Here is a 57,671-nt window from a genome sequence, read left to right on the forward strand (position 1 = left end):
GACGATTTGGACGGTCATCAAGGAAGCGAAGGGTGACGACTTTGGCACCTATGGAACGGACCTGTTAGCAAGATGTAGAAAAAATTTAAACCATGACTTAATTAGGGAGATGACGTATGAATTTCAAAAATAAAGGGGTTTACTTCGGCATGCTGTCGGGTTTCACCTGGGCGCTTGATACAGTTTTAATTGGCACGGTATTATCAAAAGCTGTATTTGTGTCGACAGAAATGGTTATTTTCCTTGCCCCATTAGTTAGTACATTTTTCCATGATATGTTATCGAGTTTGTGGATGATGCTATATATGACAATCAGAGGGGAATTTAAAGTTCCCTTTAAAAAAATTGCGACGAGAAGCGGCCGGTTTGTCATATTAGGCGCATTGCTGGGCGGACCGATTGGGATGACCGGATACGTCCTCGCCGTCAAATATTTAGGGGCATCACTTTCAGCCTCGATTTCTGCCGTTTACCCGGCAGTTGGCGCCTTTTTTGCTTTTGTGATTTTAAAGGACCGCTTGACCATCAAGAACTGGATTGGACTGTTTATTAGTATTTTATTCATTTTCCTTTTAGGCTTTTCCGGCGGCGAACCGTCTCCAAGCTACATTCTTGGCTTTACCTTCATTCTGCTGTGTATTTTCGGATGGGGGATGGAGTGCGTGATTCTTGCCTATGGGATGAAGGATGATGAAATTTCTCCAGAACAAGCATTACAAATTCGTCAGTTAGTTTCCGCAGTCACTTACGGAATTCTGATTTTACCTATTTTTAAAGCTTACCCACTTGTCGGCGAAGTCTTTAAAAGCAGTGAAATGTTCTTAATCGCGGTCATTGCTTTATCTGGAACGGCTTCCTACGTGTTCTATTACAAAGCGATTTACACGCTTGGCCCTACTCGTGCAATGGCATTAAATATTTCTTATGCTGCATGGGCGATTTTCTTAAGTTTTCTCATTTTACACACACCAATTACCGCAAAGGTTGTCTTTTTTAGTATTATGATATTAGTAGGCTCGATCATCACCGTTGCAACCCAAGACGAACTGAAATGGATGAATATTTTAAAAAATAAGCGAACTGCATAATTTATTCAACCGAGCTTGTGATGGAGCTGACAATTATTTTAAAGGCAGGAGAACAGGAAAAATGAGAGCAATTATACTCGCAGCAGGACTGGGCACAAGGTTACGGCCTCTAACATTAACAACACCTAAAGCGTTGACTGTCGTAAACGGAAAACCAATGCTTGAGACACAAATTGAATATTTACAAGAAATTGGCGTAGATGAAATTATTGTCTTGACTGGATATTTAGCTGAGAAATTTGAATATCTCAAAGATAAGTACGGTGTTACCCTTGTTCATAATGATAAGTACGATATCTATAACAATATTTACACAATGTATTTAGTGAGAGAATATCTCCACGATACGTATGTAATTGACGGCGACAACTATCTGCATCGCAATTTCCTATTGAAGGAACCACAAACCTCGATGTATTTCAGCGCTAAAAAGCCGGATTTCAAAGGGGAATGGATCATCCGCTACGACGATAATTACCGCGTTACGGATATCGTTGTAGGCGATGGCGATCACGAGCACATCCTGTGCGGTGTTTCTTACTGGTCTGAAGAGGACGGCAGATACATTATTGGAAAACTGGAAGAACTCGTTGCAAGCGGCAACTTTAAGGATTTCTGGTGGGACGAAATCGTCAAGCTTCATATCCGTGATCTCAATGTATATTTGCAGGAAATTCATCCGGATGACAGCTACGAAATCGACTCTATTGCAGACCTTGAAAAAGTAAATAAACGATTGGCAGAACGTAGTTAGGATAGGCCGGACACCTGGGTGTCCGGTTTTTCCTTTTAGGGTGATTGGAGCCCATTCCGCTGAAAAGATTGATAGAAAGGTATCCAATAGAGCCGATTGGAGCCCGTTCCGCTGAAAAAATTAGGAGAAAGGGATCCAATAGAGGTGATTGGAGCCTAGTATAGTAAATAGGTTCAAATAATAAGAAAGGCCACCATTTTCATTGTAAAATGGAAGTACCTATCACAGAACTTCCAATTACTCACCCTACCAAGGAGATGAAAATGATGGCTTATTCATTATTGAACCACATTCAAGGAAAAAACGGAAGTCGATGGGCACAATTTGTACGGGAAACAGGAACAGATAGTATGTTGATAGTAGCGATTGACGCGGCGAAGTTTACTCACAAGGCAATGATATGTACGTTTTATGGGGACGTTTTGGTGAAACCATTTGAATTTGATGCTTCCCTGACGGGACTTGAAATGGTTAAAGAACATATACAAACAGAAAAGAATCGGCTTGGGATGAAGGAGGTTGTAGTGGGAATAGAAACCACTGGGCATTATTATGAGGATTTAGTTCGACGTTGTCATTCTGAAGGCTATCATGTTCGCATCTTAAATGCAGCTACTACTGCACAGGAAAGGCAAGCTCTTTTGAATTGGTCCAAAACGGATAATCTAGATCTGATGGCAATTGTTCAATCTATTATTAATGGACGAGGGACATCCAGTGAGTTGTCCAAAGGATCCGTGCACAACTTGCAGAAATTAACGCGTGCCCGTCGGGCGCTTGTGGGGGAAAGGACATCGACTGAAAACCTGATTCGGGTATATATAGACCATATTTTTCGGGAGTTCCAGGGGAAAAGTATGTGGATAAATGGGAAGCGCGAACATGTCGAACCTTTCTCGAAGTTATTTGGAAAAGCACCACGATATTTTATGCGCCATTGCCTTCATCCAAGTGATATCCTTACCCTTGGAGAGAAGGGATTACGTGACCTTTCCATACGGGAAAACCTGAAGCTCAGGGATAAGTCGATCCAAATATTGCTTGAATTTGCACAGAATTCAATCTCGCAACCTAAAGAGCTTTTGGAAACGGAACAATTTCTTTTGATTCAAAAACTTGACCAATTAGAGCTTTTAGATAAACAGATTCAATTGCTAGAGAGGAAAATCGAAGATTTATTTGTTCAAACCGAAGGAGCAGTCATTCTTAGCGTTCCAGGAATAGGAGTTGTAACGGGGGCTGAATTATACGCGGAAATGGGCGATATATCTGATTTCGACCATGCAGGGCAATTAATTAAAATGGCGGGGACAAATCCAATTGTGAAGCAGTCAGGGGGTAAAAGACCTTCATACTTTGGCGTTTCTAAACAGGGAAGAAGAACTTTCAGGAACGTTACTTATCAAGTTGGAAGATCCCTAGCTGTTAATAACCCTGAGATGAAACAGAAATATTTGGCCTTTAAAGAGCGTGGAAAGCACCCAGGGCAAGCATATATTGCTTTAGGAAACAGAATGATCCGTTTAGCCTTTTCAATGATTAAGCATCAATCGCTCTATCAAACAAATCAACCAAACTATGTCTTAATTGATGAAATAACAAAGAAGATTCATAGCCCAAATGTAAGATGTTTTTATGAAAAGTTTGTCATATCAGCTGTTAGTAAATCAGCGTAAACCAGAAACAAGATTTTTAACATGTGGATAACTCTGCATAAATTATTTTGTCATATAATCAGCTATGTTCCCAATTTTTTCTTTACAATTGTGCATAACCGAAACCCTTTTTAACTGTTAATTAAGCTTTAAAAACAAAGCGGAAAGAACATTCTATTAGAAATATTATTCCTTTACAAATGGGGCTCCTCTAGGGCGTTAGATCACATTGTACTTCGTGCCTGAGGCTCCAGACCTCGAGTGACAGCGTTATGGATCTTGTCCTGCAAGTACGAATAATACGTGAAATCTAAGTTTAGATTTACTAGGCGGTATCCTCTGTAGGATGAAAATGCAAGATCCCTTCACGTTCTAGAGGGGCCCTATTATAATTCTGTGATGGTTGACTCTTCAAAAAAATGGATTTTGGGAGTTCTAGTTAAAGTCGGCCTTTTTTAATAAAAAATTATGTTTGACTTATTACCCATTATACGCTGTTACGCTGAAAAGATTGATAGAAAGGGATCCAATAGAGGTGATTGGAGCCCGTTCTGCCGAAAAGATTAATAGAAAGGAATCCAATAGAGGTGATTGGAGCCCATTCCGCTGAAAAGATTGAAAGAAAGGGATCCAATAGAGCTTGTTGGAGCCCGTTCCGCCGAAAAAATTAGGAGAAAGGTATCCAATAGAGGTGATTGGAGCCCGTTCCGCTGAAAAGATTGAAAGAAAGGGATCCAATAGAGGTGATTGGAGCCCGTTCCGCTGAAAAGATTGAAAGAAAGGGATCCAATAGAGCTTGTTGGAGCCCGTTCCGCCGAAAAAATTAGGAGAAAGGTATCCAATAGAGGTGATTGTAGCCCGTTCCGCCGAAAAGATTGAAAGAAAGGGATCCAATAGAGGTGATTGTAGCCCGTTCCGCCGAAAAGATTGAAAGAGAGGGATCCAATAGAGGTGATTGGAGCCCATTCCGCTGAAAAGATTGAAAGAAAGGGATCCAATAGAGGTGATTGGAGCCCGTTCCGCTGAAAAGATTGAAAGAAAGGGATCCAATAGAGCTTGTTGGAGCCCGTTCCGCCGAAAAAATTAGGAGAAAGGTATCCAATAGAGGTGATTGGAGCCCATTCCGCTGAATAGATTGAAAGAAAGGGATCCAATAGAGGTGATTGGAGCCCGTTCTGCCGAAAAGATTAATAGAAAGGAATCCAATAGAGCCGATTGGAGCCCGTTCCGCTGAAAAGATTGAAAGAATGGTATCCAATAGAGCAGATTGGAGCCTGTTCCGCTGAAATAATCGAGAAAAGGGTATCCAACAGTATTACTGTTACCTAATTCATAAAATATGATGTATTTACAATCTATAATCCTATCACTCATAGTAGGTCCATTGCCCATAACCTGTTGCTTTCAAGTTTTGAACAAGAATCCTCTTAATTACCTTTTTTGAAATAACCCCGCCACACCAATCCACAACTAAAGTAGTAGTGATCTTCATATCCGGAAAAAGCAGCTTCAGCTCCCGCGTACTCCTTAGTACCGCTGCATCAATCGTCTCCTCACAGCCGCAATCCCCACATACAAGTTTCCTCCCATTAATAAAAAGCGAAAACGATTGGCAGTTACAACAAATGAAGCCCTTCCGTAGACCCTTGTATTTATAAGACGGAACCCGGGAATATGGTGGCTCAACTTGGTGCAGGGAGACTAAAAGATCAGCAAGTTTTTTATGCTTTATATTAAGCTTTCCCGTTAACATATTTAATTTTTTCATCTCAGCATTTATTTGTGTAGGATAAATAATCGGTTTATTTTTGGGTGTTTGATATAAGGTAAACTCGGGGTTAATAAACACCAGCTTGGATTCAATCGGTAGTTTGAATCCGTGTTTTTGGAGCAATTGGCGGAGCAGAATCTCGCATCGGTTTAATTGGTCTAGTGGATTCGTTATAGTCTTTCCGGTCTTCATTAAATTGAAGTTATCATTTTCATAACAATAATCACCATCATTATTTTTCACATCATAAAGATAAAGGGTATCTTGAACAATCAATGTGTCAATTTGAAACTTCGAATCATTAAAGTATAGCAGCAGGTCATTTAAAATATAACAGTCACACTGAAGCTTTTCCGTTAAAGCATCAAACATGATTTCTCCTTCCAAGCCTTTTTTTAGTCGATAATATTTCCAGCGATCTTTCCTCAGACAACTCCATTCGGCCGTGTAAACTTCTGAAAATGACGATTTCTTCAGGTTCCGTCCGCGGCTTATAAGCCATAAAGCACATCCTTTCCATTTTACTAATTTAATTTTACAAATATTCCCCTAAATAACTTGTGCAAGATATGTATTTTTCATGACATCCCTGTCGAAAAGTCCTCTCACTAAAACTATTGCGTAAATCAAAAATATGTTAATCTATATAATAGATTGCTAGATACAAAAACTGACAAATTACGAGAGGAGTAATCAATTGAAAAATCAAGCACTGCGATATTTCGCTATGTTACTACTATTGCTTGGGATTATTACGGGTGTTTCAACAATAAATGCTGAGGCTGCTGAACAACCGAACATGAAGGTAACGTCCATTAAGCTTCCAGTTTATCGGAGTTTCCAAGAACTTTCTGACCAACAAATTCATTTAGCCCAGAACTATACACGCTATGCAGAATTATCATATAACGATGTGGTGACCATTATTAGTGAGCAAGAATATGCCGCTAAAATCCGTATGGCAGATGGAAGGGAAGGCTGGGTTCACCGGGCATACCTAAACAGTGATATAAAGAATCAAACCTGGCTGGTGAAAAAGGAAAGAAATCTTCGGGCCACTTCTGATGGAACGAAGCCCGTAATTGATAAAATTCCGGGTAACACGAAGGTATTCGTTTTAGATGTAACACCTGACACCAAATATTACAAAATTCAAACGGCCGATGGACAAAAGGAAGGCTGGATCTACAATTGGTATCTGGAAAATGAAACGTATATGACTATTCCAGGCGGAAGCAATGTGATACCATTTGATTTTGGAACAGGAGCAACAACCAACAGTATTTCCATCTTCACTCCGCTTAACACAAAAGCAAATGTAACGGCGAATGCCATTAACCAGTTTATTAACTATAAAACAAATTGGGGAAATACTTTTATGACGGGGATGGGTGAAGCGTATATTGAGGCCCAATCCAAAACAGGCTTAAATGCTGTTTACCTTTTAGCCCATTCCGGTCTCGAAACAAAATGGGGCGATTCGACAATTGTAAAAAGTAAGAGAAATTACTATGGGCTTAATGCCAATGACATCAAACCGCTTGATGATGCCTATGATTTTTCCTCAAAAAAAGCTGGAATTGTTAATGGCGCAGAGTTTATCAACTTGACCTATGTGAATAGACATAACTTGATGAAGAATTCTTTAGACCCATATCAACAGCCGACACTTGATAATATGCGGTTTAATTCCAACTATCATCAATACTCGACCGACGAGGCATGGGCAAGCAAGATTGCCCAAATTGCTAAGGAATTCACTACCTTTACTACGAATACAGGCTGGAAATCATGGGGCGGAAAATGGTTCTATTACAATCAAGACTGGACCCTTAAAACGGGCTGGCTGCAAACAGGAGGGAAATGGTACTACTTCGACAACGCGGGTGTGATGAAAACGGGCTGGCAGTACGTTGGCGGCAAGTGGTACTTTATGAATCCGAATGGAGACATGACAACCGGCTGGTTGTATGCTGGAGGAAAATGGTACTTCCTCAACCCTGGTGGTGATATGCAGACCGGCTGGTTGTACAATGGCGGTCAATGGTATTTCCTTGATAACTCCGGTTCAATGAAAACCGGCTGGATGTCTACTGGCGGAAAATGGTATTACTTGAACAACAGCGGCGCGGTGAAAACGGGCTGGGTACTAGTCAGCAATAAATGGTACTATTTATATAGCGATGGACATATGGCTGCCAACACCACAATCGGCGGATATCGTCTTGGCAAAGATGGCGCCATGCTTTAAATAAGAGAATCACCCGTCAAAGGGGTGATTCTTTTTATTTTAGGCTCTGTTAAAGTTTATTGTTGATTTTTTACCACTGTTGATTGGAGCGGAAGCCGCGAGACCCCTGCGGGAGCAGCGGGACAGGTGAGACCCCACAGGCGCTTTAGCGCCGAGGAGGCTCACCGCCCGCCCCGCGAACCGCTCGCGGATGTAGCGGAAATCAACAGCCACGTTTAACAGAGCCTTATTTTAAAATAGTAATCATGCAATGTTCGTCAGATCTTAACCTGAGGAAATTCGACAATAACTAGTAGAAAATAAGCAGAAGAATATTAAAAATATGAATTTCATAGTTTTATTGGCATAAAATCCAAGGTGACAAATTACCTGATTTTCCAACTAATTATCGGAAAATTTCAAGAAAAGTCGAAAAAGGTCAGTTCTTGAAACATTCCTGTAATAATATTAAAAAATAACTGTAATCAAAAATATGAAACTTTTATGAGATACTGGTATTAACAAAAAAAGAGAGAAGAAGAATCAAGGGGGATATCATGAAGAAGTTAGTTGTCAGTGGTTTACTATCATGTTCTTTACTCTTAGGCGGCGGGTTATTTAGCGGACATAAAGCAGAAGCATCAACATTGGGTGATAAAGTGACAAATATTGCACTTGAATATATTGGAGTACCATATGTCTGGGGAGGAACATCTCCAAGTGGGTTTGATTGCTCCGGGTATACAAGCTATACATACAAGCAAGCTGGTGTTACATTACCAAGAACAGCAGCAGATCAATATACTAAAGGACAGGCAGTTTCAAAAAGTAATTTACAAGAAGGCGATCTAGTTTTCTTTAGCACGTATAAAGCAGGAGCTTCCCATGTTGGAATCTACCTCGAAAATAATAAATTTGTTCATGCATCTAGCAATGGTGTAAAGGTCAGCTCATTAACAGAATCTTACTATGCGAATACGTATATTGGTTCAAAGCGTATTGGCAGTACTAGTAATGGTTGGGTTCTTTCTAATAATGTCTGGTACTTTTATAAGAACGATGTCATGCAAAAAGGCTGGATTATAGATGGTAATACATGGTATTACATGAATACGGACGGAAAAATGAAAACAGGCTGGCTTTATACTGGAAATCAATGGTATTATTTAGCTCCAAGTGGTGCCATGTTAACAGGCTGGATTTATCCTAATGGGAAATGGTATTATTTAAAACAAAGTGGGAATATGGCTACAGGCTGGATTTATGATAACGGTAAATGGTATTATTTAAATTCTGATGGTTCTATGGCTAAGAACATCACGATTGATGGTTATGTGTTAGGAGATAATGGAGCTTGGATTCAATAAATAGGAAAAAAGGCAGGGTTAACTCTGCCTTTTTTTTGTTATTCAAAAGTTTGCAAGGGTGGTTTTAAAAGTTTAGTTCATTTGGTAGAATAGAATTGGCTAAAAGGTATTTAGATAGTATATAAGTCCTATGTGGAAATGAGAAAATAGAGACAATTCGTGGAGTGAGGAGAGGTAGGTTTGAGACAGAAGTTTTACTGTATGTCTTTTTTTATCATCTTGTTTATATGCTTGCTTGGGCAACCATTTAAAATGGCATATGCATCAGGGAAGGGTGATACGGAAGAAAGCCCAGTATTACAATTTCCCGTAATGAGCGATATACATATTGGGGAAAAATATCAAAAAGATAGATTTATAAAGGCACTTAGTGATTTTCGTATATTAGCACCCAACTATCAGGCGATTGCAATGGTGGGAGATATTACAAATCATGGGTGGGAGCAGGAGTATGATGATTTTAACAATATCTTAAATTCTAATATTATTCCCAGTGCAGAAAAGATTATTACAATGGGAAATCATGAATATTTTGAGGGAGTTTTCTCAAATAGGGACTGGGATCCTGAATTTTACATGAATAGGTTTGTCAGCAAGACTCGCTTACCTGAAGAGGGAACGAAAATCTATTATGATAAATGGATACAAGGATATCATTTTATTACACTTGGCGGTGAAGGGTTTCCTAGTTCGGATGATCATGATCATGCGAATGTAACGGATGAACAATATGACTGGCTGGAAAAAACTCTCTCAGAAGATTCGGATCCAGCGAAACCCATTTTTGTATTTTTACATCAAGCGATTGACAATACAGTTTATGGCAGTGACGATTGGGGGGGAGGATTTAATAATAATAGGCTCCAAGAAATTCTGAGTCAATATCCTCAGGTTATTTTATTTTCCGGACATTCCCATTATTTGTTAAATCACCCGCGTACAGTTTATCAGAATGGATTTACAATGGCCAACGCAGGTTCTGTTGCATATACCTATTCTGATTCAGGGTCACACTTAAATTCGCAAGGTCTACTGGTTAACGTTTTTTTAGACAAAGTGGAAATAAAAGCAAGGGATTTTACTACCAATACCTGGGTGCGGACATTTACTGTTCAATTGCCTTTTAAGCAGACTTATTACGATAAGAATAATCCATTCTTCTTTAAAGGTGCATCAACCAAGGTAGAAAAGAATGTCACGGGTGATACTGTTACACTTTCTTGGGATGCTGCTTTTGATGATTCCCAAGTTGATAAGTACATCATAAAGAATAATGGGAAAGTTTTATATACAAAATATATGAACTTTTGGGATAATAAATCCCAAGAAAGCAATATATATGCAACTCTTACTAATTTATCGCCTGATACGGTGTACAATCTTTCCATTATAGCAGTGGATGCGTGGAATAAGGAGTCTATAAATAGTTTAACGGTTTCCTTTAAGACATCTAAGTTATCTGGATGGAAGATTGAGGAAGGAAAGTGGCGATTCTATAAAAACAATACGAAGGTTACAGGCTGGCAGGAGATTGAGGGAAAATGGTACTTATTCCATTCGGATACCTCTATGATTACTGGCTGGTATACCAATGGGGCGAAGAAGTACTATCTTAATGAAAATGGTGCCATGCAAATTGGCTGGAAAAAATTAAATGATGAGTATTATTATTTTGGCAGTGATGGAGATCTCAAAATTGGTTGGCTGCAATTAGGAGATAAGTGGTACTTTTTAGACAACAATGGTGCCATGAAGACTGGCTGGTTACAAGTTGGAGGTAAATGGTACTATCTTGACGATAATGGAGAAATGAAGAACGGCTGGCTGAAAGTAAGTAACAAATGGTACTATTTGGACGGGGATGGAGAAATGAAAACCGGCTGGATATCCTTAAATGGAAAATGGTACTATTTGCTAGAAAGTGGAGAAATGAAAATTGGTTGGTTATTATCGGGAAATAAATGGTATTATCTTCAATCGAGTGGAGAAATGCTTACTGGCTGGCTATATGACAAGGGCAAATGGTATTACTTAAATGCTAATGGTTCAATGGCCCAAAATACGATAATTCAGGGATATGTAATAGGTAGTGAGGGGGTGTGGAGGAACTGAACTAAATAAAAAAGGATGTCTTAGGTAGACATCCTCTTTTTGTAATCAGAAGTCATCATTAGGATTGTGTAGGCTTTCTAAAACGTCCTTTAATTTTATCGATAAACATAGTAAGGATCTCGTCTTTTGTAATAAATAGGATTGCTGCGTAGACAGTTATACAGACAGCTACTGTAACGATAAATATAGAAATATAATGGGTTACAAACAGTCTTATCACATATGCAATCGGTAAAAATAGTAATGAATAATAGAAATATTTTAATTTGGAGAAATTCAAAAAATTGTAATTTACTTTTAAATATTTACGAATGTACACGTATTCTAAAATCACTAATAGAAAATTGGAAATAGCTGTTGTCAATATTGCTGTTGTGGGACTAAACCATTTCATATAAATTAAGGCAGAATTAAGAATGAAGTTAAGAATACCGCATATTAGGACTAACTTTACAAGGACATTCTCTTTCTTTTTTACATATATGACTTGATTGGATAAAATTGATTCAATGCCAAGTGAGATCATATAAATAGCAAAGACTGCAAGTGTACTTTGCGCACTTACAAACTTTGGCCCTCCATATAGGAGAATTCCCACATCAGATATTACGAAAAGACCAATTGATGCCGGGAATAGAAAAGCGAAATAAATTTTAGAAATATTGTTAAGAAGAATTAGATAAGAATCCTCATCCTCACTGCCGGACAAATAAGAAAGACGAGGGATTGTTACCTGAATAATACTTAGCATCAGCGTATTAATGATTCCCATGATCTGCTGTGCCATCACATAATAGGAAACGGACGCTTCGTTAATAACCTCATAAAGCATAAAACGGTCGAGCTGATTATATAGGACATTTGCATTTGAAAATATAACGACTAGAAGCAACGGCTTAATATGATTTTTGATTTTGATATTTGAAAAGTCGAGTTTAATAGTTCTTTTAATATAAATGAAACTGACGATATTATTCAGAACAGTTGTGAGAATAAGTAAAAAAGCATATTGCTTATAGTCACTTGATGTTTTTACAAGAGTAAATAACAATGCGATATAAATAATTTTAATTATAACAGTTTTAATAGTTATAAAATCGTACTTCTCACGCGCTTCATTCACCCATTCAACATAAAAGATATTTCCGATTAAATTGACAGAATACATCATTAAGACTGGAAAAATAGCTTTTTCCCCATAGCCAATGTAGGAAAAGAACAAGTAAACTACAAAGGTTATGATGCTTGTTCCAATACTAAGTGTGAGCATACTGGTGAAAAATTGATTTACCTTTATTTTGTCATCTTTAATTCTGCTCATTTCTCTTAGCCCATATTGATATATACCAAATACAGCAAATATGAAAAAATAATTAAAGATGGTTTCAGATGTTTGAACCTTCCCGATAGAGTCGGCTCCTAGTGTACGATATACATAGGGACCTACTAAAATTGGGATAATGATGTTAAAAATGTTTAGGACTATTTTATAAATAATATTTTTAAACAGTGATGACTTTTGCATATCTGCACCAATTTGTCCTTTCCCACTGAATATGGCCATTAGTCACTCTTTTTATTTCTTTGAAAATGTAAGTTCGGCCATATGGCTGACCCGCTTACTTTCCTCTGGCAGCTTCATATAGTCATCACCGTATAAGGTGGTTAAATAATGATTGGGATGTTGTGGGATTTTAAAACGAATACCTTCAAAAATCCCTTCCTTTAAAGGGAAAATATCGTCGACTCTATAATAGGCAAAACCGTAGTAGGCGGTTTCAATGCCATAAGTTATATAGTCAGATGGTTTTTTTAATTTGCTATAGATGTCTTGTAGTTTAGTCTTATTAATTACTTTTCGAATCTTGTTTTTTAGGCCAAGAGTATTTGGCGGGTATTCGATACTGGCAACACGATGGACAAGCTTTTCAACAAGTGATTTTTGATTTTTCGCGGACGCATAGTCATAAGGGAATACGTCGATTGAAATTCCTTTACGATTAATACCATGCCAATCTACCCATTCATAATCATCAAGAAAAAGGATTTTTAACCAATTATGCTTGCCATGGGTGTGAATGGTTTCTGTTTCAACTTTAAACTTTTGCGGCAGCTTTTCTCCTACAATTTTTCTAAAGCGATTATAATCCTTTCTTAACATACCGATATCAGCATCATCATCCCAAGGGATAAATCCTTTATGCCGTTCTGAACCAAGTAATGTGCCATCGGTAATCCAATAGGGAATTTCTTCTTCTCTGCAAATTTGATCTACAGCCAAAAGCATTTCTGTCATCGTTATTTGAGCAGCTCTTAACGGGCTGACTTTTTCCATTTCTTCAATCAATCTCGTTTACCTCCAGATTTTAAACTCGCTTTTTACATTGAAATCCCAACTTTCAATTTACACAAATATGAGTAGTAAATCAACCAGAATGTAGTGGCTTTCTCGTCGAGATGATGTAATTAATTTACATTATTGGGAATTCCTATTCATTTACTGTGAAATATGTATGGTGTAAGCTTAGTATTGATTATAATATCCAATTTGAATATAATTCATAGGTTATCAACTAATATTGAGAATTACACAGGGAGAATGCTATGTGGAGAAAACTTAAAGATTCTATTATTTCTTATGTCATTACTGGATTACATGTGTATCTGCTTATTTTTGCAGTTGAATGGATTTATCGTGGAAGCTTTAATGCTTCTTATTTGTGGATAAAAGGGTTTACAATGCCATTCACATATAACTTTATCATTTTATTTTTACTTTTTAGTATGATTAGAATTTTCCGTCGGAAGTTATATATTCTATTTTCATTTATTTTGACCGTACCGTTTATTGTTTTAGCGATTGCGAGCAAGATTAAGCTAGAAATAAGAGGGGAGCCAGTTTTACCCTCCGATTTTCTTTTAGGCTCAGAAGCAACGAATATGGTTGACTTCTTTTCAAAAAGTTTATTTACATGGTTAATTGTTGGAGCTGTTACTGTGATTGCCATCATCATCTTCAGTATATATAAGGCGCCCAATCAAAAACAGAGAAACTGGCTGACAATCTCTTTGGCTGTAGTCTTTTTTCTTGGATTTTTCGCTGTTTATATGAATGAGACAAAGAACGATGATACCTATTTAAAAAGGAACCTGAATATCAGCTATTTGGCTTGGGACCAAAAAAGTACTACTGCACAGGATGGAGTAATTGGCAGTTTTATGCTAAATATGAAATTGTTAAAGATAGACAAACCGATGAATTATTCAAAGCAGACAATTGAACAAATTATAAGTGAGACTGACACCCAAACCTATTCGGATTCAGATAAACCGAATGTTATTATGATCATGAGTGAGGCATTTTGGGATCCTACTGTCATGACCAATGTAGAATTCAATAAAGACCCCTTACCATTTTTTCATAAACTGCAAGCGGAACAATCAGGAGGAAAGGTTACCGTTCCGGTATTTGGAGGCTCAACGGTAAACACGGAATTTGAAGTACTAACAGGTGTTTCAACTCAATTCTTGCCAGCGGGTTCCATTCCGTATTTAAATTATGTGACTAAGCCTATTCCTGCCTTGCCCAATATCTTTCGGAATAACGGTTATGAAACGACTGGTATTCATACCTTTCATCATTGGTTCTATCAGCGGTCTGCCGTATATGAGAAGTTGGGCTTCGATCGATTCGAAAGCTTAGAATATATACCGAATCCCGTTCCAGATGGAAACTTTATTCATGATCAAACCATTACCGATGAAATTTTAAGAAAATTAAACTTGGGTGGCAAGCCGAATTTTATTTTTGCGGTGACAACGCAAAACCATGGCCCATATCAAACAGAAGGCAAAAAGCCTTATGCCAACATGGAAGTCAATCTGAAAAATGGGAAATCATTCTCGGCCGATGCTAAAAATATTCTTGAGGTATATTCCGATAATCTCACGGAAATTGATAAACAGCTTGAAAGACTAATTACTGAATTAGAAAAGTCGAACCAAAAGACCATTGTCGTATTCTGGGGGGATCATTTACCACTTCTGGGTGATGATTACAAGGTTTATAGGGAGGCTGGCTATTATCAAGAATCAAATGATTTTGATGATTATAAAAGAATGTTTACAACTCCGCTTCTCATCTGGGATAATTATTCTGGAAAAAATGAACCTTTAAACGTGGGGGCATCTTTAATCGGACCTGTTCTGCTTGATCGAGCAGGAATAAAAGGTGATTACTTAACTAATTATTTACTAAATGAGTACAAAAATAATAGTGTAAAGGAAATTGTTAGAGAAGACTTTATGCCAGAGGAAAATATTAGTGAAAAGGTTGTCTCCAATATTAAACAGCTGCAATATGACTTATTATTTGGTAAAATGTATGGAATCAGTGATAAAAAAGCAATCCAGCCCAACCCTGATTATCGTTTAGGATATAAAGATCCAAAAATTACAGATGCTTCGGTTGAAACCATTGATGGCAAGAAGCTTTTAGTGGTAAAAGGAGAAAATTTCACCGGGAGAAGCTATGTGTATGTAAATAATAAATATATTGCAAGAGAATCAGGGGATGAAAATTCCATTAGTGTACCGATTTCAAATAAAATAGAAAATATGAAAATTATTGTAAAAGTGATGGATTCCAATGAGAAAGTCCTTTCGAAATCGAATACTTTTGAAATAAAAAAATAACTTTCCGCCAAATTAGGGTCTGTTTTCTGACCCTAATTTTTTTTGAAGGAATAACGAGCCTTATACCGGAAAAATTAATATTAGATTTCTGCTCATAAGCTTGGTATACTAAAAAAATGAAAAGTTTAGATAGGTATCATTAGCACAAAAATAAATTATAAGAGGTAAAGAATATGTTGGGTTTTTCACGTCAGCGGTTGTACACAGTATTGGCCGGTATCATTCTTGTGATTGCCGGTTTATTTATCCACAGCTCCATTTTTGGTGTTGCCATTTGCATATTGTTGGCAATGGTAGTATTGTACGATGAAAAAATTGGTATTTTATTTTTAATTATTCTTGTTCCAATTCGTGCCTTTTTAACAGTATATAATCCTGGATTTAAACTGATTGGCGATATAATTATTCTTTTTCTGTTGCTAAAAATATTCTATAATAATAGAAAGAATCTGCGCGGGTTGTTTCAATTCCATCCATTTGAATATGCCTTTTTCGCCTTTTTAATTGTTGGGGCAGTATCTGCTCTTATTACAGGTGTATCTATTCAGGCAATAATTATTCAGATACGTGCATTTGGTCTCTTCTATTTATTATATTATATTGTAAAACGGTTAACGGTAACAGAGCAGGATATAAGCGATATTTCTGTAGCCACAGTTGTATTTGGAGTTGTCCTTTCACTCCAGGGATTAGTTGAGAAGATCTCAGTGAGGACTTTACTTCTTCCAGAAGTATGGCAAAATATGGAGCTGGCTTATACGAATGCACAGCGTGTGTATGGGTTAATGGGAGGACCAAATGAGACCGGCATATTTCTATTAATTTCCTTCTTTATTGGATTCAATTTACTTAAATCTGCAAAAGGTAAAGGGAAGATTTTACTCTTTTCTAGTTTAATCCTAATTGCAACGGTTTTTATTCTTACTTATTCACGTGGTGCAGCATTAACGATTATTGCCTTTTTACCAGTATACATGATCGTTTCCAGAAAGTTTACATTCATTAAACCGTTAATAATTATTGGTCTTTCAGCATTTTTACTATTCTTTGTGGTGGAAAAGGTAACCGGAATGGTAGAAGATTATCAAACACAACAAGCGGCTGACCCAAATAACGGGGAAGTTCCGAAAGACGATAAGCCCTCTAAGATTCCAAATAGTGAAAAAGGTATGAATCGCTTCTCGGGTGCATTCTCAGAGGAAAATATAGCATTAAGTGGTGAGGATGGCCGTGTCTATTATTTTAAAAAGGCGCTTATGGTATTTAAGGACCGCCCAATAATGGGTTATGGGTTTGGTACCTATGGAGGTTCTGCGACACTAATTTATTCTTCACCAATCTATAAACAATACGGTATTTTAGGAAATTTTTATTCTGACAATCAATATACGCAATTAATTGCCGAAACTGGTACGTTGGGAATTATTCTAATTGGAGCCTTTGTTATTTTCTTATTAAAAATCACTTGGGATCTAAGGAACAAGTTTCAATTTTCTCCAATATTGATTTACTTTATTATTGGTGCAATTGTGAGCGGAGCGGTTTATAATATCCTGGAAAATGACGTATTTACCATGTTTTATTTTCTTATTCTTGGCTATGCGTATAGATTTCTTAACAAAAAAGAAAAAGCAATATAATAAATGGGGATGTCCAAAGAGTGGGGTTTCATCTTTGAAGACATCCCTATTGGTTTTTAGGTGAATATGTAAAATTTTATGTAAAGAGGTATTACAATGAATAAAATAAAAGTTCTGCATGTTTGTGATGCACTTGATAAGGGTGGTTTAGAAGAAGTAATCTATAACCTGGTAAAAAATACAAATGATCAAAAATTTGAAGTGAGCGTAGCGTATTTTCAAGGAGGAATGGTGGCTAATCGCCTAAAGGAAAAGGGATTTATTTGCCATGAAATAAATGTAGCAGGTAAGTATTCACGAATTAATAAGTTGAAAAATTATATTAAAGACGAAAAGATTGATATTGTTCAAGCACACTTTTCTTTTCATGGTATAATTGCTGCAAAATTAGCAGGCGTGAAAGTAATTGAAACCACTCATAATACGTATCATTTTTTTGAAAATCCTTGGGGAAGATTGAAATATAGCTTATATTTAAATCTTGTTGATACGGTTGTATCTGTCTCCGGGGCAGTCCAGAATTTTAATTTGACTAATTTTAAAGTGAAGAATCGCAAAAAATGTGTTGTTATTACCAACTCAATAGATTCTGAACGGATCATTCCTTCCGAGGAGCCGACAACGGTATTGAAACAAAAATACAATATTTCTGAGAATTCTGTTGTAATTAGTACCCTTTCACGGATTGATGTCCAAAAGGGATTGGAATACCTAATAGAAGCGGCATCCATCTTGAATCAAAAATATCATCACCTCGTTTTCCTCATCCCAGGTGAAGGCAATCCTGAGTATGGTAAGCAGCTACAGGAAAAAGCCACCGGATTAGATAACCTTCACTTTATCGGGCATGTTTCCAAAGTAAATGAACTGTTTAAGATAATGGATATTTTTACAATGCCTTCTCTATGGGAGGGAGCACCTTTAACTTTACTAGAGGCAATGGCATACGGGAAGCCTGTAGTGGTAACGGATGTGGGGAACACTGCTGAGGTAATACAAGACGGGATTAATGGTTATATTGTTCCCAAAAAGGATGTTCATGCAATTGTTGACAGGATTATAACATTGATTGAAAATCCCGAAAAACGAATCCAGATTGAAATGCGTGCACAAAATGACTTCACTGATAAATTCAGCAATCAGATCATGGTTGATAAATACAAACAATTATATGAATCACTGTTGAACTAAAAAGAGTGGCTCCCTTGTGGAGGCCACTCTTTATCTTTGTTCTTTTTCCTTTAAATCCAAGATATTAAACATTTCTGTGAATCTTTCGTCCCAAGTGGTCTTTTCTAAAAATTGCTCTACATCATCATAACTTAAGGTTGAGGTTATCAGTTGTTGATAATATTGTGAAATTACTTGCTTGACTTCTGCTTCATTTTCACAATGTGTTACTAGTGGATAATTTCCTATATGTGGAATACCAGTCGAAACAGTCGGTAAGCCAAAATACAAATACTCATAAATTTTAATAGGGTCTACTGCTTCGGATAATGTGCTTTGTTTAAATGGAATCAAACCAATATGCCATTTTTCCACATATCTATATAGTTCCCCGGGGTGTATTTTCCCATAAAACTCACAATTGGGAAGGGCTTTGATTTTCATAAGAATGTCATCGGGTATACCGTGGCCAATAAAATGGAAAAAGAATTGGTTATTCTCTGCTAAATGGAGAATCAGGTCCCAATCAAACCATGACGGTGTTAAATGTCCGAAATAACCAATATGTATTTTTTGATCAAGTGATTCCGTTCTTAGCGAAATATTTTTTTTACCGGATAAGGCAGCTGTATAACCGTTGCCAATGACCTCAATATCATGTCGGATAAAGGAAAACTTATCTTTTAATGGCTGTGAGACTACGGTCACAAGATCGGAGGTACGAACGAATTCTTCTTCAGTTTTTCGATCATACCATGAGGCATCGCCTGTTTTATAGAATTCTTCCCATTCATCCATATTGTCATAAATAATTCGATAATCAGCATTTTTTAGCTGTCCTATACTACGATAAAATAACTTAGCTGGGAAGGTAGCAATATACGTTTTACTGTCAATTTCATTTAATATTTTTAATTTATCAAGCTCATAGGTGAAATCGTATACAGGTATTTCAAAAATGTTCTTATATACCACTTGATAACCTTTTTTAAGCTTTTCTGCATCATCCCATTGCCATACAACATAGATAACCCCATACCCTTGGTTGGATAAATATTTTGCCAGATTTATGGTCCGTTGGTTATATAGTTCTTCGAATTCTAGGCCTGAAGTTAAGATGACAAGACCTTTAATTTCATGTTTTTGATATAATTCCAATATTTTCCTGTATGTATTCGCGAGCTGGGGGTTTTCTTGTCTTAGCATTTTGTTAATACCCATTTTTGTCGTGAGGCGCCGTTGAACTTTTTGAAAGGTATTTCTTACTCCATTTTGCTTTAGAGCGTTCGTTCCCTTTTTATAAAGGTATCCTACTTGCCTTAATTTGTCTGACATAATCGTTCTCCTCTTCTAACCTTAGTAGTTACATTATACCTTACGAATAATTTATTTAAAAATAAAACAAAAATGATAGTCATTTTATTATTTGTTGATATATTATAGTCAAATCATTTATACTCATTTTATCCAAAGGGAAGGATTCTCTTCAATATGAGTAAGGTTCTTGCCTTTTAAACAAATACAATTATTTTCAATATAGCTTTAAAGAGATGAGTGAGATACTTGAAAGAAATGAAAATAAACATTTTAAACATTTTGTTTAATTATGTAACAAAACAACAGATTTTGAACATCTTAACAAAAAGGATTGAAGACGGGAAAAAGACCTTTTTGGTTACTGCTAATCCTGAAATCGTGATGCATGCCAATTCGGAGCCTGAGTATATGCAGGTCATTCAACAGGCCGATTATGTTATTGCGGATGGAATCGGGATCATTATTGGCTCCAAAATTATTGGACAACCATTACCTGAGAGGGTTCCTGGATTTGAGCTCATGCAGGAATTATTAAAGAAAGGGAATGAGGCACACTGGAGTGCTTATTTCCTTGGGGCAAAAAAGGAAGTTGTCGAAAAAGCGGTGGAAATGGTTAGACGGCAGCATCCGAACTTAGTGATTGCTGGTTACCATGATGGTTTTTTTGATTGGGAGGCAAACACCATACAAGAGGAAATACAGCGCACGAAACCGGATATGGTGTTTGTAGCATTAGGATTGCCGCGACAGGAAAATTTTATAGTTAAAAACCTTACTAAGTTCGATAAAGGCCTATTTATTGGTGTTGGCGGCAGCTTTGATGTGATTGCCGGCACGGTGAAACGGGCTCCTGTCATATGGCAAAAGCTTAATCTGGAATGGTTTTACCGGTTGATCAAGCAACCCAGCCGCTGGCGGCGCATGCTCGTTCTTCCGCAATTTCTTATCCGGATGCTGAAGATCAAGCAAAAGGGTTAATCTGTTTAACCAGGTTACAAAGGGGATATTTATTATGAAAGTATTACATTTAAATGCTGGTAATGAAACAGGTGGAGGGATGGTCCATATCCTTTCACTTTTAAAAGAGCTAAAAAGAGAAGAATTTGTCCTTGGCCTTTTAGAGAAGGGAGTCTTTGAGGAGAAGGCAAGAGCAGCAGGTATCGTTACCAAGACATTTGAACAATCGTCAAGGTATGACTTATCGGTCCTCTTTCAGATTATTTCCTTTATAAAAAGAGAGAAGATCAATATTCTCCATACTCACGGGGCAAGAGCAAATTTATATGGATACTTCTTAAAAAAATTTACTTCTGTGACCTGGATGACAACGGTTCATAGTGATCCTAGAAATGATTTTCTTGGCAGGGGGATCAAAGGAAGGCTGTTTACAACGCTTAATCTGTCCGTATTAAAAAAACCGGATCATTATTTCGCCATTTCTAAGCGATTCACAGACATGATGGTTGAATTTGGTGTTAACCCCAAAGATATTACGACGATTTTTAACGGAATTGATTTTAATGCTCCACTGAATACAGGTCTTTGCAGGGAGGATATAACGCTTTCGACAAATGATTTTGTCCTATTGATGGTTGCCCGGCTCGATCCGGTAAAACGTCATGAGCTTGCGATAGAGGCCGTGGAGGAGGTCATTAAAGTACATCCTGAAATCAAATTGCTATTGGTCGGCGATGGGCCATTAAAACCTGAAATTCAAAATCTTATTCAGCAAAAGGGACTTGAGCAATCCATTCAGCTTTTGGGGCACAGAGACGATGTTGATGCATTCTATAACCTTGCGGATATTACGTTGCTGACTTCACAAACAGAAAGCTTTCCACTTGTTTTATTAGAATCTGCGAGAACCAATACACCTGTAATTACAACAGATGTAGGAGGGGTTAGGGATATGATCCCAGACCCATCATATGGATTTATTGTTCATGGCAATGAAAAGGCGGAGATCGTTTCTTTAATTGTTCAAGCAATTGAAATGAAGAAAGATGGCCAGCTTAAAAATATGGGTAAAACATTTAGAGGTTATGTATCGCAGCACTATTCACTGCAGTCATTCGTGGACAGCATTTATCGGACGTATAAACGTTTTAATAAATAAAAAATGGTTAGATCCTCAGATGAGGTTCTAACCATTTTTATAAGGCGGATCAACTATCATATTGTCGAAAGTATGTTGAAAATAGTATTTTTATGAAAAAATTGACAACTATGTAACTTTTGAGTTGTGTTTTTCGTCGAAATTCATGGTATAGTAAATGTGTGAGTTTGAAACTAAATGGGTAAAAAGTAAAGAAAGGGTCCTCTATTAAATTGGTAATATGTTGAAGTGAGAATATATGAAATAGGATTGTAACTCACATGATAAAGAAAATCTATTTTAAATTGATAATGGCTGTGTTATAATCCACATGGTATGACTTTGATATTACATGAAAATGATTGTTAAATAGATAACTAGCTTTAGAGTAACCAGGAAGGTTGCTTAAATATGCCTGTTCAAAGAATCGGGTTATCTTTATGAGGAGGAACACAATGTTCTATTTCACCTTGTTTTTATGCTTTTTAAGTACAATTCTTCTGACTCCTTTAGTAAAAAAACTAGCCTTTAAAATTGGGGCGACAGATAAACCGAATCAACGGAAAGTCCACCAGAAAATCATGCCGCGTCTCGGGGGGCTGGCCATCTATATAAGTTTTATCATCGGCATGCTGATTCTTAGCCCTGACAATGCTAATGCACTGCCAATTATTTTCGGAAGTATCATCATTATCATCACTGGAATACTAGATGATGTGCTAGAGCTTTCTGCTAAAGTGAAGTTTATCGCTCAGATTGCGGCAGCAGCCGTTGTAGTAGTCTGGGGCGGCGTTGATGTTGATTTTATCAATTTACCATTCGGCGGCCAAATTCAGTTCGGTTATTTAAGTATCCCTATTGCAATTATTTGGATTGTTGGTATTACCAATGCCATTAACCTGATTGACGGCCTAGACGGTCTTGCTGCAGGTGTATCTTCCATTGCATTAATTACCATTTCCGGAATGGCAATGATTATGGGAAACGGATTTGTAACAGTGGTTGCTGCGATTGTGTTAGCAAGTACGCTAGGTTTTCTACTTTACAATTTCCACCCCGCGAAAATTTTCATGGGTGATACTGGAGCTTTATTTTTGGGATACATGATTTCGGTATTATCATTGCTTGGCTTTAAAAATGTTGCAATTATTTCTTTTATCGTCCCGATTATTATTCTTGGGGTCCCGATCTCGGATACATTTTTTGCAATTCTTCGCCGTATTGTTAATAAGAAGCCTTTATCAGCACCTGATAAATCGCATTTACATCACTGCCTGCTTCGCTCTGGATTTACACATCGCCAAACCGTTTTGATTATCTATGCAATCGCAGCTTTCTTCGGCTTGTCGGCAATAATTTTTTCGCAAGCGAAGGTCTTGGGCGGTTCACTCTTCATCGTTATTTTGTTAATTTTGATTGAATTGTTTGCGGAAATGATTGGCCTTGTCGGCAAGAACTATCGTCCGCTGATTAAAATGATGCGTATTTTACTCGTAACAACTGTGCGAAATAGATAGATAGTGAGAGCCTGACCATTTTGGTCGGGTTTTTTTTTACCCTTTTTGGAAAACTATCGTTAATGAGTTACCAGATAGGCAAGGATGGAATGAGGATTGAGCGCCTAATAATCTCTAATCATTTTAGAAGAAGAGGATATTATCATTGATGTTGCCTTCGAGTTCGTCTGTCATTTATAACTATAACTCATTTTGAGAATACTGCTGGTATTCGGTAATAGGAGATTATAATATGAACCGTTTCTTGAAATTTGCTGTAGTTGGAATTGGGAATACAATTATTTCTATTGCGAGCTTTGCACTGTTAGAGAAGCTCTGGATCAACTATATTGCAGCTAACATCATTGCTTATGGACTAGGCATGATAAACAGCTTTATTTGGAACAAAAAATGGGTGTTTCGAACTGATTTAGATGTTGGACAGCTATCACTATTATGTAAATTTACCATTGTTAATTTGATCACGCTTGGATGTAATACAATGTTTCTATACTTATTGGTTGGAAAACTAAATTTCATTTCATCCCTTGCTCAGGTTTTTTCTACCGTATTTGGGATATTAATCAATTACGGATTAAACAAGAAATGGACATTTAGGGTTCCTGACCCTATAGTAAAATAAAGAGCCGCATTACTATATGTAATACGACTCTTACCGTTTCGTTTAGTTGTTGTTTGAAGTTGAATCTGCCCCAGCGTTTGTTGTTGTTTCGTCTGTATTTGAGTCGGTTTGGCTAAGATCAGTAGAACCTCTATTCGTTCCAAGATGCGTCTTTAAGATCGATTTTGTTTCTTCAAGACTCTTTTCATCAAGCTTATAATAGTAAATCTTATTTATATACGCATCCTCACCATTAAGGTTCAAGGTATCAATGTTTAAGCCGCTGCCTGTAAGGCCGTAATCAATTAAAGATTTCATATCAGTAAATGACATGTTTGTTTGCATATTGTCACCAACGGCTTTAATGATGTCAGTGTGTTTTGAAAATGATTGAATAGAAAGTGCTTTTTTCATAAGTGCTTTAATGATTTCCTGCTGTCTCATTCCACGCATCACGTCTGTATCATGGTGTCTTGTCCTTGCAAGCGCCAATGCCTCTTCACCGTTTAAAGTTTGAAAACCAGGTTTCAAATTGATTGCGTTTGGACGATCTTCCGAATCCTGTTCAGATAAAGCATAAGGAACATCAACGTCGATTCCATCTAGGGCATCGACTACATCCATAAATGCATAAAAGTTAATTTTTACATAATAATCAATCGGGATATCGAGAAGCTCTTGGACAGTTTCAATTGTCATCTTTGGACCACCGAAAGCATGGGCATGAGTAATTTTGTCCTTTTTATTTTTTCCAGGAATATAAACATAGGAGTCACGTGGAATACTTAATAGTTTTACTGATTTCTCTTTTTTATTGAATGTAGCAACTAACAGGGCGTCAGATCGAACGGCTTCCCCATATTGTTTTGCCCGGATTTTACTTTCATCGACACCGATGAGTAAAATGGAGATATTGTCCAAATCGGGATTTACCTGGGTCGTGCGTTTAGAAACCGTTTTTACCGGCTTATACGATTTATTAACAACTGATTCTGCCTTTTTTAGTAGGAAGTTCGCATAGGCCGCTCCGCCTAAGGCAACGATTAATAATGGAACAAAAATCCACATAAAGATCCGCTTTTTACGACCCTTTTTCTTCTGATTCACTCGCTGTGAGCGTTGAAATTCGGACATATTATTTCTCCTTTATATAAATATAAATATCACTCAGGCAATTAGTAAAAGACTAGTTTCCATTTTACAGGTTTTTCCCCGCCACGTAAATTGAAATTTTTTGTCGAAAATTGAATTGTTTTGTTTCTCCATAATTCTACTATTTCCGCACCAGTCCTCCACCTAATAGACGGATTCCATTTTGATTATGTTACAAGTTAAATTTGAAAAATAGGCCGGCAAATGCCTTCATAAACCGCAAAAAATTTAAAAGATTCTGAGTTTGTAATATTTACAAACATTCTACATAGTCCCAATAAATATTTTACAAAAAAGGCTATGATTCTATTAAAAATATTAGTAGAATAGTCATGCAATGCAAAATATATTGTCGAAGGGCGGTAAAAGTGTGAAGAGAAAGATAAAAAGAAGCATGAAAAGAAAAATGCTCAATAGTTCTCTAGCTGCTGTGTTAGCGCTTACAACGATTCCGTTGAATATTTTCCCAAGCGCAGCAAAAGCAGAAAGTACCGGTACAAATACGGCAACACTACGTATCTTAGAAACTACGGATCTGCATTCAAATGTCATGCCGTATGATTATTTCAAAGATGCAGCTGTTAAAGATTATGGATTAGCAAAAACTGCTACATTAATCCAACAAGCTAGATCTGAATCTCAAAACTCAATGCTTTTTGATGCCGGTGACACGATTCAAGGAAATCCACTTGCCAGTTATGTAGCTAAAGTAAAAAGACTAGCACCAAATGAAACTCACCCGATCTACAAAGCAATGAATTATTTGAACTATGATGCAGGAATTGTAGGAAACCACGAGTTTAACTATGGATTGGACTACTTAGCCGATGTTATGGAAGAAGTTCAGTTCCCAATTGTAAACGCCAACATATTTAAAGATGATCATGACAGCGATCCTACAAATGATGTGAACTACTTTACCCCTTACAAAATCATCGATAAAAAAATCATTGATGATCAAGGCAAGGAAGCAACCATTAAGGTAGGTGTTATTGGATTTGCACCACCGCAAATCATGAGATGGGATAAAGACAACCTTACGGGAAAAGTAATTACTAAGGATATCAAGAAACAAGCTGAGAAATTCATTCCTAAAATGAAAGCAGAAGGCGCTGACGTCATTGTGGCGATTGCTCACTCTGGTTGTGACATTGATGAGGAAGGTAAAGAAGAAGCAGAAAACGCTATATATGACTTGACGAAAGTTCCTGGCATCGATGCCATGCTATTTGGACATGCACATGTTAACTTCCCTGGCGATGCATCATTTAATGGCAAAAAAGGAATCGATAATTCAAATGGTAAAATCAACGGTGTTCAAGCTGTTGAAGCAGGTTTCTGGGGAAATAATCTTGGTGTCCTTGATTTAGCCTTGGTACAAGATGCTAACGGAAAATGGACCGTAGATAAGGCCAACTCTAAATCTGTTAACCGTCCTGTTAGTGCTGATACTAAGTCAGATGTGAAAATTGTGGAAGATGTGCAAAAAATACATGATGAAACGATTGATTATGTACGCGGGAAAATCGGTGAAACCGAAATACCAATGCACAGTTTCTTTACTCGTGTAATGGATGATGCGTCCACGCAAATTGTTAACGCAGCACAAATGGATTACGTAAAAAAATGGATTAACTCAAATGCTCCAGAGTATAAAGATATCCCTGTTCTTTCTGCTGCTGCACCATTTAAGGGCGGCCGCGGCGGTGTGGGTGATTACACGAATATCGCAAAAGGTGATGTAGCAATTAAGAGTGCGGCTGATTTGTATTTGTTTGATAATACATTAAAAGCAGTTGAGGTTACCGGTGACCAAGTTAAGCGGTGGTTGGAAATTTCCGCATCTCAATTTAAACAAGATCGACCCAAATAAGGAAGGAAACCAAGAGTTACTTGACTATGATTTCCGTCCGTACAACTATGATGTTATTGATGGTGTTAAATACCAAATTGACGTGACGAAACCAGTGGGGCAAAGAATCATTAAATTAACGATGATGGACGGAACAGCCGTTCAACCAACCCAAAAATTTATTGTTGCCACAAATAACTACCGTGCTGGCGGAAGCGGCGGTCTGGCTGAATTGAAGGATGCGAAAGTGGTTGTAGATTCTCCATTTGAAAACCGTCAAATTTTAATGGATTATATTACGGAAAAAGGGACCATTAATCCAGTGGCTGATAATAACTGGAAAATCGCTCCTGTTGGCGGCGTTGCCAAATTAGTTTTCCATTCTGCTCCTGAAGCAAAACCATACCTTGGTCAAACACCAAATGTTAAAGATCTTGGTGCTTCTACAACCAAGCCAGGATATGAGTTATTTGAATTAGACCAAAAAGTTCATGTTCAATTATTAGGAATTAACGACTACCATGGTCAACTTGATACTTGGAAAACATATAAGGATTCAAAAGGAAATGTTACTTCTGTAGTCGGCGGTATTGAATACTTAGCGGGATATATGAAGGACAGAGAAGCGGCTAACCCTGCCAACACACTTATGATCCAAGCAGGTGACCTTGTTGGAGCAAGCCCGCCAGTATCTGCGTTATTACAGGATGAGCCGACAATTCGTTTCATGAACGAAATCGGTATCGATGTAGGAACAATTGGTAACCATGAATTTGATGAAGGCGTAACAGAAATGAAACGTCTAATCAATGGCGGAAGTCATCCGAAAACAGAAAAATATGAGGCCAAGTATGGCAAGTTTACTGGGTCTACTATGGAGTATGTTGTGGCAAACGCAGTTGATGAAAAAACAAATGAGCCAATTTTAAAACCTTATGTAATTAAAGAAGTAGACGGCATTAAATTTGGTTTTATTGGTGTAGTCACAACCGAAACACCTAAAATTGTTACTCCAAGCGGTGTTGCAGGTGTTAAGTTTACCGATGAAATTGAAGCCATCAATAAGTATGCAAAAGTATTAAAAGATCAAGGTGTTAAGAATATTGTGGTTCTTGCCCACAATCCTGGAACATCCGATAAAGATGGTAAAAATCCAACTGGACAAGTTGTCGATATTGCGAAAAAGGTTGACTCTGAAATTGATGTGATTTATGGTGCACACGATCATAAATACTTAAACTCAACTGTAGACGGCAAACTTCTTGTACAATCATTATCATATGGACAAGCATTCTCTGATATTGACTTAACTGTAGATCCAATTACTGGTGATATTATTAAGTCTGAAACTAAAGCTGAGATCGTTGATACAGATCATGCAAAAATTACTCCAGATGCAAAAGTTAAAGCAGCCCTTGATGGCTATCAAGCTGATATCGCTCCAATTGTAAATCAAAAGGTGAGTGAAACAGCAGTAGAATTAAGCAAAACAGCTAATGAGCACGGAGAATCTGTCCTCGGAAATGTTATTGCTGACGGTATGCGTTCGATTACTGGAACAGAATTAGCATTCATGAACTCCGGCGGTATCCGTAACCCGCTTCCAAAAGGAACGATTACATGGGGAGATTTATTCAAGGTCCAGCCATTTGGCAATGATTTAGTTACAATGAAAATTACCGGTGATCAGGTAAGAACCTTGTTAAATCAACAATTCCAAGAACCGGAAAGCTATAACAAGATCATGGCTATTTCTGGACTAAAATACACTTGGACAAATAGTAATCCAAAAGGCAGCAAAGTTCTTGATATCTATCTTGAAGATGGTTCATTGATCGATCCAAAAGCAGAATACACGATTACAGTTAACAACTTTATGGCAGACGGCGGTGATGGATTTACAATCCTTAAGTCTGGTAAAAATCGCGTAACAGGTCCAGTGGATTTAGATGCTTTTGTGGACTATTTCAAAACATTACCGACACCTTTTAGCGCTGAAATCGAAGGGCGTATCTTAATTGATACATTTGTAGATCAGCCAGAAGTGTCTGTAACCAATTTTGACAAATATCTATATGGTTACACTGAGCCAATGGCTAAAGTAAAAGCCTCTGTAGGAGATAAAGAAATTGGAACTGTAACAGCTGATGAGGATGGTTACTTCGAAATTAAATTGAAGGATCGCTTAGCAACAGGTACTGTTATCCGCTTAACGATTACAGATAGAACTGGAAACCTAGCTCCATTCGATATCACAGTTGAAGCAGCCACTGGCTGGGTATGGGATCAAGATGAAAAAGGAAATGACATTTGGTACTATATTAACCCTGAAACAGGTGAAATGACTGCAAATAAATGGTTCCAAGAAGATGGAGTTTGGTATCACTTCAATAAAAATGGAATCATGGAAACTGGCTGGGTTCTTGTCAATGGCAAATGGTACTTCCTAAGCAAAGATGAAGACACCTTAGGTGAAATGCAAACCGGCTGGTTCCAGGAAAACGGCAAAAAGTACTACCTGGATCAAGTGAACGGAGATATGAAAGTTAACTGGTATAATGTCAATGGCAAGTGGTACTACTTTAACAAGTCTGGTGCAATGCAAACAGGCTGGTACCTAGAAAACGGCAAGTGGTACTTCCTTGACAAAGCTAACGGAGATATGAAAGTGAACTGGGTAAATGTCAATGGCAAGTGGTACTTCTTTAATAAGTCCGGTGCCATGCTGACCGGCTGGGTTAAAGACGGTAATACCTGGTACTACTTAACAAATTCCGGCGCAATGCAAACAGGTTGGGTGAAAGTAAATAACAAATGGTATTTCCTTAAATCCTCTGGTGCAATGCAAACAGGTTGGGTTCAAGTGGGCAGTAAATGGTACTTCCTATACAATGATGGAAGCATGGCTGCAAACACTTCAATCGGCAAATACAAATTAGGTAAAGACGGCGCATGGATTAACTAAATGCGAAGACGTTTTGGAAAGAGGTAAGCCCTTATTAGAGTGGCTGCCTCTTTTTCTTTTTGAAAAACGCTTGGGTAAAATATAATTTGGCATTTTCCGTTTTTTACTATTCATTCTTTGTTTTCGTTTCCTCTTTAATGGACAAACTGACTAACAAGGAGGAAGATTGATGCTTTATCTTACCTTGATAGTATGTTTTCTTGTTTCTATTCTTATCACACCACTAATAAAAAAATTAGCCTTTGTCATTGGTGCAACTGACAGGCCCAATCAACGCAAAGTCCATCAGTCGATTATGCCCAGACTTGGAGGCTTAGCAATATTTATTAGCTTTATGGCAGGCATTTTCTTATTAAGACCTGAAAACACTTCTTCCTTTGCCATCATGATTGGCTGTTTGATCATTGTCATTACTGGCGTTTGTGATGATCTATTTGAATTGCCGGCAAAGATGAAACTTCTTGGACAATTAGCCGCAGCTTGTTGTGTTGTGTTTTTGGGTGATCTGCAAATGGTATTTATCAACCTGCCGTTTGGAGGGCAGCTTCAATTTGGCTTATTTAGTATTCCCTTTACCATTCTTTGGATTGTTGGCATCACCAATGCCATAAACTTAATTGACGGGCTAGATGGATTGGCTGCAGGAGTGTCTTCGATTGCCTTAATTACGATTTCAGGGATGGCTATTATTCAAGGGAATTTTTACGTTGTTGCGGTTGGGTCGATTGTACTGGCAAGTACGCTGGGGTTCTTATTCTACAACTTTCATCCGGCCAGTATATTCATGGGGGATACTGGAGCACTTTTTTTGGGCTTTATTATTTCCGTTTTGTCGCTTCTTGGATTTAAAAATGTTACCTTCATTTCATTTGTTATTCCCGTGATCATTTTAGGGGTACCCATTTCCGATACCTTTTTCGCAATCATAAGAAGGATCATTAACAAACAGCCGTTATCTGCACCTGATAAATCCCATCTGCATCATTGTATGCTGCGAATGGGCTATTCCCACCGTCAGACCGTGCTGCTTATTTATGCAATGGCTGCCTTTTTTGGTCTCGTCGCCGTCATTTACTCCCAGGCAAGAATCGGCGGAGCGCTTTTCTTAATCGGTTTCGTGATTCTCATCATTGAAATCATTGCTGAAAAAATTGGCTTAATGGGAAAAGACCATCGGCCATTGTTAAATATCGTCCGTACACTGAAAACAACCACAGCGAAAAACCGTTCTTAACTCCATTTCCGTAAACAAAGGGACTCAACAATGTGAACTGAGCCCCTTTTCTCTATGTCCAGCTCCAGCGCCCTAACGGCTAGTGTCCTTCGCGCTCCGCCCTACGATAAGTCAACATCGAATCACCTCCGGCTCTTCGTGTTTCCTTTATCTCAGTTGGAGCACTCCAGGCCATACGCCGCTGACCAGGGTGCTTCCGCTTTTCTGTTTTTTTTCCCAATTGTTTATTCTTAGAATACCTACTATAATCATCCTCAAGATATACTGCGATTTACCTACAAAAATCAATTTCAAGATAAACGGTTGCGCCTTTATCTAATGTACATTGGCCGTTTGTCAGCTCTACCATCCAGTCATTAAATGACTGAACATGACTTTCGTCTACAAAGGTTTCAATTTCAACAGTATCTAAGTAATGAATTTCTTTGATTGTATATTCAGAGGACCGCAGTTCTTTTTCAATTTTCCCAAGCCAGGTATAGTCTATTTTCACGTGAATAACTTGCGTGAGTCTTCTTTCAACAATTCCAACTGCGTCCAGGCCCTCTGATGTTGCTTTGCCGTATGCACGGATTAGGCCGCCTGCACCAAGTTTTATCCCGCCAAAGTAGCGGGTGATAACAACAACTGTGTCCTTTAGCTTTCTTTTTTTCAACACCTCAAGGATTGGGACCCCGGCCGTTCCGCTTGGTTCGCCATCATCATTGGCTTTCTGAATCTGGTCATGCTCACCAATAAGAAAGGCAGAGCAATTATGGGTGGCATCCCAATGCTGCTTTTTGATTGCTTGAATGAATTCCTGGGCTTCATTTTCCGTTTCGGCTCTTTTAATGTGTGCAATAAACCGGGACCTTTGAATGTTGATTTCATTTTCCCCGGTCCGCTTCACGGTAAGATATTTAGAAAGCATAAAAAGCTCCTTTCTATTTTAAAAAAATAATGTAATATACCTTTAATATGGCAGTAACGTTCGAATGATATAATAGACATGGTTCAACGAGATACAATTAGAGGAATAGGATGAAATATTACTATTATACTACTTTTCACCAAAGTATGAGGCCAACCCTGTCTGTTTGATTAGCAAATTAATATTATCTAAGGTAAAATATGTTAGTGAGGCCTTAAGGAATAAGGGAAATTGAGCCCCTCCTGGAGGAATGATATGAAAAAGATTAATATGAAGTCAATTGATGAAATTCGTGAGGAAATGATTGATACTGTAACATGCAGTAAAAGTGATATTTTTCGAATTGGTGAGCAATGTCGCCAAGACTATGATAGCATGACGACAGAGCTTCAAAATATCAAGCAAATGATGGTCAAGCTAATTGAAGAGGGCAACAAACTGGAAGAACAGGTCCTGGAAGCCCGGGTCATGCTGTCAGAAGTCAGTATGAATTTTAAACAGTACACGGAAGAAGAGGTCCGCGAAGCCTATGAAAGGGCCCATCAGCTACAAATGGATCTTTCTATCAACTGGCAGTACAAAAAACAGCTTTTGGACAAGAGAGACGATCTCGAACGGCGGCTAATCGGGTTAGACAAAACCATAGACCGTGCTGATCAGCTCATCTCGCAAATTTCCGTGGTAATGAATTATTTAACAAGCGATTTGAAACAAGTCGGTGAAGCATTGGAAAATGCTAAAGCCAAACAAGACTTCGGTTTAAAAATTATTGAAGCGCAGGAAGAAGAGAGAAAGCGGCTTTCAAGGGAGATTCACGATGGTCCGGCGCAAATGCTGGCGAATGTCATCATGCGTTCAGATTTAATTGAGCGTGTGTATCGGGATAAGGGGCCAGATGAGGCCTTTACCGAAATCCATAATTATAAAATAATGGTCCGTTCTGCCCTTTATGAAGTCCGCCGGATTATCTATGACTTGCGTCCGATGGCATTAGATGATTTAGGGCTTGTTCCTACCCTCAGAAAATATTTACAAACAATCGAAGAATATCATAACCAATCGAAGATTAACTTTGTGAATAGCGGCAAGGAGTGCAGGCTTCCAGCTAAGTATGAGGTCGCGCTGTTCCGTATCATTCAGGAGTCCGTCCAAAATGCACTCAAGCATGCAAATGCCTGTGAAATCAAGGTGAGTTTAGAAATAACTGATGCCGCTATTACCGTTATGATTAAGGACAACGGCATTGGTTTTGATACATCTCAAAAGAAACCTGAGTCTTTTGGCATGATTGGCATGCGGGAGCGTGTCGAACTGCTTGAAGGAGAAATTACGTTCGATTCAAAAATTAACAAAGGAACCGTTGTATCAATCCGAGTTCCATTAATCAGCTAAAGAAAAGATGTTTGCGCAACCGATAATAAATTTGAAATTGAAGAATTAGGGGGTAGTGCAATTGACTACTAAAATTGTGATAATAGACGATCATCAACTATTCAGAGAAGGCGTTAAGAGAATACTAGAATTTGAAAAAGCGTTCCAAGTCGTGGCAGAAGGCGATGACGGCAGCGAGGCATTAGGACTTGTTCAAGAGCACCAGCCAGATGTTGTTATCATGGATATTAATATGCCGCAAATGAATGGGGTTGAGGCAACCCGTGAGTTAATTGAAAAATTCCCCAATACAAAGGTCATCATTTTATCTATTCATGACGATGAGAACTATGTGACCCACGCATTAAAAACTGGTGCATGTGGCTATCTATTAAAGGAAATGGATGCAGATGCTTTGATAGAAGCCGTTCGGGTGGTGGCTGAGGGCGGATCGTATTTACATCCAAAAGTCACCCACAATTTGGTCAATGAATACCGCAAACTGGCAGCTGGTGTTGCCCGCGGCGGCGGCTACGTTCAAACAGTCGAAATCCGTCGTCCATTGCATTTATTAACACGCCGGGAATGCGAAGTACTGCAAATGCTTGCTGATGGAAAAAGTAATCGAGGAATCGGCGAATCCTTATTCATCAGTGAAAAAACTGTTAAAAACCATGTGTCAAATATTTTACAAAAAATGAACGTCAATGACCGTACACAGGCAGTTGTTGTCGCAATTAAAAACGGCTGGGTGGAAGTACGATAATCCTTTTGGAAAAATAGTGAAGAGCACGCTTATGAGCGTGTTCTTTTTTGTCGCTTTATTATAAAAAATGCAATTTACGGCTGTTTCAGATAGAATATATAGGGTTGGTAAAAAGATAAGGATGGTAAAATTTTATGAAAACGGCAATTGTCACGGATAGTACCGCGTACATACCGAAAGAATTACGAGAAAATTGGAATATACATATGATCCCGCTAAATGTTATTTTCGGGAATGAGGCATATCAGGAAGAAATTGATATTACGTGGAGCCATTTTTACGAAGAGGTGAAAACGAAAGAACTCCCAAAGACATCCCAGCCGTCGATTGGCCAATTTGTTGAATTATTTGAGCAGCTTTCCAAGGATTATGATGCCGTTATTTGTATTCACCTTTCAAGTGGAATCAGCGGCACATTTCAAGGGGCTGTAACCGCCAGTACGATGGTTGACAAAATTAACGTTTATCCATTTGATTCTGAGATTAGCTGCATGGTTCAAGGGTTTTATGCCCTCGAGGCCGCTAAAATGGCTGTAAGGGAAGAGGGTCCTGAAGAAATTATGCAACGGCTTGAAGAGCTGAAGAAAAGCGCCCGTGCTTATTTTATGGTTGATGACCTTTCCCACCTGCAGCGCGGAGGCCGCCTCTCAAGCGCTCAAGCCTTTATCGGCAGCCTGCTGCAGGTCAAGCCGCTGTTGCATTTCGAAAACAAGGTTATTGTCCCTTTTGAAAAAATCCGCACACGGAAAAAGGCAATGAAACGGATCGTCGACCTGCTTGCTGAAGATGCTGTGAGCGGTGATGCCTATCAAGCTGTCATCATTCACGCCAATCGCGAAGCGGAAGCAGAGGAGTGGCGGAAGGAGTTATCAGCCATGTATCCCAATGTCGATTTCACCATAGGCTACTTCGGTGCCGTCATCGGCACCCACCTAGGTGAAGGCTCCATGGGCATGGGCTGGATGAAAAAATAAAAAACGTAAGTATGCTGCCATTCCGGCCATTGGGCCGGAATGGTTTTTATTTTTTAACGGCATAGGACTGAAAAAGGTAACTAAAATAGTTTACAGAAATTAAGTGTGAGTTTGGCGGAAATCTGATCAAAGTTGGCGGAATCCCCTCCCAAGTAATAGTGCTGACACAAAGATTTCACAAGATCTTCGACAAATAAGTAGGAAATTCTCTATTAATTGCAGAATCATTTCAAAGTAAGAAATATTACAAGAAAAAGGAGTGTAGAAGCAATTGAGAATGAAAGACCTAACCCCTCCGCAAAGATTATTTTTAACCGAGATTTTAAAAGGACGAATTGACGTCCGACCTATTTTTGATAATGTATTTAAACAGCTTATTCGTCCTAATGAAGATGGCACTGCCCATTTAGAGGCCCTTAGTGATTATTACTTTTTATTTAAGCCAACAATTTCTAATTCGGAGTCTCTAAGCTTACAAAACAACGATGTTGCTCAAAAGATTCCTTTAAGATTAAACCTACCTACAACAGTCAAAACGAAAAATCGGATTTATCATCTTTTCCCGAAGAAGGTGACGCCATGCGCTTTATCATAAACAATGGAATGATAATGCCAGACCACATCGTAGAAAATTCTCTCCCCATCTCAAAAATCCCAACCATCCCGCAGCCGCCGCTAAACCCAAACTTCACCTACAATTTAGACCTGCAAAAGCTTCTTACCGGAAAACAACTACTCTTAGAGGATATCCCATTCACCCTTAATGAAATTCAATCACATTATCAAAATGGATATGTTACTTATCGCAAAGGGATTGTCTATAACGGGAATAAGCCCAACTGCGCCCGCTGCGGAAACAAGGATCCACAGTGGTTTGCCGCCTTTCCCTGCTCCCGCTGCGGCGAAACCTGCTTCTATTGCCGTCATTGCCTCATGATGGGGAGGATCAGTGCCTGTACACCGCTCCTAGGCTGGAATGGCCCGGTGCCTGACACCCTTTACCCTACGAAGATATTGGAATGGCAAGGGACGCTCTCGGACGGGCAAAGGGCAGCGTCGCAAAAAGTGGTGGAGGCCATTCTGCAGAATCAAGAGCATCTTATCTGGGCTGTCTGCGGCGCTGGGAAAACGGAAGTTCTATTTGCGGGCATCGAAGCCGCGTTGAATGCCCAAAAAAGAATCTGCATTGCCACACCAAGAACGGATGTAGTCCTTGAACTGACACCAAGACTTAAAGAAGCATTCCCTAAAATTCCGATAGCATCCCTGTACGGCGGCAGTGAGGATCGTCATCTTTTTGCACCTCTTACGATTGCCACCACCCATCAGCTGCTCCGGTTTTACGAAGCCTTCGACGCAATTATATTAGATGAGGTCGATGCCTTTCCTTATACAGTGGAGGAATCGCTTCAGTATGCAGCCAAACAGGCCCGGAAACCAATATCAGCGATGATTTATCTAACTGCAACACCGAACCAAAAGTGGCAAAGAGAATGTCGCACCGGTAAAAGATCCTATACAACCATTCCGGCACGTTTTCACCGTCACCCGCTGCCAGTACCTGAATTTGTTTGGTGCGGCAATTGGCAAAAGTGTCTCCAGAAGAACAAACTGCCGCCAATCGTCATCGACTGGATACACAAACGGATCAAGACTGACAAACAAGCACTAGTCTTTTTCCCTCATATTCCTTTGATGGAAAAAGCACTCCACATTCTCCGCCAGCTTGCCCCAAACATTGAAGCTGTCCATGCCGAAGACCCTGACCGGAAGAACAAGGTGCAAAAAATGCGGGCGAAGGAAATTCCCTTATTGCTAACAACGACCATTCTAGAGCGAGGTGTTACCTTTCCCAATATCGATGTGGCCGTCGTCGGTGCGGAAGATCCCATTTTCACCGAAAGTGCCCTCGTGCAAATTGCCGGAAGAGCAGGCAGGAGTAAGGATTATCCAAAGGGGGTGGTAACCCTTTTCCATTATGGAAAAACCTCCGAGATGATAAAGGCGAGGAGTCAGGTTATCGCAATGAACCGGGAAGGAATGAAACAAGGGCTGCTTGATTCGTGAAAGCAGGTGCAGAACCAAATTGCGAAAAAATATTTACACGAGTTTGATTGCGTAAGATGGGTTAAAGCGCTCGGTCCCATATTTAAAAAGGAGTAGTAAAATGAATCTATTTCAACAAGACCGCTGTCTTGTCTGCCATAACGCCATTCAGCCGGAAATAGGGTGGAGAGCTATTTTCTCGATTGAGAAGGAGCCTTTTCTTTGCACCAAATGTGCGGGGAGGCTTGAAAAAATTGTAGGCGAGACATGCCGGATATGCTGCCGCCCCCTAACCCGACTTGATGAGAAATTTCGCAAGGGGGATATGTGCAATGATTGCTTCCGCTGGGAGGAGGATTCGGAATGGAGTGGATTTCTCGAAAAAAATCATTCAATTTTCTTGTATAATGAATTTTTAAAAGAGGTTATGGCTAAATATAAGTTTCGCGGTGATTATGTATTAGCAAAGGTTTTCGCACAATTTTTTAAGATTGAACTGATAAAAATAAACCCGGATGTACTTGTGCCGATTCCATTAAGCGATGAACGGCTATATGAGCGCGGCTTTAATCAGGCCGGAGCACTGATAATTGAATCCGGCTTAGCTCCTTCAGAAATACTCACCCGCGTCCACTCAGAAAAACAATCGAAAAAATCAAGGTCAGAGCGTATTCATCTTCCCCAAGTATTTAAACTCGCAGCTGAAACCAATGTACAAGGAAAAAGGATCGTCCTCGTTGATGATATTTACACAACCGGTTCCACACTAAGGCATGCAGCAAAACTTTTAAAAGCTGCTGGAGCTGAAAGGATCCAGTCGTTAACAATAGCAAGGTAGAAATAGGAGAAGACGAAGGATATATAACAGGTATCCCAATCCATTTGAATACACTATCTGACACATGCAAAATCGTGGTGGCGGGAGCAACAATCCCTGCCCGCCAACCACATTCAAAACTTCATCCGAAGTGCCTTTTGTGCATTTTCTATATCATGCCCCAACAAGAGCCCCAAATCATATGCAGGGTAATAGCCGTGTTTATGCATATAAGTAAAAACTCGTTCGTGGCCGTGGATGGCTGCTATCAGCTGATTGGTGAAGGTTTTTCGTAACGCTGGTGTGGCCGTTTCGGTAATCGCTGCAGCGAGGTTCCGCACTAATGTTTTCGAAAGTCCCAGCAGGTCTGCTGCGAAAAAGCCCATGTCTTCGCGTAATTCTTCTTCTTCCCTGGTTTGGTGACCCTGTGCCATTGGATAAAATTTAAGCAGCTCTTTTATGTTACCTTCCAGGTCGTGAATGCACATTTTGTATAGTTCTTTTAGCTCATTGTCGGTTACCTTTTTAAACGACATTTTCAGTTTCATTAATCCCATCGATTGGAAGGACACTAATTCATGCAACTCCAATGTCTCATGCCAGGCGAGTAATTTACGTTCTTCATGTTCCATATGGTAAAATCCTCCATTCGTTTTCACATCCATTTAGCCTATTCTGTAAGCATATTGATGGTAAATTGTCCCGTTTAATAGTACAATGAATATGAATAACCATTCATTTTAGCGAAGAATATCTATTGAAGTCAAAGGTGGTGTCAAACATTGTTACTATTTGCCTGATGGATTTGTCAATAAATCGACAAAATTTTTGTACTGATTTAGCAGGATAATCATAGGGTAAAATAGAAATGTATACACAAGCCTTAACTAAAGGAGGAGTCCACATATGAAATATAACGTTCGTGGTGAAAACATTGAGGTTACTCCAGCAATTAGAGAGTATGTAGAGAGAAAAATTGCTAAATTGGAGCGTTATTTTACTGAAGCACCCGATGCAAAGGTAAATGTGAATCTTAGATTCAATCAAGATAAAACTTCAAAGGTAGAGGTAACCATCCCGATGCCGCAGTTAGTTTTACGTGCTGAAGAAACAAATGTTGACATGTATGCAGGAATTGATTTAATTACGGATAAGCTGGAGCGCCAAATTCGCAAACACAAAACAAAGGTGAACCGTAAATTCCGTGAAAAGGGCGAATTTCCGATTACATTTGCTACTACTGAAAGCCCGGAAGTACACGAAGTAGATGAGGATGATCTTGAATTAGTCCGGACAAAGCGTTTCGACCTGAAACCAATGGACAGTGAAGAAGCAATCCTGCAAATGAACATGCTTGGTCATAGCTTCTATGTATTCACTAATTCAGATACTAACCGTACAAATGTTGTTTACAAGCGTAAAGACGGCCGCTACGGCTTAATTGAAACACACTAATATGAACGAGAACGCGGCTCCGATAACAGGAGCGGCGTTTTTTAATAGTTAATGATGGGTGTATACGCAAAAAAGGGCTGGCGATTCAACTCGTCAGCCCTCTTACTATTTCGTTATTTCGCCGCACCGCAGCAGTTCTTATATTTCTTGCCGCTGCCACAGATACATGGGTCGTTGCGGCCGACATCAATTTGCTTCACCTTTGGTTTCTTCTTAACGGGCTCGCCGTCTTTCCTTCGGATTTACCGCTTGGCCTTTTGCGACTTCCTCACGTTCGAGATTGTTGCGAATCTCAGCTTTCATGATGTACATAGCTGTTTCATCCTCGATGGATTGAATCATCGTCTCAAACATGGCGAAGCCTTCATGCTGGTATTCACGAAGAGGGTCGATTTGTCCGTAGGCACGTAGATGGATACCTTGGCGCAGCTGATCCATGGCGTCAATATGATCAATCCATTTGGAGTCAACCGCTCTTAATGTAACCACCTTTTCAAATTCGCGCATTTGTTCAGGATAAAGAATTTGTTCCTTTTCCTCATATCGCTCTTTCACTTTCGTATAAATGGCATCGACGATTTCGTCTGGATCTTTGCCCTTAAGGTCATTAATGGTAATGTCGCCCTCATGAAGAAGGGTTCCCTGAACATATTCCACAATCGCTTGGAGATTCCATTCTTCTTCATCCTCATGTCGGGAAGCATGTGCCTCGACATTGCGATGAAGCGAATTTACAATCATCTTTTGAACAATGTCGCGAAGGTTTTCAGATTCCAGCACTTCATCACGCTGAGAGTAAATAATCTCACGCTGTTGACGGAGAACATCGTCATACTGCAACAGTTGTTTACGGGCATCAAAGTTATTGCCCTCCACACGTTTTTGTGCTGATTCAACTGCACGGGATACCATCTTACTTTGAATCGGCTGAGTATCATCCATTCCAAGCTTTTCCATCATTGATTTCATATTATCAGAGCCGAAACGGCGCATTAATTCATCTTCCATTGATAAATAAAACTGGGTAACACCAGGGTCCCCTTGACGACCGGAACGTCCGCGGAGCTGGTTATCAATCCGTCTGCTTTCGTGGCGCTCGGTGCCAATAACCGCTAATCCGCCTAGTTCAATAACCCCTTCACCAAGTTTAATGTCTGTACCACGGCCAGCCATGTTGGTTGCAATGGTAACGGCCCCCTTGTGACCTGCTTCCGCAATGATTTCTGCTTCACGTTCATGGTTTTTCGCATTCAAGACATTATGATGGATTCGTTTTTTGAATAAATAGGTTGAGATCAGCTCAGACGTTTCAATTGCAACCGTACCAACGAGGACCGGCTGTCCCTTTTGATTACGTTCGGCAATATCCTCTACAACCGCGCGGAACTTGCCGTCCATCGATGAGTAAATTAAATCCGGGCGGTCGTCACGGGCAATTGGTTTGTTAGTTGGAATAACGATAACATTCATATTATAGATGTTGCGGAATTCCTCTTCTTCTGTTTTCGCTGTACCTGTCATACCGGCTAATTTTTCATACATTCGGAAGTAGTTTTGGAACGTAATCGTTGCCATTGTCATACTTTCGTTTTGGACTTCTAGACCTTCTTTTGCCTCAATGGCCTGGTGCAAGCCCTCGCTATAGCGGCGGCCCTTCATCAAACGGCCGGTAAACTGGTCGACGATCACAATTTCGCCCTCTTGCACAACATAATCAACATCTAGATGCATACTGACATTTGCCTTTAACGCCTGGTTAATATGATGGTTCAGCGTTACGTGCGACATATCAAAAAGATTTTCAATTCCGAAGGCCTTTTCGGCTTTACTGATTCCTTCTTCCGTCAGCATAACGCCTTTCGTTTTTTCATCATACGTGTAATCAGTATCCTTTACGAGCATACGGACAAAGGCGTTTGCTTGAATATACAGAACAGCTGATTTTTGTGCTGAGCCGGAAATAATCAACGGGGTACGCGCTTCGTCAATTAAAATCGAGTCAACTTCATCAATGACAGCAAAAAAGAGAGGACGCTGTACCTTTTGCTCTTTATACAAAACCATGTTATCCCGGAGATAATCGAAGCCGAATTCGTTGTTTGTACCATAGGTGATATCGCAGGCATAGGATGCTTGCTTTTCATCCTTATCCATGCTGTTCAAATTCAAGCCAACTGTAAGTCCTAAAAATTGATACAGCTCCCCCATTTCAGTAGCGTCACGGCTTGCCAAATATTCGTTGACGGTAACAACATGAACACCTTTTCCAGACAGGGCGTTTAAATAAACCGGCATCGTTGCGGTTAACGTTTTACCTTCCCCAGTCTTCATTTCCGAAATGTTCCCTTCGTGGAGAGAAATACCCCCCATCAGCTGAACATGGTACGGATATAAACCTAGCACACGGCGGGCGCCTTCGCGGACTACCGCAAATGCTTCCACTAGTAAATCGTCAAGAGTTTCACCCTTTTGATAGCGAGCCTTAAACTCCTCCGTTTTTTCCCGAAGCTGCTCGTCTGTTAACTTTTCTGTTTCCGCAGCAAGGGCATCAATTTTCGTTGCAAGCTTGTCTAACCTCTTCAGCTCGCGTTTGTTCAGATCAAATACTTTATTTAAAATCCCCATCATCTGATGAACGCTCCTTCTTATCGAGACTAAAATAACAATTTTTCAAAAAAATCCATGCCAAACAATTCGATAATTTTCTTATTTATCTTACCATTTCCTTCAAACAGTGACAACAATGTTAGCAGGGAGCAAAAAATGGTTTCCCGTATTTTATAGGAGCCAGATTATAAACAGCGAATAAATTTCTGCCGGATGTTCATTTTTTGGTCAATTATAACAGTTTGACCGCGAATCCATATCAATGGAAGTTTGTACTGCTAAAAATGAATATTGAATGAATGATTACTTCGATTTGTGTATAAAAATTCAATCATATGTTTATTAACACTATATAAACAGTGTTAATAGAACTCTTTAATAACAACGTTTGTATGTTGTTTTTAGGGTAAAATAGGACTTTTGTCTTTATGAAAAAATATTCACAAATTGTACATTGGAATATACTCTTACAATGTTAGATACTACCTTTAGAGAGGTAAATATGGAAAAAAAATAGAGAGAATGAATCCAAAATGGGAAGGGTGAGTTAATTGGCCATTTGGGGAAAAAAGAAAGATAAAGATAAAGATCCCGAAACAAGAGAAGATAGAAAAAAAGCTGGCCTAATTCGCAGACTTTGGCAAAAATTCAGAGGGATAGACTGGAAAAATCCAGTTAACAGGTGGAAGTTGCTTTTCGCTTCTCTTGTTGGCTGTATCGTTGTTTTCGGAGGCGGATACGGTGTGCTTTCCTTAACTAATTCGCCGTCATTTTGTGCCAGCTGTCATGAAATGGCACCGGAGTACTCAACGTATACGGCTAGCGCCCACAACAATATTACATGTGTCCAGTGTCATATCAAGCCTGGGTTCGTCAATATGGTAACCCACAAAATGAAATCGATGAAAGAGGTCTACTATCATGTGACAGGTGTGCCTAAACAAATTGTTCAAACCGAGGACGAAGCGATTTCAAATGAAAACTGTTTGCAATGTCACTCCAAGAATCGTCTTGTTACCGCATCCGGAGATCTGAAGGTAAACCATAAAGGACATATTGAAGAAGGTGTACCGTGTATCAGCTGTCATGCTGGAGTTGTTCACGCGAAAATTGTTGCCCGTGGTATTAATACCGAAGAAGTCCGCGGTCATTACACAGAGGAAACAGCACAAAAGCTCATGGAAAAGAAATATATGGCACCAAACATGGGTACATGTATTGATTGTCACGATAAGGTAAACAACGGTGAAAAACCATGGGAAGAAGTCTCCTACCTAGTTCCGCCAAATCCAGAACACGTTGATAAAAAGCTGGAGGAACAAGAGCAAGCGAAAACAACTGCTGGTGAAGCAACAGAAGAATCAGTTGAAAAATCAGAAGCGGCTGCGGAAGCTCATGGTGAAAAAACGCAAAAAATTATCTTGCAGGCAATAGGAAAACAAAAGAAAGACGTTAAGATATCCATGGAATGTAAGACATGCCACAAGAAAGTGGATATTCCTAAAAGCCACCAAACAGCCGACTGGAATCAAAATCATGGGGACACCGCTGTTGCGAAGCTAGATACATGTATGGACTGCCACCAGGATTCTAAGTGGATTAAAGAAATACCTAAAGAAGATCTAATCACACTTTTAAAAATGAAAGATGCTAAACAAGCAACTGGCAAATACACACCTAATATGACTCTTGCAAAAGAAGAATCGCGCATCAATAAATTCTGCAGTGCCTGTCACTCTGAACGGCCTGATGGACACGGAGACAGCAACCAATGGCTGACAAGTCACGCTGACAAAGCAAAAACAAATGAAATGAAGGCAGAATGCTTTGTCTGTCATGATCGTGATAAACCAAAAGCTGACGCTGCAAATGAGAAAGCACCAACAGACGTTTATTGCCAATACTGCCATAGAACAGGATTTAAAGATGATGTTAAAAATTAAGAAATTCTAAACTGGAGGGACGCTTTATGGATGAAGAACACAAACAGCTATCGGCCCCTCCCCGTTATCGCTATATGTTAATTAAGGTTGCAACTATAACATTGCTGCTTCTAGCCATCTTTTTCTTCATTGGCTTCTTCGGGCTAGAAGCAGCCTCAGGCTCAAAATATTGTTCATCCTGTCATGAAATGAAGCCTGAGTATTTTACGTGGAAAGCCTCTACACACAGCGAAGTGGATTGTGTTAACTGTCATAAAGACCCAGGGGTTAAACAGATAGCGAAGGTTCAAGCAGACGAAGTCATAAAGAAGATCAAAAAAGAAAAAACCACTGCAGCAGCCATTATTCGAATGACAAAGGAAATTCCCGACAGCACTTGCGAAGAGTGCCATAATATGTCAAATCGTATTGTTTCTGCATCTGGGGATATCATTATTCCCCATGATCAGCATTCAGATAAAAAGATTAATTGTACCCAATGTCACAACAGTGTGGCCCATGGAAAAATTGCTGATCGGAACATGACGTTTAACACAGATTATTCCAAGTGGGATGCTTCGGTTGGAAAAGCGGCAATGGCAGATTTGAAATTTACCCGGCCAACTATGGATACCTGCATGGATTGCCATATTGCTCGAAAAATTACAACCGAATGCAGTGCGTGCCATACGACTGGAATGTTTCCAAAGAGTCATAAAAAGGCTGATTTCAAGACCAAAACCCACGGTGCGGCCGCAAAGACAGATTTAAACGATTGCAATTCCTGTCATAAATATATGTCAACAGCAGCACTGGAAGGATATGAAAAGGCATCAACAATTGACAAGTATTTAAACCAGCAAAGCACGGATAAGTCAGACAAGAACGAACACACCTATGCAAAAGAAAATTCATTTTGTCAGGCGTGCCATAAAACCCGGCCCGAAAGTCATACGAAGGCATTTATCGGTAGCCATGGAGCAGAAGCCAGTAAAAATGAACAAAAATGCTATACCTGTCACGACCCTAACAGATCAAATACTACCAGTGATAATTCGGTAAACTGTTCAACCTGTCATGAAATGAAGCATCTAAGTAAATGGCGTGAAGGACACCCGGTTCCTGTTGATAACGTTAAAAGACCTGAAGCGATGTGTTATACCTGCCATGTGGAAAAAAGATGCACAAGTTGTCATATAAAATAAAAAACAACCTTAACTACACGAGGGATCAGGTATTCGGGAACAAAATACACTAGATTTAAAACTGTGCAGGGTTTGTCAAAGAACACTTAAGGCGCGGTCCTATAGAAAAATGGAAAGGCGAGGTGGATACTTATGGAGGCCCAACAACTCCCAATTATAGAAAAACATGAGCCCACAAAAGAAACCAGGGATACCAAAAGGAAACAAACTTTCACTAAATGGCAGGGAATATCCCTAATCATTGGATCATTATTCATCAGTCTAATTGCCGGATATCTTATTTGTGACAAATTTATCTGGACGAATAAAGATCAAAGCAGGGTTGACCAACAGGTTGCATTTTATGAGAACTTGGTAAATAAGGAGCCGAATAAACCGGAACATCGTGTAAACCTGGGATATTCATACCATTTAAAAGGTCAAAATGATGAGGCTGTTAAGCAATTGTTATTGGCTGTTGATTTAGATAAAGAAAATGTTGGAGCTTATTTTAATCTTGGACTTGTCTATAACGATCAAAAACGATATGACGATGCCCTTAAGCAGGCAAAAAAGGCTGTAGATTTAGCGCCAAAGGATTATAAAGGCCATTTATTAGAAGGAATGGTCTACCGAAAACTAAAAATGTATACAGAGGCATTTGCATCACTGGAAGAGGCGAACAAGCTAATGCCAGCTAATACAGATATTATTTTTGAAATTGGTAAGGTAGCGGAGGCCCAAGGCAAAACGAAGGATGCTGAGGAGCTTTATAAAAAGGCCCTGGCCTATGATCCTCTTTATAAACCTGCGTCAGATGCATTAACTAAACTGGCTGGTAAGAGTAAGGACAGCGAGTAAAAGGAGATGACTGGAATTGAAAAAGAAAACTGTATATATATGGATGAGTATGATGGTTGTACTTTCTGCAGCCCTATTCACAGGCATCACCTTTTTAGATTTAGGACCAACCTTGAAGCCAATTGTGGCTGCGGCAAACCCAGTAGGCGGTGAACCGGAATTTAAACAGTCGATTTATGGCAGCTTTGAGTCACCGCTTAATAAGCCAATGGATGTTGCCAAGATTGGAGAGTTCATTTACATTTCAGACACGGGAAATAAACAAGTACAGGTATTTGATCAATCCGGAACACAGATTTCTAGTTTTGGTAAAGAGGGCTCAAAAGAAGGAGAATTTGAGTTTCCTTATGGCATCACTGGTGATAAACAAGGCAATATTTATGTAGCAGATTTGTATAACGGTACTATTTCAATTTTTGATTCAAAAGGGAAATTTATTAAATATTTCCAAGAACAAACAGATCAAGAGAAGGTGATTAAAGCTCCAGGTGGATTACGGATTTATAATGAAAAGCTATATGTCACCGATATAAAAGCGAATAAGTTGTTTGTCTTCAATTTAGAAGGCAAAAAATTATTAGAAATTGGTGAGGCTGGAAGCGACAATGCCCAATTTATCGCTCCAAATGCTGTTGCAGTTGATAAAGGGCAGAATATTTATGTTACCGACTCCGGGAATAATAGAGTGCAAGTTTTTGATAAAAAAGGTGAGTTTTTAAAAATCATTAATGGCTCAGAAGATGGGAAGGGAGCACCGACGTTCCTCAATCCACGCGGAATTGCCGTCGATTCAGCAGGCACTGTTTATGTAGTAAATAATCTATCACATAATATTTATGCTTTTGATAAGGAAGGAAATCAAGTACAGGAATTAGGTGGAATGGGTACAGATAACGGTAAACTATATCTCCCTAATGGCATGTATATGGATGAAAGAGGGACGATATTTGTTACGGATACGATTAATAAAAGAATCTCTGTCTTTTATTAATTATTCTTTCCTTAAGGGAGGTGATGCGGAAAAATAGGAGGCTTCGTTTTATCGTGCTAGAAACAAAAAACAGATTTTAAAAAAGAGAGAGAAAGAAATTTTGGGAGGTTTTTAGAAATGAGTAAGATGAAGGTTGGCTTATCAACCATTTTGATGCTGGCTATTTTCAGTCTTTTTAGTATCGTTGCTTTTGCTGCGGCACCTGCCAAGCCTGAAGTAACTTCAAAATTGATTGCACCTACCACTGTTGAATTATCTTGGAAGGCTGTTCCGGGTGCTACATCCTACAATGTATATTGGAACAGAGCAACAACACCTGTAAGTGTTACCGACACAAAATACAAAGTAGAGAATCTTGATAATTCAAAGTACTATGTCTATGCGGTAACAGCAGTAAATGCTGAAGGTGAATCAGCACAAGCTACTGGCGACCAAGCCTTTATGCACAGTGCAACTGTTAAGAGTGACGGTACTGTAGGAACTCATAGAATTCACGGTGATTTCCAAAATAATACAAACGCATGTGCTAACTGTCATAGCACACATAATGGTAATAGTGCTGATTTATTGAAATATACAAGTGCTGAATACGATATGTGTTTATCTTGCCATGATGGTACATTAGGATTTTACAATGTTTTAGGTCAAGGAGCCGGTGGGGGTACGTTCAACGATACTCACCAAAGCTCTTCCATGCATAATGTGAAATCCGGAGTGAAAATTGGTGAAGCTCCTGGAGGAAATACGATTAAAGGAACCGCAGAAGCAAAAGCAGAATTAGAGTGTTCCAGCTGTCACAACCCACACGGTTCTGTTAATGACAGATTATTAAAGGAATCTGTAGCGGGTGGACAAAACTATGCAGGAGTTGCTAAAGGCATTAAAGGAGTTACCCTTGATCTAGTTGAAGACCCTGCCTATGCAGAACTAAACGCAAGCACAAATGCAGGTATTAAAGTAACAATCTCAAAAGGACCTAAGGCAAATACCGATATTCAGAACTATTCTAAATTCTGTTCAGCATGTCACGATGATTATTTGAAATCTAGTGGTTCACAAAGAGTGGACGGTCATTACACACATACAACTAACAGCGCTTCAGCAGGCAGAAACTGTGCAAGCTGTCACTTTGCTCATGGTACAGATATTACATTGATGAAAGATACACAAGGTAAAACAATTGCCGATTATATGAAAAACGATGGCTGGAGTCAAGATAAAGCCGAAGCATATATGAAAGATGTCAATAAGAGCTCTGCTCTCAAGAAATATACAAACATGTCCGTATGTTGGGCTTGTCATATTTCTTCCCATAAACTTGACACACAACAGCCGGATTCTAAATACACCTATCCTGGTACAGATAGAGAAGGAAATCCAGTTAATATGTTCCCTGGAAGACCTGCTAAGTAAAAAAAGCTAACCAATAGCGCCACTATTAGTTAGCCAATCAGTATTAATTCAGGTCAACAAGGTAGTAATAGTATTTATTACTGCCTTGTTTTATTATTGCCTCCTGCTGTCCAATTGTCAAAAAGTTTTAACTTAACAAAGAAAATTAATGTTTATTCAGTTGATATAATGTAAAGAAAGCCCCTTTTGCATGTTTAAATGTAAAGAGAAAAGGATGAATATCATGAAAAGGATGAACTCCAAACGAAAATTAATTTCATACGTTGTGATATGGAGTGTTTTTATCGGTTCGCTCCTTTCATATTCTCCTAAAACACACGTACTTTCAGCATCAGGTGTTCCAGAAATAAAGATTTTAACGCCTGATTCAGAGGCAGTGTTCGATGTTTCAACGGTTGAATTTACAGGAATCATTTCCGATGATCTTACAACTCCTGACAAACTGTCAGTCAAGATTTTCGAACAGCTGGGCAATGTACAGCAGCCGATTGATATTACAGGTGAGGGAAAGCTGTCGCTATCGTCCCAGGAACAATATGCTAATTTCTCATTTTCAAAAGATTTCAGTGAAGGGGCTCATACCCTAACCTTTGTTGTCACCGATAGCGATGGAACCAGCAATAAGGTTGATTACACCTTTTCAGTTAAGAATACTGGAACTGAACAGAAACTTGATACTTCAACGGATGATATAGATGAGGCCGCAAATCCAGAAAAGCCTGCTGCTGAAGAAATCTCTCCAAATCAACCATCCACTGAAGCTGCTGCGATGAGTCAACCAGCTGATGATGAAACAGGTAAAAGACCCTATATGGCGAAAATGTATCTGATTCCAAAGGGTGCTGAGGACCAATATACGCCAGGAAATGCTGTACCAAGCAGCTTCCTTCCAGCTGAAGATATGACTCGGGTTCCATTGGATTATAAAATATTAATCGATGTAAGAAGTATTGAGCCATTTTCAAACACTCAACCTTTGATAACGTTTTTTGGAGATATAACAGGAACGGAAAAATTAGTGAAGGAAACTAAGTTAACGGATGATATTAACGCTTATGTTTATTCCTTTACTCTTGATAAGAGACTTGATCCCGGCGTAAGCTACTATGTTTATTTAAATCCAAAGTTCTCAAATGATTTAGGGTATGAAATTATTCCTAGATTCCTAAAATTTACTACTGTCAGTGGAAATTATGAACGCTATCAATTTCCCGCCGACAAAGGGAATGATTTTCGGGATAATGACTATATTCATGGTCCGTTTTCAAATGTAACAAATGCTTGTGCCTTTTGCCATAGCACCCATACAGGCACTACTCCAACACTTGATGGCGGTAATTATGGTGCTGAAGCAGGAAATTTATGTATGGCCTGTCATGATGGAACGAATGGTTCACCAAAGATTGAGAGCAAAAACAATCAACATGTGAAAGATTCCAGTGTTTCATGTACAAGCTGCCATAATCCGCATACTCCAGGATCGAAAGAAAATCCAAACAGTATGCATCGTAACCCGGCATCTTCTTCAAGTGAGAATCCGTTTTACAACTATAAAAAAGCAAGTACAGCTACAGGAGATGCCAACGACTTTTCATTATGTTTAAGCTGCCATAATGGTAAGGTAGACGCCAAAACAGGTAAACAGATTTCGAATATTGAACAATATTATAAAAATGAAATATTCACTAGACAGTCGGGTCATAAAATAGCAGCGACTGTTGATAGCGGCAGTTCGCTAAACGGACAGCTTCCTTGTGCGGAATGCCATGAAACACACGGTTCAAATAATATTAAGATGTTAAGACATGAGCTTGGCAATGCCCGGGGAGATGATACTGCTTTCAGTAAAACTAGTGGTGATTGGGATGCCTCTTCTGAACGTCAGTTCTGTCTGTCATGTCACAATAGCAAAACTGTGCTGTACGGTAAAACAGCCAAAGCAATCTATGATACATCCACTGGAGCGGCTATTGATCCAACAAATCCTGGTCATATGATGGATAGCGGAAGAAGATGTTCGGAATGCCATAGCGATAATAATTCCTTTGTCGAGGCGGCACACGCACCTAAAAAGGTATCTAATCCATAAAAAAACGAGCGGGACTTCTTCTCCGCTCGTTTTTTGTTTAGAAATGACAGAATTTCGACTTTGAGAATTGTCCAGCTTCAGGCCAAACGCCGCTGACCAGGGCGCTTTCGCTAATCTTATTTCCCTTTCAGCCACTCCTGCAGTCCATTAATCTTTCGCCATAAATGCAGGTGCATATCCGCGTAAACGATTGCTTCGTTTTCGTCACCATAGTGATAAAAGTCTGGCGGGTAGGCAGGGAGCCGTTTTTTGCCGGTCAAGTAGGCAATCACGTGCTTGTTCACTGTTTTTGCTGCTTTTAGAAGCATTTGGGCTTCCTTTGAGAATCCATTTTCGGATAGTTCAAGCAGCAGCTTGTTATATACGTGCTGGGCAGAAGCCTCCTCATACTGTTGAAGGAGTTGTCCGGCTTTTTTGTATTCTTCTAAATCTACGTAAGCAACAAACAAAGAGTAACGAACCCCTTGGTTATCCATTGGATTTAACTCGAGAAGTTCTTCATATTGCCGGGCAGCTTCCATTATTTTTCCTAAAAGAGAGAGTGCTTCCGCATAGTGGATTTTTGCCCGCATAAACGGTCTTGTTTCTATTAATCCCCAGAAGGAGCCAGTATTTTCTTGAAAGAAGTCTTTGCCCAATTCCCGTTTCCCGGCTTGAATTCCTTTTTCATAAAGTAAAATTGCATCTTCGAGACTGTTTGTTTTTTCAGCCAGAATGACATACGCATCGACACAGTTGGGATTCAGCTTTAATGCTTCTTCCGCAAATTTATAACGCTGTTTCCCTTCAGACTGAAAGGCGTCGTAAATTAAGTTCCTTGCTCGTTCTTCATCTCGTCTTGAAATCTTCCGCACCTTTTTCTTAGGAGTTTGATCCATACTGGCCATTGTCTGAACTATGGGACCAGTTCCTTCATGTTTTTCTTCTATTAGGGATCCCCGGTTATCAGGAAATGGGATAACAGGTGCTTTTTCGGCATGCAACTGATCGGAAATCTGCTCTATTCCATTCAAAAGTCCAATTAAATCGGAAATTTCCTCCTCTAACTCTGATTCAAGCTCGGATACAATCGAGGAAATACTGCTGGCGGAAACACCGTATTGTTTTGCCAGTTCCTTTTGTGTAACAGCTGCTTCCATCGGCGCAAGCGTTGACATCAGATAATGAAGTGCTGCTACATAAAGATTTGGATTTTTAATCCGTTTTGGCCTTTTGTGGCTAAAGTCTAACCAGAGAATAACGACTGCGTCCACGACTGGCGGTGGGAATAGCAATTCCATTTTCTCCTTAAAGAGGTCCGCCACTTCTTTGTATATAGGAGCAGGCCAGGCCAAATCATTGATTTCAAGCAGTCCCCCTATCATGGGAAGCTCACTTAAGACCTCCATGAAAAAATCAGTCAAAAATTCTTGAGGGGAGTCATAATCGGCGTCAAGACTGCTGTCTTCGATATAAGAAAAGCCATGTTCAGGTTTAAGGCCCGGTAAAACAAATGGCGATGGGAAAAAAACATGGCTTTGCTCGTAGGGCAACAAGATTCCAATAAAGAAAGAGCCCTTCTCAATGGTAATGGGCATATTGGTAATAACAGCCTCCAGAGGTTCTAATGTGAAGCCGTCTTCAACCGTCAACTTGTTATTCTCAACTTCCAGCACCCTTCCGGCAATCGTTTTGGCATATGCCCATGTTTGTAAAATTTGCCTTAGTTTAGGACGTTTGATCTTTGCTGCTTCAACCGCGATAAATTTTTGGATAATGGTTTTCCCATCATCTAACCCTTCAAAAAGAGAAAACCAAATGGAGTGAATCAGTTCATAAAATTCCAATTCCTGTTCATTTTCGATGTCAATCATCGTTTGCAGAATTTCAAAATCTTCATGTATTTCATGCCCATAGTGGTAATAAGCAAAATGAAGGAGCTGCTTTTGCAATTCATCGATTTCGTTTTCAATAATTTGGGTGATGGATACAGCCTCACTTGCTCCACAGCACTTTTTATATTTCTTCCCACTACCGCACGGACAAGAATCATTCCGATTTATATTCTCCATCTCACTCACTCCTCTAAAGGTAATCTCTATAAGCCAGGTTTTGTAAAAAAATTATGTATAACTTAAACTCTTTTCTTCCTTAATAGTACCATTTTTGACAGAGTGAAATATATAAATACTAAGGAGATTTGTGGGATTTTGGGGAAGCCAGTATGTAATTACTAATTGCTTTCCCTTATTTTTAACCCAAACTTTGAATTTTTCTCTGTTAACACGCTATAATGGAAAAGGAACTTTAACCGAAACGAAACGAATGTCATTTATTTTTTATAGAGGTGAAGGAAATGGAATTAGCAGAAATTCGGAATGAGCTTGAAAAAACAGCTAAGACATTAGCGGACTTTAGGGGGTCTCTTTGACCTTGAGAATAAGGAAGCCAGAATCGCAGAACTAGATGATACGATGCTTCAGCCTGATTTTTGGGATGACCAGGAAAAGGCACAAATTATCATCAGTGAAGCAAATGGCTTAAAGGACCAGGTGAATGAGTTCATGGAATTAAATGACTCTTATGACAACCTGGAACTAACCTATGAGCTTGTGAAGGAAGAAAATGATGAGGAATTACGGGCAGAGCTTGAGGATGAGCTTCAGCAGCTGACAGTCCGCTTGAATCAATTTGAACTGCAGCTCCTCTTGAGTGAGGAGTATGATAAAAACAATGCCATTCTCGAGTTGCATCCGGGTGCAGGCGGTACCGAATCACAGGACTGGGGCTCAATGCTCCTTCGGATGTATACCCGCTGGGCCGAGAAAAAAGGCTTTAAGGTAGAGACACTTGATTATCTCCCTGGAGATGAAGCGGGGATTAAGAGTGTGACGCTTGCAATTAAAGGACATAATGCTTACGGATATTTGAAGGCTGAAAAGGGTGTCCACCGGCTCGTACGGATTTCTCCGTTTGATTCCTCCGGCCGCCGCCATACCTCATTTGTATCCTGTGAAGTCATGCCGGAATTTAATGAAGAAATTCAGGTAGATATCCGGACAGAGGATTTAAAAATTGATACGTATCGTGCCACTGGGGCAGGTGGACAGCATATCAATACCACGGATTCAGCTGTCCGGATTACGCATCTTCCAACTGGTGTTGTCGTGACCTGTCAGTCGGAGCGTTCCCAAATTAAAAACCGGGAAGCGGCCATGAAAATGCTGAAAGCGAAACTATATCAGCGGGAGATTGAGCGGCAGGAGCAGGAGTTATTGGAAATCCGCGGTGAGCAAAAGGAAATCGGCTGGGGCTCACAAATCCGTTCCTATGTTTTCCATCCCTATTCAATGGTTAAGGATCACAGGACCAGCACCGAAAGTGGAAATGTTCAAGCAGTAATGGATGGAGATTTAGACCAGTTTATCAACGCGTATCTTCGTTCAAGAATATCGTAAGATTATCAAAGCCTTTGTCGAAAAAATTCGGCAGGGGCTTTTATTATTGTCTTTCATGAAAACCTAATCCTAAGCAGATACTATAAAATATTTTAGCCCTTTATTGCGTCACTTTACTGTCATTTACACTACATTTATCACATGCTATACTCACTTTCGGTTATACCATAGAAGGAATGATAGAGGAGAAAATCTGTATGAATATTTTAAGCAATTTGACTCAAACCTATCCAAAAACGAGGATTGCCATTGATTATATTTTTGTTTTAATTGGTGCAGCTATTATTGCCTTAGCGTTTAACGTGTTTTTACTGCCAAACCAGGTAGCCTCAGGCGGGGTAAGCGGGATTAGTACGATACTCAAAACAGTGATTGACTGGGAACCGGCTTTTGTCCAATGGGCATTTAATATTCCGCTTTTTATTGCAGGTGTCATTTTATTGGGAAAGCAATTTGGTTTGAAAACTCTTGTAGGAACAATTTTTTTGCCATTTGTTGTTTTTTTGACAAAAGATTTGGAGCCATGGACACATGATGCCTTGCTAGGTGCTTTGTTCGGGGGAATTGGTGTAGGATTAGGACTCGGGATTGTGTTTCGCGGCAAGGCATCCACCGGAGGTACGGACCTTGCGGCTCAAATCATCAATAAGTATACAGGTTTTACGCTTGGGAGATGTGTCGTGATAATCGACGGATTAATTGTCCTCACTGCCGCCATTGTGTTTGATATTGAAAAGGGGCTGTACGCGTTAATTGCCCTTTATGTGACAAGCAAAACGATTGACCTTATCCAGGTTGGTTTTGGCAGATCAAAGATGGCGATGATCATTACTAGTAAACAAGATGAAGTTCGTGAAGGAATTTTGAATAAAATTGACCGTGGTGTGACAAAACTATCAGCATATGGTGGTTTTACAGACCATGAAAAGCCGGTTCTCATGTGTGTGGTTGACCAAACGGAGTTCACAAAATTGAAACAATTGGTCAAAACCCTTGATCCAACAGCGTTTGTCGTTGTTATGGATGCGGCAGAAGTGTTGGGCGAGGGTTTCAAACGCGCGTAGGATTGGTATAATAGTACTCTGATGGTATTATTTTCTGAAGGGGGTAGTGGCGATGAAGAAGAAGCTACTAGCATTGTTAATGGGAACGTCCCTAGTAATGGGACTTGCTGCTTGCGGAGGCGGCAATGATGACACAAAGGAAAAGGACAACGGAGGCGGCACTGAAACCGCTTCAGCAGGGGACGCACAAAAGATTTTTGATCAAAAATGTTCCGGCTGCCATGGCGGTGATTTAACCGGTGGTGTGGGCCCAAATTTAACCAAGGTGGGCGCAACACTATCTAAGGATGACATTTTAAATGTTCTGAAAAACGGTAAAGGCCAGATGCCAGCAAACGTTGTTACCGGCGATGACGCTGAAAAAGTCGCTGATTGGCTAGCTGCTAAAAAATAAAAGGGGAGAAAACGTTCTGCTTCTTACTGGCAGTGCGTTTTTTTTTATGGAATAAATATGAGGATCAGGAAAAAGATTCAGCTATTGTTGTCGAGATGTTTCGATATGTGGCTAATCTTGTCAGATTTTGTATTGTTTGAAAAGAAACTGTAATATTTTTACCGCTTTTATTAGCGATTGTTGATGTTATAATAAAGCTATGCGAAATTATGCACATATTGTTTGTGATTCTGGATAGTTTTGCAAATAAATGTCGATTATTGTCGAATGGTTATGATACTATTCTAAATAACTCTAAAACTATAGGTGATAGTAATGATAGAATTGCAAGAGGTCTATAAAAAGTATCCTAATGGCGTAACAGCTATTAATGGAATAGACGTCCGGATTAACCAGGGCGAATTTGTTTATGTCGTGGGTCCCAGCGGTGCGGGTAAATCCACTTTTATTAAGATGATGTACCGGGAAGAAGTACCCTCCTCGGGTACGATTACGATGAATGGCGTGAATCTCGCCAAACTAAAAATGAAAAAGGTTCCCTTATTCAGAAGGAATCTTGGCGTGGTGTTCCAAGACTTTAAACTGCTGCCGTCACTAACTGTCTATGAAAATGTAGCATTTGCCCTTGAGGTCATTGAAGCACAGCCGAAGTTTATCCGCAAACGGGTAATGGAAGTTCTCGATCTTGTTGGATTAAAGCATAAAATCAAAATGCTTCCTACTGAACTATCAGGCGGTGAGCAGCAGCGTGTTTCCATTGCACGCTCAATCGTCAACTCGCCAAAAGTAGTGATTGCCGATGAACCGACGGGTAACCTTGATCCTGAAACATCATGGGAAATCATGAATATTTTTGAAGAAATTAATGCCAGAGGCACAACGATTGTTATGGCAACTCATAACAGAGAGATTGTAAATACATTAAAGCATCGCGTCATTGCCATTGAAGGCGGAAAGATTGTGCGCGATGAACAAAGAGGTGATTACGGTTATGAAAATTAGAACGATTGGCCGTCACGCCCGTGAAAGTTTAAAAAGCATCAGCAGAAATGGGTGGATGACCTTTGCATCTGTTAGTGCTGTTACCGTAACCCTGATATTAGTCGGCGTCTTTTTCGTTATTATGATGAATCTTAATCGAGTGGCAGAGACCATTGAGGAGGACGTGCAAATCCGCGTTCACATCGACGTTGCTGCGAATAAAGAAGATCAGCAAGCATTAAAAAGTGAGATAGAGAAAATATCTGAAGTTAAAGGTGTAACATTTTCTCCTAAACAGAAAGAACTTGATAATTTAGTCGAGAGTTTGGGTGAGGACGGAAAGGCTTTTAAACTTTTTGAACAAGATAATCCACTTAACGATGTATTTATCGTAAAAACGAAAAAACCGGCAGACACCATGAAAGTGGCAGATAAGGTTGAGAAACTTAATTATGTTTCGAAAGTAAAATACGGGCAGGGCAAGGTTGAAAAATTATTTAAGTTTATTCAAGCGAGCAGAAACGTAGGAGTCGTTCTCATTATTGGCTTGTTCTTCACGGCGATTTTCTTAATTTCGAATACGATTAAAATTACCATTTTTGCAAGACGGCGAGAAATTAAGATTATGAGATTAGTAGGAGCGACCAATGGCTTTATTCGCTGGCCATTCTTTTTGGAAGGTCTATGGCTTGGAATTTTAGGATCGATTTTACCAATTATCCTGATTTCGATTGCCTATTATCGTGCCTACGATTATATTGGTCCGAGGCTTGAAGGCACCTTTATCAAAGTGCTGCCATTCGAACCATTTGTCTATCAGCTTTCAGGTATTTTGATTTTAATGGGAGCCTTAATCGGGGTTTGGGGCAGTATGATGTCCGTTAGGAAGTTCTTAAAGGTTTAACTTTTATCGGGGAGGACCACACTCGTGTCCTTCCTCGATTTTGTGTGTAATAGAAAAAGATATTCTTAGATTTATACAGTTAAAGAACGGTTTACCTGTACATAGAGAGTGGGAGGGGAATCACCGAATATGAAGAAGTCAGTGGTCACGCTTGCCGTTGTGGCAGCGGTCGGATTTGGAACAGTTTTTGGCGGAACATCTGTTAAAACAGAGGCTGCATCCATTTCAAGTTTAAAAGGTGAACAAAATAAAATTCAGGAGAAGCGTTCC

At 39.3% G+C, this 57,671-nt stretch carries 44 protein-coding genes and 1 pseudogene (2 of these 45 cut by a window edge); 36 read left to right on the forward strand and 9 right to left on the reverse strand.

Annotation, left to right across the window (positions count from 1 at the left end):
- The 4 genes from ACO1D1_RS09250 to ACO1D1_RS09265 form a co-directional block, all read left to right on the forward strand.
- On the forward strand, positions 1–133 hold the 3' portion of the coding sequence (locus tag ACO1D1_RS09250; protein ID WP_423335691.1) for an NTP transferase domain-containing protein. It extends 1,748 nt beyond the left edge of the window; the window shows 133 of its 1,881 coding nt (coding positions 1,749–1,881); its start codon lies off the left edge, out of view; the stop codon is at positions 131–133.
- Positions 117–1,088, forward strand: a complete 972-nt coding sequence (locus ACO1D1_RS09255; protein ID WP_423335692.1) for a DMT family transporter — start codon at positions 117–119, stop codon at positions 1,086–1,088. The genes ACO1D1_RS09250 and ACO1D1_RS09255 overlap by 17 nt, the downstream gene beginning before the upstream one ends.
- 61 nt (positions 1,089–1,149) lie before the next feature.
- A complete protein-coding gene (locus ACO1D1_RS09260; protein ID WP_423335693.1) occupies positions 1,150–1,842 on the forward strand; it encodes an NTP transferase domain-containing protein in 693 nt (230 codons plus the stop codon).
- Between the two features lie 266 nt (positions 1,843–2,108).
- On the forward strand, positions 2,109–3,518 hold the full coding sequence (locus ACO1D1_RS09265) for an IS110 family transposase (RefSeq protein ID WP_423335909.1): 1,410 nt from the start codon (positions 2,109–2,111) through the stop codon (positions 3,516–3,518).
- Positions 3,519–4,863: 1,345 nt separating this feature from the next.
- Here the strand turns inward: ACO1D1_RS09265 and ACO1D1_RS09270 are convergent.
- Positions 4,864–5,640: a nuclease-related domain-containing protein gene (locus ACO1D1_RS09270; protein ID WP_423335694.1), complete on the reverse strand. Its 777-nt coding sequence runs from the start codon at positions 5,638–5,640 to the stop codon at positions 4,864–4,866.
- Positions 5,641–5,965: 325 nt separating this feature from the next.
- Here ACO1D1_RS09270 and ACO1D1_RS09275 point away from each other — a divergent pair, with 325 nt between their 5' ends.
- The 3 genes from ACO1D1_RS09275 to ACO1D1_RS09285 all read left to right on the forward strand — a co-directional run bounded on the left by ACO1D1_RS09275 (position 5,966) and on the right by ACO1D1_RS09285 (position 10,977).
- The gene (locus ACO1D1_RS09275) at positions 5,966–7,519 is read left to right on the forward strand and encodes a glucosaminidase domain-containing protein (protein WP_423335695.1); all 1,554 of its coding nucleotides are present in this window, start codon (positions 5,966–5,968) and stop codon (positions 7,517–7,519) included.
- Between the two features lie 536 nt (positions 7,520–8,055).
- The gene (locus ACO1D1_RS09280; RefSeq protein WP_423335696.1) at positions 8,056–8,865 is read left to right on the forward strand and encodes an NlpC/P60 family protein; all 810 of its coding nucleotides are present in this window, start codon (positions 8,056–8,058) and stop codon (positions 8,863–8,865) included.
- A gap of 180 nt (positions 8,866–9,045) precedes the next feature.
- Complete coding sequence (locus ACO1D1_RS09285) at positions 9,046–10,977, forward strand: fibronectin type III domain-containing protein (protein WP_423335697.1); 1,932 nt, start codon at positions 9,046–9,048, stop codon at positions 10,975–10,977.
- 58 nt (positions 10,978–11,035) lie between these two features.
- On the opposite strand, the gene ACO1D1_RS09290 is transcribed toward ACO1D1_RS09285, so the two are convergent.
- Both ACO1D1_RS09290 and ACO1D1_RS09295 read right to left on the reverse strand, forming a co-directional pair.
- Complete coding sequence (locus ACO1D1_RS09290; RefSeq protein ID WP_423335910.1) at positions 11,036–12,502, reverse strand: oligosaccharide flippase family protein; 1,467 nt, start codon at positions 12,500–12,502, stop codon at positions 11,036–11,038.
- 51 nt (positions 12,503–12,553) lie between these two features.
- The gene (locus ACO1D1_RS09295; protein WP_423335698.1) at positions 12,554–13,324 is read right to left on the reverse strand and encodes a LicD family protein; all 771 of its coding nucleotides are present in this window, start codon (positions 13,322–13,324) and stop codon (positions 12,554–12,556) included.
- Between the two features lie 257 nt (positions 13,325–13,581).
- On the opposite strand from ACO1D1_RS09295, the gene ACO1D1_RS09300 reads away from it, so the two are divergent.
- The 3 genes from ACO1D1_RS09300 to ACO1D1_RS09310 all read left to right on the forward strand — a co-directional run bounded on the left by ACO1D1_RS09300 (position 13,582) and on the right by ACO1D1_RS09310 (position 18,503).
- Positions 13,582–15,672, forward strand: coding sequence for a sulfatase-like hydrolase/transferase (locus ACO1D1_RS09300; RefSeq protein ID WP_423335699.1), 2,091 nt, complete (start codon positions 13,582–13,584; stop codon positions 15,670–15,672).
- A 173-nt stretch (positions 15,673–15,845) separates the two neighbouring features.
- Entirely contained in the window at positions 15,846–17,312 is a 1,467-nt protein-coding gene (locus ACO1D1_RS09305; RefSeq protein ID WP_423335700.1) for an O-antigen ligase family protein, read from the forward strand.
- 96 nt (positions 17,313–17,408) lie between these two features.
- A complete protein-coding gene (locus ACO1D1_RS09310) occupies positions 17,409–18,503 on the forward strand; it encodes a glycosyltransferase family 4 protein (RefSeq protein WP_423335701.1) in 1,095 nt (364 codons plus the stop codon).
- A gap of 30 nt (positions 18,504–18,533) precedes the next feature.
- Here ACO1D1_RS09310 and ACO1D1_RS09315 read toward each other — a convergent pair whose 3' ends face one another.
- Entirely contained in the window at positions 18,534–19,817 is a 1,284-nt protein-coding gene (locus tag ACO1D1_RS09315; protein WP_423335702.1) for a hypothetical protein, read from the reverse strand.
- Between the two features lie 261 nt (positions 19,818–20,078).
- Here ACO1D1_RS09315 and ACO1D1_RS09320 point away from each other — a divergent pair, with 261 nt between their 5' ends.
- The 4 genes from ACO1D1_RS09320 to ACO1D1_RS09335 all read left to right on the forward strand — a co-directional run bounded on the left by ACO1D1_RS09320 (position 20,079) and on the right by ACO1D1_RS09335 (position 24,033).
- Positions 20,079–20,777, forward strand: a complete 699-nt coding sequence (locus tag ACO1D1_RS09320) for a WecB/TagA/CpsF family glycosyltransferase (protein ID WP_423335703.1) — start codon at positions 20,079–20,081, stop codon at positions 20,775–20,777.
- A 34-nt stretch (positions 20,778–20,811) separates the two neighbouring features.
- Positions 20,812–21,915, forward strand: coding sequence for a glycosyltransferase (locus tag ACO1D1_RS09325; RefSeq protein ID WP_423335704.1), 1,104 nt, complete (start codon positions 20,812–20,814; stop codon positions 21,913–21,915).
- 434 nt (positions 21,916–22,349) lie between these two features.
- Positions 22,350–23,411, forward strand: a complete 1,062-nt coding sequence (locus tag ACO1D1_RS09330) for a glycosyltransferase family 4 protein (RefSeq protein ID WP_423335705.1) — start codon at positions 22,350–22,352, stop codon at positions 23,409–23,411.
- A gap of 232 nt (positions 23,412–23,643) precedes the next feature.
- Positions 23,644–24,033, forward strand: coding sequence for a GtrA family protein (locus ACO1D1_RS09335; protein ID WP_423335706.1), 390 nt, complete (start codon positions 23,644–23,646; stop codon positions 24,031–24,033).
- Positions 24,034–24,075: 42 nt separating this feature from the next.
- Here ACO1D1_RS09335 and ACO1D1_RS09340 read toward each other — a convergent pair whose 3' ends face one another.
- Positions 24,076–25,146 (reverse strand): LCP family protein, encoded by a 1,071-nt coding sequence (locus tag ACO1D1_RS09340; protein WP_423335707.1) that lies wholly within the window; start codon positions 25,144–25,146, stop codon positions 24,076–24,078.
- Between the two features lie 424 nt (positions 25,147–25,570).
- Between ACO1D1_RS09340 and ACO1D1_RS09345 the strand changes: the two genes are divergently transcribed.
- The 3 genes from ACO1D1_RS09345 (at position 25,571) to ACO1D1_RS09355 (ending at position 31,215) form a co-directional block, all read left to right on the forward strand.
- Positions 25,571–27,037, forward strand: coding sequence for a bifunctional 2',3'-cyclic-nucleotide 2'-phosphodiesterase/3'-nucleotidase (locus ACO1D1_RS09345; RefSeq protein WP_423335708.1), 1,467 nt, complete (start codon positions 25,571–25,573; stop codon positions 27,035–27,037).
- Entirely contained in the window at positions 26,973–29,981 is a 3,009-nt protein-coding gene (locus ACO1D1_RS09350) for a 5'-nucleotidase C-terminal domain-containing protein (protein ID WP_423335709.1), read from the forward strand. The genes ACO1D1_RS09345 and ACO1D1_RS09350 overlap by 65 nt, the downstream gene beginning before the upstream one ends.
- A gap of 169 nt (positions 29,982–30,150) precedes the next feature.
- On the forward strand, positions 30,151–31,215 hold the full coding sequence (locus tag ACO1D1_RS09355) for a glycosyltransferase family 4 protein (RefSeq protein ID WP_423335710.1): 1,065 nt from the start codon (positions 30,151–30,153) through the stop codon (positions 31,213–31,215).
- Between the two features lie 271 nt (positions 31,216–31,486).
- On the opposite strand, the gene ACO1D1_RS09360 is transcribed toward ACO1D1_RS09355, so the two are convergent.
- Positions 31,487–32,125 (reverse strand): YigZ family protein, encoded by a 639-nt coding sequence (locus tag ACO1D1_RS09360; protein ID WP_423335711.1) that lies wholly within the window; start codon positions 32,123–32,125, stop codon positions 31,487–31,489.
- 255 nt (positions 32,126–32,380) lie between these two features.
- On the opposite strand from ACO1D1_RS09360, the gene ACO1D1_RS09365 reads away from it, so the two are divergent.
- From ACO1D1_RS09365 to ACO1D1_RS09390, 6 genes are all read left to right on the forward strand, one after another.
- Entirely contained in the window at positions 32,381–33,517 is a 1,137-nt protein-coding gene (locus ACO1D1_RS09365) for a sensor histidine kinase (RefSeq protein ID WP_423335712.1), read from the forward strand.
- A 61-nt stretch (positions 33,518–33,578) separates the two neighbouring features.
- Positions 33,579–34,262, forward strand: coding sequence for a response regulator (locus tag ACO1D1_RS09370; RefSeq protein WP_149871637.1), 684 nt, complete (start codon positions 33,579–33,581; stop codon positions 34,260–34,262).
- Between the two features lie 134 nt (positions 34,263–34,396).
- Complete coding sequence (locus ACO1D1_RS09375; RefSeq protein ID WP_423335713.1) at positions 34,397–35,236, forward strand: DegV family protein; 840 nt, start codon at positions 34,397–34,399, stop codon at positions 35,234–35,236.
- A 271-nt stretch (positions 35,237–35,507) separates the two neighbouring features.
- Positions 35,508–35,831 carry a hypothetical protein gene (locus tag ACO1D1_RS09380; RefSeq protein WP_423335714.1) on the forward strand — a complete coding sequence of 108 codons (324 nt, stop codon included), beginning with the start codon at positions 35,508–35,510 and terminating at the stop codon, positions 35,829–35,831.
- On the forward strand, positions 35,816–37,303 hold the full coding sequence (locus ACO1D1_RS09385) for a DEAD/DEAH box helicase (protein ID WP_423335715.1): 1,488 nt from the start codon (positions 35,816–35,818) through the stop codon (positions 37,301–37,303). Before ACO1D1_RS09380 ends, ACO1D1_RS09385 begins: the two co-directional genes overlap by 16 nt.
- A gap of 100 nt (positions 37,304–37,403) precedes the next feature.
- A complete protein-coding gene (locus tag ACO1D1_RS09390) occupies positions 37,404–38,120 on the forward strand; it encodes a phosphoribosyltransferase family protein (RefSeq protein ID WP_423335716.1) in 717 nt (238 codons plus the stop codon).
- A 113-nt stretch (positions 38,121–38,233) separates the two neighbouring features.
- Here the strand turns inward: ACO1D1_RS09390 and ACO1D1_RS09395 are convergent, their stop codons facing one another.
- Positions 38,234–38,731 (reverse strand): spore coat protein, encoded by a 498-nt coding sequence (locus ACO1D1_RS09395; protein ID WP_423335717.1) that lies wholly within the window; start codon positions 38,729–38,731, stop codon positions 38,234–38,236.
- A gap of 274 nt (positions 38,732–39,005) precedes the next feature.
- On the opposite strand from ACO1D1_RS09395, the gene hpf reads away from it, so the two are divergent.
- Positions 39,006–39,554 (forward strand): ribosome hibernation-promoting factor, HPF/YfiA family, encoded by a 549-nt coding sequence (gene hpf, locus ACO1D1_RS09400; protein WP_423335718.1) that lies wholly within the window; start codon positions 39,006–39,008, stop codon positions 39,552–39,554.
- Between the two features lie 113 nt (positions 39,555–39,667).
- Here the strand turns inward: hpf and secA are convergent.
- Positions 39,668–42,182: pseudogene (secA, locus tag ACO1D1_RS09405) on the reverse strand (preprotein translocase subunit SecA).
- Positions 42,183–42,712: 530 nt separating this feature from the next.
- On the opposite strand from secA, the gene ACO1D1_RS09410 reads away from it, so the two are divergent.
- The 6 genes from ACO1D1_RS09410 (at position 42,713) to ACO1D1_RS09435 (ending at position 50,621) form a co-directional block, all read left to right on the forward strand.
- On the forward strand, positions 42,713–44,104 hold the full coding sequence (locus ACO1D1_RS09410) for a cytochrome c3 family protein (RefSeq protein WP_423335719.1): 1,392 nt from the start codon (positions 42,713–42,715) through the stop codon (positions 44,102–44,104).
- Positions 44,105–44,130: 26 nt separating this feature from the next.
- Positions 44,131–45,288, forward strand: a complete 1,158-nt coding sequence (locus ACO1D1_RS09415) for a NapC/NirT family cytochrome c (RefSeq protein ID WP_423335720.1) — start codon at positions 44,131–44,133, stop codon at positions 45,286–45,288.
- 132 nt (positions 45,289–45,420) lie between these two features.
- Positions 45,421–46,128 (forward strand): tetratricopeptide repeat protein, encoded by a 708-nt coding sequence (locus ACO1D1_RS09420; RefSeq protein ID WP_423335721.1) that lies wholly within the window; start codon positions 45,421–45,423, stop codon positions 46,126–46,128.
- A 16-nt stretch (positions 46,129–46,144) separates the two neighbouring features.
- Complete coding sequence (locus ACO1D1_RS09425; RefSeq protein WP_423335722.1) at positions 46,145–47,119, forward strand: 6-bladed beta-propeller; 975 nt, start codon at positions 46,145–46,147, stop codon at positions 47,117–47,119.
- Between the two features lie 117 nt (positions 47,120–47,236).
- Positions 47,237–48,532 (forward strand): cytochrome c3 family protein, encoded by a 1,296-nt coding sequence (locus ACO1D1_RS09430; protein ID WP_423335723.1) that lies wholly within the window; start codon positions 47,237–47,239, stop codon positions 48,530–48,532.
- Positions 48,533–48,755: 223 nt separating this feature from the next.
- Positions 48,756–50,621, forward strand: coding sequence for a hypothetical protein (locus tag ACO1D1_RS09435; RefSeq protein WP_423335724.1), 1,866 nt, complete (start codon positions 48,756–48,758; stop codon positions 50,619–50,621).
- A gap of 116 nt (positions 50,622–50,737) precedes the next feature.
- On the opposite strand, the gene ACO1D1_RS09440 is transcribed toward ACO1D1_RS09435, so the two are convergent.
- Positions 50,738–52,672, reverse strand: coding sequence for an SEC-C metal-binding domain-containing protein (locus tag ACO1D1_RS09440; RefSeq protein WP_423335725.1), 1,935 nt, complete (start codon positions 52,670–52,672; stop codon positions 50,738–50,740).
- Between the two features lie 284 nt (positions 52,673–52,956).
- Between ACO1D1_RS09440 and prfB the strand changes: the two genes are divergently transcribed.
- The 6 genes from prfB to ACO1D1_RS09470 all read left to right on the forward strand — a co-directional run.
- Positions 52,957–54,058, forward strand: a protein-coding gene (gene prfB, locus ACO1D1_RS09445; protein WP_423335726.1) for a peptide chain release factor 2 whose coding sequence is annotated in 2 segments (ribosomal slippage) — positions 52,957–53,028 and positions 53,030–54,058 — 1,101 coding nt in all. Because the reading frame shifts where the segments join, the coding sequence is not laid out codon by codon here.
- A gap of 197 nt (positions 54,059–54,255) precedes the next feature.
- A complete protein-coding gene (locus ACO1D1_RS09450; RefSeq protein WP_423335727.1) occupies positions 54,256–55,122 on the forward strand; it encodes a YitT family protein in 867 nt (288 codons plus the stop codon).
- 52 nt (positions 55,123–55,174) lie between these two features.
- Entirely contained in the window at positions 55,175–55,516 is a 342-nt protein-coding gene (gene cccB, locus ACO1D1_RS09455) for a cytochrome c551 (RefSeq protein WP_423335728.1), read from the forward strand.
- A 315-nt stretch (positions 55,517–55,831) separates the two neighbouring features.
- Positions 55,832–56,518: a cell division ATP-binding protein FtsE gene (ftsE, locus tag ACO1D1_RS09460; protein WP_149871620.1), complete on the forward strand. Its 687-nt coding sequence runs from the start codon at positions 55,832–55,834 to the stop codon at positions 56,516–56,518.
- Complete coding sequence (gene ftsX / locus ACO1D1_RS09465) at positions 56,508–57,401, forward strand: permease-like cell division protein FtsX (protein ID WP_423335729.1); 894 nt, start codon at positions 56,508–56,510, stop codon at positions 57,399–57,401. The genes ftsE and ftsX overlap by 11 nt, the downstream gene beginning before the upstream one ends.
- 129 nt (positions 57,402–57,530) lie before the next feature.
- Positions 57,531–57,671, forward strand: partial view of a murein hydrolase activator EnvC family protein gene (locus tag ACO1D1_RS09470; RefSeq protein ID WP_423335730.1) — the 5' end (the start) only. Its footprint extends 1,173 nt past the window's final position; the window shows 141 of its 1,314 coding nt (coding positions 1–141); it begins with the start codon at positions 57,531–57,533; its stop codon lies off the right edge, out of view.

This window comes from Neobacillus sp. 19 (assembly GCF_049463095.1).
In the GTDB taxonomy this organism is placed as follows: Bacteria; Bacillota; Bacilli; order Bacillales; family Cytobacillaceae; genus Neobacillus.

Bases quoted from the DNA above. Each gene is read 5' to 3' on its own strand.
- ACO1D1_RS09365 (WP_423335712.1), top strand. From the start codon at position 32,381: ATGAAAAAGATTAATATGAAGTCAATTGATGAAATTCGTGAGGAAATG.
- ACO1D1_RS09290 (WP_423335910.1), bottom strand. From the start codon at position 12,502: ATGCAAAAGTCATCACTGTTTAAAAATATTATTTATAAAATAGTCCTA.
- ACO1D1_RS09270 (WP_423335694.1), bottom strand. From the start codon at position 5,640: ATGTTTGATGCTTTAACGGAAAAGCTTCAGTGTGACTGTTATATTTTA.
- ACO1D1_RS09325 (WP_423335704.1), top strand. From the start codon at position 20,812: ATGAAAGTATTACATTTAAATGCTGGTAATGAAACAGGTGGAGGGATG.
- hpf (WP_423335718.1), top strand. From the start codon at position 39,006: ATGAAATATAACGTTCGTGGTGAAAACATTGAGGTTACTCCAGCAATT.
- ACO1D1_RS09355 (WP_423335710.1), top strand. From the start codon at position 30,151: ATGCTTTATCTTACCTTGATAGTATGTTTTCTTGTTTCTATTCTTATC.
- ACO1D1_RS09420 (WP_423335721.1), top strand. From the start codon at position 45,421: ATGGAGGCCCAACAACTCCCAATTATAGAAAAACATGAGCCCACAAAA.
- ACO1D1_RS09335 (WP_423335706.1), top strand. From the start codon at position 23,644: ATGAACCGTTTCTTGAAATTTGCTGTAGTTGGAATTGGGAATACAATT.
- ACO1D1_RS09330 (WP_423335705.1), top strand. From the start codon at position 22,350: ATGTTCTATTTCACCTTGTTTTTATGCTTTTTAAGTACAATTCTTCTG.
- ACO1D1_RS09345 (WP_423335708.1), top strand. From the start codon at position 25,571: ATGCTCAATAGTTCTCTAGCTGCTGTGTTAGCGCTTACAACGATTCCG.
- ACO1D1_RS09440 (WP_423335725.1), bottom strand. From the start codon at position 52,672: ATGGAGAATATAAATCGGAATGATTCTTGTCCGTGCGGTAGTGGGAAG.
- cccB (WP_423335728.1), top strand. From the start codon at position 55,175: ATGAAGAAGAAGCTACTAGCATTGTTAATGGGAACGTCCCTAGTAATG.
- ACO1D1_RS09385 (WP_423335715.1), top strand. From the start codon at position 35,816: ATGCGCTTTATCATAAACAATGGAATGATAATGCCAGACCACATCGTA.
- ACO1D1_RS09435 (WP_423335724.1), top strand. From the start codon at position 48,756: ATGAAAAGGATGAACTCCAAACGAAAATTAATTTCATACGTTGTGATA.
- ACO1D1_RS09315 (WP_423335702.1), bottom strand. From the start codon at position 19,817: ATGTCAGACAAATTAAGGCAAGTAGGATACCTTTATAAAAAGGGAACG.
- ACO1D1_RS09375 (WP_423335713.1), top strand. From the start codon at position 34,397: ATGAAAACGGCAATTGTCACGGATAGTACCGCGTACATACCGAAAGAA.
- ACO1D1_RS09450 (WP_423335727.1), top strand. From the start codon at position 54,256: ATGAATATTTTAAGCAATTTGACTCAAACCTATCCAAAAACGAGGATT.
- ACO1D1_RS09300 (WP_423335699.1), top strand. From the start codon at position 13,582: ATGTGGAGAAAACTTAAAGATTCTATTATTTCTTATGTCATTACTGGA.
- ACO1D1_RS09280 (WP_423335696.1), top strand. From the start codon at position 8,056: ATGAAGAAGTTAGTTGTCAGTGGTTTACTATCATGTTCTTTACTCTTA.
- ACO1D1_RS09395 (WP_423335717.1), bottom strand. From the start codon at position 38,731: ATGGAACATGAAGAACGTAAATTACTCGCCTGGCATGAGACATTGGAG.
- ftsE (WP_149871620.1), top strand. From the start codon at position 55,832: ATGATAGAATTGCAAGAGGTCTATAAAAAGTATCCTAATGGCGTAACA.
- ACO1D1_RS09305 (WP_423335700.1), top strand. From the start codon at position 15,846: ATGTTGGGTTTTTCACGTCAGCGGTTGTACACAGTATTGGCCGGTATC.
- ACO1D1_RS09310 (WP_423335701.1), top strand. From the start codon at position 17,409: ATGAATAAAATAAAAGTTCTGCATGTTTGTGATGCACTTGATAAGGGT.
- ACO1D1_RS09340 (WP_423335707.1), bottom strand. From the start codon at position 25,146: ATGTCCGAATTTCAACGCTCACAGCGAGTGAATCAGAAGAAAAAGGGT.
- ACO1D1_RS09415 (WP_423335720.1), top strand. From the start codon at position 44,131: ATGGATGAAGAACACAAACAGCTATCGGCCCCTCCCCGTTATCGCTAT.
- ACO1D1_RS09390 (WP_423335716.1), top strand. From the start codon at position 37,404: ATGAATCTATTTCAACAAGACCGCTGTCTTGTCTGCCATAACGCCATT.
- ACO1D1_RS09430 (WP_423335723.1), top strand. From the start codon at position 47,237: ATGAGTAAGATGAAGGTTGGCTTATCAACCATTTTGATGCTGGCTATT.
- ACO1D1_RS09255 (WP_423335692.1), top strand. From the start codon at position 117: ATGAATTTCAAAAATAAAGGGGTTTACTTCGGCATGCTGTCGGGTTTC.
- ACO1D1_RS09360 (WP_423335711.1), bottom strand. From the start codon at position 32,125: ATGCTTTCTAAATATCTTACCGTGAAGCGGACCGGGGAAAATGAAATC.
- ftsX (WP_423335729.1), top strand. From the start codon at position 56,508: ATGAAAATTAGAACGATTGGCCGTCACGCCCGTGAAAGTTTAAAAAGC.
- ACO1D1_RS09265 (WP_423335909.1), top strand. From the start codon at position 2,109: ATGGCTTATTCATTATTGAACCACATTCAAGGAAAAAACGGAAGTCGA.
- ACO1D1_RS09260 (WP_423335693.1), top strand. From the start codon at position 1,150: ATGAGAGCAATTATACTCGCAGCAGGACTGGGCACAAGGTTACGGCCT.